Annotated in this window: 53 protein-coding genes and 1 pseudogene (1 of these 54 cut by a window edge); 36 read left to right on the top strand and 18 right to left on the bottom strand. The window is 72.3% G+C overall.

Annotation, left to right across the window (positions count from 1 at the left end; genetic code table 11):
• Positions 1–706: the 5' portion of an acetyl/propionyl/methylcrotonyl-CoA carboxylase subunit alpha gene (locus ABFX46_RS24695; RefSeq protein ID WP_346045595.1), read on the bottom strand. It extends 1,061 nt beyond the left edge of the window; only the first 706 of its 1,767 coding nucleotides appear in the window; the start codon lies at positions 704–706; its stop codon lies off the left edge, out of view.
• A 204-nt stretch (positions 707–910) separates the two neighbouring features.
• On the opposite strand from ABFX46_RS24695, the gene ABFX46_RS24690 reads away from it, so the two are divergent.
• From ABFX46_RS24690 to ABFX46_RS24655, 8 genes are all read left to right on the top strand, one after another.
• Positions 911–1,951: an SPFH domain-containing protein gene (locus tag ABFX46_RS24690; RefSeq protein WP_346045593.1), complete on the top strand. Its 1,041-nt coding sequence runs from the start codon at positions 911–913 to the stop codon at positions 1,949–1,951.
• A 13-nt stretch (positions 1,952–1,964) separates the two neighbouring features.
• A complete protein-coding gene (locus tag ABFX46_RS24685; RefSeq protein ID WP_346045591.1) occupies positions 1,965–2,294 on the top strand; it encodes a hypothetical protein in 330 nt (109 codons plus the stop codon).
• A 136-nt stretch (positions 2,295–2,430) separates the two neighbouring features.
• Positions 2,431–2,967 carry a hypothetical protein gene (locus ABFX46_RS24680; RefSeq protein WP_346045589.1) on the top strand — a complete coding sequence of 179 codons (537 nt, stop codon included), beginning with the start codon at positions 2,431–2,433 and terminating at the stop codon, positions 2,965–2,967.
• A gap of 225 nt (positions 2,968–3,192) precedes the next feature.
• Positions 3,193–3,462, top strand: coding sequence for a WXG100 family type VII secretion target (locus tag ABFX46_RS24675; RefSeq protein ID WP_067629811.1), 270 nt, complete (start codon positions 3,193–3,195; stop codon positions 3,460–3,462).
• A gap of 104 nt (positions 3,463–3,566) precedes the next feature.
• On the top strand, positions 3,567–3,812 hold the full coding sequence (locus ABFX46_RS24670) for a hypothetical protein (RefSeq protein WP_346045587.1): 246 nt from the start codon (positions 3,567–3,569) through the stop codon (positions 3,810–3,812).
• A 7-nt stretch (positions 3,813–3,819) separates the two neighbouring features.
• On the top strand, positions 3,820–5,985 hold the full coding sequence (locus ABFX46_RS24665) for a hypothetical protein (protein WP_346045585.1): 2,166 nt from the start codon (positions 3,820–3,822) through the stop codon (positions 5,983–5,985).
• 5 nt (positions 5,986–5,990) lie between these two features.
• Positions 5,991–6,563 carry a hypothetical protein gene (locus ABFX46_RS24660; protein ID WP_346045583.1) on the top strand — a complete coding sequence of 191 codons (573 nt, stop codon included), beginning with the start codon at positions 5,991–5,993 and terminating at the stop codon, positions 6,561–6,563.
• Positions 6,542–7,063, top strand: a complete 522-nt coding sequence (locus ABFX46_RS24655; RefSeq protein WP_346045581.1) for a hypothetical protein — start codon at positions 6,542–6,544, stop codon at positions 7,061–7,063. Before ABFX46_RS24660 ends, ABFX46_RS24655 begins: the two co-directional genes overlap by 22 nt.
• A 16-nt stretch (positions 7,064–7,079) precedes the next feature.
• On the opposite strand, the gene ABFX46_RS24650 is transcribed toward ABFX46_RS24655, so the two are convergent.
• Both ABFX46_RS24650 and ABFX46_RS24645 read right to left on the bottom strand, forming a co-directional pair.
• The gene (locus tag ABFX46_RS24650) at positions 7,080–7,607 is read right to left on the bottom strand and encodes a hypothetical protein (protein ID WP_346045579.1); all 528 of its coding nucleotides are present in this window, start codon (positions 7,605–7,607) and stop codon (positions 7,080–7,082) included.
• Between the two features lie 253 nt (positions 7,608–7,860).
• Positions 7,861–8,019 carry an ATP-binding protein gene (locus tag ABFX46_RS24645; protein ID WP_346045577.1) on the bottom strand — a complete coding sequence of 53 codons (159 nt, stop codon included), beginning with the start codon at positions 8,017–8,019 and terminating at the stop codon, positions 7,861–7,863.
• A 59-nt stretch (positions 8,020–8,078) separates the two neighbouring features.
• Between ABFX46_RS24645 and ABFX46_RS24640 the strand changes: the two genes are divergently transcribed.
• Positions 8,079–8,705 (top strand): Scr1 family TA system antitoxin-like transcriptional regulator, encoded by a 627-nt coding sequence (locus ABFX46_RS24640; RefSeq protein ID WP_346045576.1) that lies wholly within the window; start codon positions 8,079–8,081, stop codon positions 8,703–8,705.
• A 207-nt stretch (positions 8,706–8,912) separates the two neighbouring features.
• On the opposite strand, the gene ABFX46_RS24635 is transcribed toward ABFX46_RS24640, so the two are convergent.
• The 3 genes from ABFX46_RS24635 to ABFX46_RS24625 are packed head-to-tail and all read right to left on the bottom strand — an operon-like array spanning position 8,913 to position 14,616.
• Positions 8,913–13,442: a type VII secretion EssC family protein gene (locus tag ABFX46_RS24635; RefSeq protein ID WP_346045574.1), complete on the bottom strand. Its 4,530-nt coding sequence runs from the start codon at positions 13,440–13,442 to the stop codon at positions 8,913–8,915.
• 35 nt (positions 13,443–13,477) lie between these two features.
• Complete coding sequence (locus ABFX46_RS24630) at positions 13,478–14,419, bottom strand: NAD-dependent epimerase/dehydratase family protein (protein WP_346045572.1); 942 nt, start codon at positions 14,417–14,419, stop codon at positions 13,478–13,480.
• A 35-nt stretch (positions 14,420–14,454) separates the two neighbouring features.
• A complete protein-coding gene (locus ABFX46_RS24625) occupies positions 14,455–14,616 on the bottom strand; it encodes a hypothetical protein (RefSeq protein ID WP_346045571.1) in 162 nt (53 codons plus the stop codon).
• Positions 14,617–14,727: 111 nt separating this feature from the next.
• Between ABFX46_RS24625 and ABFX46_RS24620 the strand changes: the two genes are divergently transcribed.
• The 11 genes from ABFX46_RS24620 (at position 14,728) to ABFX46_RS24570 (ending at position 25,543) form a co-directional block, all read left to right on the top strand.
• Entirely contained in the window at positions 14,728–15,429 is a 702-nt protein-coding gene (locus tag ABFX46_RS24620) for a TetR/AcrR family transcriptional regulator (protein WP_346045569.1), read from the top strand.
• A 272-nt stretch (positions 15,430–15,701) separates the two neighbouring features.
• Positions 15,702–16,595 carry a hypothetical protein gene (locus tag ABFX46_RS24615; protein WP_346045568.1) on the top strand — a complete coding sequence of 298 codons (894 nt, stop codon included), beginning with the start codon at positions 15,702–15,704 and terminating at the stop codon, positions 16,593–16,595.
• A gap of 2 nt (positions 16,596–16,597) precedes the next feature.
• On the top strand, positions 16,598–17,488 hold the full coding sequence (locus tag ABFX46_RS24610; protein WP_346045567.1) for a hypothetical protein: 891 nt from the start codon (positions 16,598–16,600) through the stop codon (positions 17,486–17,488).
• Complete coding sequence (locus ABFX46_RS24605) at positions 17,489–18,790, top strand: TadA family conjugal transfer-associated ATPase (RefSeq protein WP_346045566.1); 1,302 nt, start codon at positions 17,489–17,491, stop codon at positions 18,788–18,790.
• A 46-nt stretch (positions 18,791–18,836) separates the two neighbouring features.
• Positions 18,837–19,805, top strand: a complete 969-nt coding sequence (locus tag ABFX46_RS24600) for a type II secretion system F family protein (RefSeq protein WP_346045878.1) — start codon at positions 18,837–18,839, stop codon at positions 19,803–19,805.
• On the top strand, positions 19,802–20,755 hold the full coding sequence (locus ABFX46_RS24595; protein WP_346045564.1) for a type II secretion system F family protein: 954 nt from the start codon (positions 19,802–19,804) through the stop codon (positions 20,753–20,755). The genes ABFX46_RS24600 and ABFX46_RS24595 overlap by 4 nt, the downstream gene beginning before the upstream one ends.
• 37 nt (positions 20,756–20,792) lie before the next feature.
• On the top strand, positions 20,793–21,014 hold the full coding sequence (locus ABFX46_RS24590; RefSeq protein WP_163063990.1) for a Flp family type IVb pilin: 222 nt from the start codon (positions 20,793–20,795) through the stop codon (positions 21,012–21,014).
• A gap of 6 nt (positions 21,015–21,020) precedes the next feature.
• On the top strand, positions 21,021–21,470 hold the full coding sequence (locus ABFX46_RS24585; protein ID WP_346045562.1) for a TadE/TadG family type IV pilus assembly protein: 450 nt from the start codon (positions 21,021–21,023) through the stop codon (positions 21,468–21,470).
• Entirely contained in the window at positions 21,467–21,910 is a 444-nt protein-coding gene (locus ABFX46_RS24580) for a TadE family protein (protein ID WP_346045560.1), read from the top strand. Before ABFX46_RS24585 ends, ABFX46_RS24580 begins: the two co-directional genes overlap by 4 nt.
• A gap of 38 nt (positions 21,911–21,948) precedes the next feature.
• Positions 21,949–22,368, top strand: coding sequence for a pilus assembly protein TadG-related protein (locus tag ABFX46_RS24575; protein ID WP_346045558.1), 420 nt, complete (start codon positions 21,949–21,951; stop codon positions 22,366–22,368).
• A gap of 70 nt (positions 22,369–22,438) precedes the next feature.
• On the top strand, positions 22,439–25,543 hold the full coding sequence (locus ABFX46_RS24570; protein ID WP_346045556.1) for a BTAD domain-containing putative transcriptional regulator: 3,105 nt from the start codon (positions 22,439–22,441) through the stop codon (positions 25,541–25,543).
• A 125-nt stretch (positions 25,544–25,668) separates the two neighbouring features.
• On the opposite strand, the gene ABFX46_RS24565 is transcribed toward ABFX46_RS24570, so the two are convergent.
• The 4 genes from ABFX46_RS24565 to ABFX46_RS24550 form a co-directional block, all read right to left on the bottom strand.
• Complete coding sequence (locus tag ABFX46_RS24565; RefSeq protein WP_346045554.1) at positions 25,669–26,874, bottom strand: YncE family protein; 1,206 nt, start codon at positions 26,872–26,874, stop codon at positions 25,669–25,671.
• Between the two features lie 165 nt (positions 26,875–27,039).
• Positions 27,040–28,092 carry an NYN domain-containing protein gene (locus ABFX46_RS24560; protein WP_131940400.1) on the bottom strand — a complete coding sequence of 351 codons (1,053 nt, stop codon included), beginning with the start codon at positions 28,090–28,092 and terminating at the stop codon, positions 27,040–27,042.
• 117 nt (positions 28,093–28,209) lie between these two features.
• Complete coding sequence (locus tag ABFX46_RS24555) at positions 28,210–28,452, bottom strand: acyl-CoA carboxylase subunit epsilon (RefSeq protein WP_346045553.1); 243 nt, start codon at positions 28,450–28,452, stop codon at positions 28,210–28,212.
• Positions 28,453–28,480: 28 nt separating this feature from the next.
• Positions 28,481–30,073, bottom strand: coding sequence for an acyl-CoA carboxylase subunit beta (locus tag ABFX46_RS24550; RefSeq protein ID WP_346045552.1), 1,593 nt, complete (start codon positions 30,071–30,073; stop codon positions 28,481–28,483).
• A gap of 132 nt (positions 30,074–30,205) precedes the next feature.
• Here ABFX46_RS24550 and ABFX46_RS24545 point away from each other — a divergent pair, with 132 nt between their 5' ends.
• Complete coding sequence (locus ABFX46_RS24545) at positions 30,206–32,794, top strand: phosphoenolpyruvate carboxylase (protein WP_346045876.1); 2,589 nt, start codon at positions 30,206–30,208, stop codon at positions 32,792–32,794.
• A 20-nt stretch (positions 32,795–32,814) separates the two neighbouring features.
• Here the strand turns inward: ABFX46_RS24545 and ABFX46_RS24540 are convergent, their stop codons facing one another.
• Entirely contained in the window at positions 32,815–33,984 is a 1,170-nt protein-coding gene (locus tag ABFX46_RS24540) for a right-handed parallel beta-helix repeat-containing protein (protein WP_346045551.1), read from the bottom strand.
• A gap of 182 nt (positions 33,985–34,166) precedes the next feature.
• Between ABFX46_RS24540 and ABFX46_RS24535 the strand changes: the two genes are divergently transcribed.
• Positions 34,167–34,619 carry an RICIN domain-containing protein gene (locus ABFX46_RS24535; protein WP_346045550.1) on the top strand — a complete coding sequence of 151 codons (453 nt, stop codon included), beginning with the start codon at positions 34,167–34,169 and terminating at the stop codon, positions 34,617–34,619.
• 193 nt (positions 34,620–34,812) lie between these two features.
• Here ABFX46_RS24535 and ABFX46_RS24530 read toward each other — a convergent pair whose 3' ends face one another.
• The gene (locus tag ABFX46_RS24530) at positions 34,813–35,586 is read right to left on the bottom strand and encodes an enoyl-CoA hydratase/isomerase family protein (protein WP_346045548.1); all 774 of its coding nucleotides are present in this window, start codon (positions 35,584–35,586) and stop codon (positions 34,813–34,815) included.
• An 81-nt stretch (positions 35,587–35,667) separates the two neighbouring features.
• On the opposite strand from ABFX46_RS24530, the gene ABFX46_RS24525 reads away from it, so the two are divergent.
• Both ABFX46_RS24525 and ABFX46_RS24520 read left to right on the top strand, forming a co-directional pair.
• Positions 35,668–36,525 carry a biotin--[acetyl-CoA-carboxylase] ligase gene (locus ABFX46_RS24525; protein ID WP_346045546.1) on the top strand — a complete coding sequence of 286 codons (858 nt, stop codon included), beginning with the start codon at positions 35,668–35,670 and terminating at the stop codon, positions 36,523–36,525.
• A gap of 123 nt (positions 36,526–36,648) precedes the next feature.
• The gene (locus ABFX46_RS24520; RefSeq protein ID WP_346045544.1) at positions 36,649–37,680 is read left to right on the top strand and encodes an adenylate/guanylate cyclase domain-containing protein; all 1,032 of its coding nucleotides are present in this window, start codon (positions 36,649–36,651) and stop codon (positions 37,678–37,680) included.
• 4 nt (positions 37,681–37,684) lie between these two features.
• On the opposite strand, the gene bfr is transcribed toward ABFX46_RS24520, so the two are convergent.
• On the bottom strand, positions 37,685–38,182 hold the full coding sequence (gene bfr, locus ABFX46_RS24515) for a bacterioferritin (RefSeq protein ID WP_163060180.1): 498 nt from the start codon (positions 38,180–38,182) through the stop codon (positions 37,685–37,687).
• Positions 38,183–38,279: 97 nt separating this feature from the next.
• The gene (locus ABFX46_RS24510) at positions 38,280–38,567 is read right to left on the bottom strand and encodes a hypothetical protein (RefSeq protein WP_428831303.1); all 288 of its coding nucleotides are present in this window, start codon (positions 38,565–38,567) and stop codon (positions 38,280–38,282) included.
• Between the two features lie 303 nt (positions 38,568–38,870).
• Between ABFX46_RS24510 and glgX the strand changes: the two genes are divergently transcribed.
• The 5 genes from glgX (at position 38,871) to ABFX46_RS24485 (ending at position 47,411) form a co-directional block, all read left to right on the top strand.
• Positions 38,871–41,057 carry a glycogen debranching protein GlgX gene (glgX, locus tag ABFX46_RS24505; RefSeq protein ID WP_346045539.1) on the top strand — a complete coding sequence of 729 codons (2,187 nt, stop codon included), beginning with the start codon at positions 38,871–38,873 and terminating at the stop codon, positions 41,055–41,057.
• A 70-nt stretch (positions 41,058–41,127) separates the two neighbouring features.
• Complete coding sequence (treY, locus tag ABFX46_RS24500) at positions 41,128–43,458, top strand: malto-oligosyltrehalose synthase (RefSeq protein ID WP_346045537.1); 2,331 nt, start codon at positions 41,128–41,130, stop codon at positions 43,456–43,458.
• Positions 43,455–45,227, top strand: coding sequence for a malto-oligosyltrehalose trehalohydrolase (gene treZ, locus ABFX46_RS24495; RefSeq protein ID WP_346045535.1), 1,773 nt, complete (start codon positions 43,455–43,457; stop codon positions 45,225–45,227). The genes treY and treZ overlap by 4 nt, the downstream gene beginning before the upstream one ends.
• A 140-nt stretch (positions 45,228–45,367) precedes the next feature.
• A complete protein-coding gene (locus ABFX46_RS24490; RefSeq protein ID WP_026402549.1) occupies positions 45,368–46,039 on the top strand; it encodes a response regulator transcription factor in 672 nt (223 codons plus the stop codon).
• Between the two features lie 100 nt (positions 46,040–46,139).
• Entirely contained in the window at positions 46,140–47,411 is a 1,272-nt protein-coding gene (locus ABFX46_RS24485; RefSeq protein WP_346045532.1) for an ATP-binding protein, read from the top strand.
• 25 nt (positions 47,412–47,436) lie between these two features.
• Here ABFX46_RS24485 and ABFX46_RS24480 read toward each other — a convergent pair whose 3' ends face one another.
• On the bottom strand, positions 47,437–48,018 hold the full coding sequence (locus ABFX46_RS24480; RefSeq protein WP_346045531.1) for a GtrA family protein: 582 nt from the start codon (positions 48,016–48,018) through the stop codon (positions 47,437–47,439).
• 222 nt (positions 48,019–48,240) lie between these two features.
• Between ABFX46_RS24480 and ABFX46_RS24475 the strand changes: the two genes are divergently transcribed.
• Together ABFX46_RS24475 and purE are read left to right on the top strand one after the other, a co-directional pair.
• Positions 48,241–49,413, top strand: a complete 1,173-nt coding sequence (locus tag ABFX46_RS24475; protein WP_346045529.1) for a 5-(carboxyamino)imidazole ribonucleotide synthase — start codon at positions 48,241–48,243, stop codon at positions 49,411–49,413.
• On the top strand, positions 49,410–49,922 hold the full coding sequence (purE, locus tag ABFX46_RS24470) for a 5-(carboxyamino)imidazole ribonucleotide mutase (protein ID WP_346045527.1): 513 nt from the start codon (positions 49,410–49,412) through the stop codon (positions 49,920–49,922). Before ABFX46_RS24475 ends, purE begins: the two co-directional genes overlap by 4 nt.
• Positions 49,923–49,926: 4 nt before the next feature.
• Here the strand turns inward: purE and ABFX46_RS24465 are convergent, their stop codons facing one another.
• Positions 49,927–50,340 (bottom strand): CoA-binding protein, encoded by a 414-nt coding sequence (locus tag ABFX46_RS24465; protein WP_346045525.1) that lies wholly within the window; start codon positions 50,338–50,340, stop codon positions 49,927–49,929.
• A 43-nt stretch (positions 50,341–50,383) separates the two neighbouring features.
• On the bottom strand, positions 50,384–51,718 hold the full coding sequence (locus ABFX46_RS24460; RefSeq protein WP_346045523.1) for a UDP-glucose dehydrogenase family protein: 1,335 nt from the start codon (positions 51,716–51,718) through the stop codon (positions 50,384–50,386).
• Positions 51,719–51,832: 114 nt separating this feature from the next.
• Here ABFX46_RS24460 and ABFX46_RS24455 point away from each other — a divergent pair, with 114 nt between their 5' ends.
• The 5 genes from ABFX46_RS24455 to ABFX46_RS24435 all read left to right on the top strand — a co-directional run bounded on the left by ABFX46_RS24455 (position 51,833) and on the right by ABFX46_RS24435 (position 56,319).
• Entirely contained in the window at positions 51,833–53,002 is a 1,170-nt protein-coding gene (locus ABFX46_RS24455) for an acyl-CoA dehydrogenase family protein (protein WP_346045521.1), read from the top strand.
• Between the two features lie 214 nt (positions 53,003–53,216).
• Positions 53,217–53,696, top strand: a complete 480-nt coding sequence (locus ABFX46_RS24450) for an ATP-binding protein (RefSeq protein WP_346045519.1) — start codon at positions 53,217–53,219, stop codon at positions 53,694–53,696.
• A gap of 77 nt (positions 53,697–53,773) precedes the next feature.
• Complete coding sequence (locus ABFX46_RS24445) at positions 53,774–54,514, top strand: DeoR/GlpR family DNA-binding transcription regulator (RefSeq protein ID WP_346045517.1); 741 nt, start codon at positions 53,774–53,776, stop codon at positions 54,512–54,514.
• On the top strand, positions 54,507–55,727 hold the full coding sequence (locus tag ABFX46_RS24440) for an MFS transporter (RefSeq protein WP_346045515.1): 1,221 nt from the start codon (positions 54,507–54,509) through the stop codon (positions 55,725–55,727). The genes ABFX46_RS24445 and ABFX46_RS24440 overlap by 8 nt, the downstream gene beginning before the upstream one ends.
• Before the next feature lie 151 nt (positions 55,728–55,878).
• A complete protein-coding gene (locus tag ABFX46_RS24435; protein WP_346045513.1) occupies positions 55,879–56,319 on the top strand; it encodes a DsbA family protein in 441 nt (146 codons plus the stop codon).
• A 104-nt stretch (positions 56,320–56,423) separates the two neighbouring features.
• Here the strand turns inward: ABFX46_RS24435 and ABFX46_RS24430 are convergent.
• Positions 56,424–56,878 (bottom strand): annotated as a pseudogene (locus ABFX46_RS24430) (hypothetical protein); the annotation flags it as partial.

Here is a 56,878-nt window from a genome sequence, read left to right as displayed (position 1 = left end):
TCTGGTGCCGGCGCTGCAGCGAGCAGTCGCGGGTGGAGACGACGACCACGTTGCCGTGCTTGTCGGCCAGGCACTGGGTCTCGACGTGCCGCGGCTTGTCGAGGTACTGCTCGACGAAGCACTCGCCGCGCCCGAACGCGCCCACGGCCTCGCGGACGGCGGACTCGTACAGCTCGGCGACCTCGTCCAGCTTCCGGGCGACCTTCAGGCCGCGCCCGCCGCCGCCGAACGCCGCCTTGATCGCGATCGGCAGGCCGTGCTCCTCGGCGAACGCGACGACCTCGTCCGCGCCGGACACGGGGTCCTTGGTGCCGGCCACCAGCGGCGCGCCGACCTTCTGCGCGATGTGCCGGGCCTGCACCTTGTCGCCGAGCGCGGTGATCGCGGCGGGCGGCGGACCGATCCAGGTCAGCCCGGCGTCCTCCACGGCGGCCGCGAAGTCGGCGTTCTCGGCCAGGAAGCCGTACCCGGGGTGGACGGCGTCCGCGCCGGCCTCCTCGGCGATCTTCAGCAGCTTCTCGATGTTCAGATAGCTCTCGGCGGCCGTCTGCCCGCCCAGGGCGAACGCCTCGTCGGCGACCCGAACGTGCAGCGCCTCCAGATCGGGCTCGGCGTAGACAGCCACACTGGCCAGGCCGGCGTCGCGGCAGGCACGGGCTATACGGACCGCGATCTCACCGCGGTTGGCGATCAGGACCTTGCGCACGTGGGTCTCCTCCTTCAACCTCGCAGGCAGTCTAGATAACGTCCGATTCAGGATTTCGTAAGCCCCTCCTTATCGGGGTTCAGGTCCCAGATAGCGGGAGCTTCCGCACGATAACGGTCTGGTGACCGGGGGAGCCCGGCGGCGCCCCCGACCGTCCCATCCCAGACCCGCGAGCCGAATGGTGCGGGTCTGAGAGGAGTGGTCGTGGCCAACAAGGAGTCGTCCACCGGCAGGATCCGGGCGGGGAAGAACCGGGTCTCGGGGCTGAGCAGGCCCCGCAGGCGCACCGCCATCGTTGCCGCCGTGCTTCTGGTCGTCGTCGGCTGGCCGGTGCTCAGCGCCCTGTTCGGCGGGTTCGAGCGGACCAGCGGCGGCGAGATCGCCGTCGTCCGCAACGGCGGGTTCTTCGACAACAACAAGATCCGGCAGGTCATCGACCCCGGCTCGGGACGCGTCTGGATCGGGTTCTACTCGCAGGTCCACAAGTACCCCGCCCAGCAGCGCTTCTACACGATCACCTCGGACGCGCGGAAGGGCGACGAGACCGGCGTCGACGTCGTCACCGTGCCGAGCGCGGACGGCGTCAACATGGGCATCGAGGGGACGCTGTACTTCACCCTCAACCAGGACCACAAGACCCTCAGGGACTTCGACGACAAGTACGGCACCCGCAAGTTCCGCAGCGCCGGCGGCGAGATGTACAACGTCTACGACGGCGACAAGGGCTGGTCGGCGTTCCTCGACCAGATCGTCCGGCCGGTGATCGACAACGACCTGCGCAGCCAGATCAACAGCTTCCGGTGCGCCGAGCTGGTCTCGTCCTGCGCCCTCGTCCAGAACTCGTCCGCGCCGCAGGCCGCCCGGGTCGCCGGGCAGCAGGCGCAGAGCAACAACGCCAACATCGCCAAGGTGCAGAACGCGATCAACACGAGCCTCGCGGCCGACTTGGAGCAGACGCTCGGCGGCAAGTTCGTCACCAACATCCACTTCAACCTCGTCCGGATCACGCTGCCGTCCAAGGTGCAGGACGCCGTGGACCGCGCCCAGGCCGCGTTCGCCCAGGTCAGCGAGGCACAGGCGAAGGTCGCCACGGCCAAGGCGGAGGCCGCGGCGAACAAGGCCCGGCAGGACGGGTACAACAAGTGCCCGACCTGCGCGAGGATCGAGGAACTGAAGGCGCTCCCGCAGGGCATCACCGTCTACGCGCCGGGCAACCCGAACGGCTCGCTCCTGCGGGACAAGTGACGGAGGGCCCATCGTGCGGTTCCTGATCGTTCTGGTGGCACTGGCGGTGGCCGCGGTGGTGGTCGTCCTGCTGATGTACGCCTTCGCCGACCGCTCGTCCGGCGGCAGGGCGGCGCTGGAGCGGGGCGCCCGCTGGGAGGCGCACACCGAGGCGTCCGGCGGCGTCACCACGGTCGTCGTCCGGCAGGTCGCCCGCGACGACGCCGGGGGCGTGCTCGCCGAGCTCGGACGGCAGACGGTCGCGACCATCCCGGACGGCGACCCGGAATGGGAGGAGCGCTATCACGAGGCGATGGCGGCCGCCCGTTCCCGCGTCGCCGCGCTGGACAGCGAAGCGAACTGACCTGCCATTTCCCGAAAAGGCCCGCGCCCCCTTCCGGAGGGCGCGGGCCTTCGCGCGAAAGCGCGCCTTGCGTGCCCTGCCGCCCGGTGTACCCTCGGCTCTGATCTGCCCGCCACATGATCAGCTGGAGACGCCGATGGTGCGCCCGTGGCGCCGGGCCGGCCTTGCGCTGGTCCTGGCGGTCTGCCTGGCCGCGCCCTCGTCGGCCGTCCGGCGGGAGGAGCCCGTCGTCGAGGACTACCTCACCGACCAGCTCACCGTCGTCGCGAGCGCCTTCCTGCAGCGCCGCTCCGAGGCCCTCCTGCCGAAGCACGACCGGGACGCCGTGCCGACCGAGGTCCTCGGCGTCCGGATCTCCCCGAAGCTGGCGCGCTCGCAGGAGCAGGCCGTCCGCGAACTGGAGACCCGCAACCGCGCGCCCGTCGCGGGCGGCCCCGCCTACACCCGCGCCCGCACCCGCCTCGACCCGTCGCGCGCCGTCCGGTCCGGGAACCGGATCACGCTGGAGGCCGTCGAGCACACCGAGGTCCGGTACGGCGGCGGCAAGGTCGTCCAGTCGGTCCGCCGCCGTTTCGTGTTCCGGACGCGCGGCGAGCAGATCACCCTGGTGGCCGAGCGCGTCCTCGACCCCGACGCCCACCCGGTCAACGACCCGCTCAGCCCCGACCGCTGACCGCCGAAAACGCTCTGAAATGTCCTTGACGCGCAGTAAGTAAGCTCGTCACAAGCTTGCGATGGCCACATCCGGACATGGCGAGATGGCGGGATTATGGCCGTTTCGGTGGGTGATCGGCGAGGTGAGGCTGGATTGACGTGATCGGTGGGGCGTAAGCTGACGCCATTCTTTCCCCGCACCACGGCAAAACGTTCGGCGATCAGCGACGAAAGGGCCGGAGCGATGGGCGACAAGCGCGGAGCCAACCTCGGCGAACTCGAGGAACTGTCCCGCATCTTCAGCAAGCACTCCCGCAACCTGGACGCCCTCATCAAGGACCTCAACGGCCGCACCGTGAGCAGCAGCGCCGCCTGGTGGGGCCCGGGCGCCGACCGCTTCCGCTCCGCCTGGGCCGAGGCCAAGACCGCCTTCGACAAGATGGCCCTCGCCCTGGAGCAGGGCAGCCAGGACATCCGCAAGTCCCAGCAGAACATCGAGGCCGCCACCCGCTGACCTCCCCTTGAGCCGCGGGTCCCGGCCCATCCCCCCGAGGCCGGGACCCGCATCAAGCCTCCACCCGGCGTCCCCGCGGCCGGGCCCACGCCAGAGGGACCCACGTGAGCAAGCCGCCACCCCTGCAACTGCAATTCCTGCTCGGTCGCATCCAGGTGCTGTCGGACGAGCACTGGCACCTGTTCACCGCCTCCCGCCAGGCCATGGACGATCATGCCTGGGTCGGCGGCGGCGCCTCCCGCACCTTCGCGCGCAAGCTCGACCAGAACGACGCCGCCCTGCACGCCGAACTGCGCAAGGCCCTGCAACTCCTCCAGGGCGAACTGAACCGCAACCCGTTCGCGGGCTGAGGCCGGCATGGGCGACACCTGGCTCGACCCGAACACCTGCGGCGTGAAACTGGCCGAGTTCGAGCACATGACCCAGCAGATGACGCAGGCCGCCCCGAGGCTCGCCGAACTCGCCGACGCGTTGTGGCAGGCCCTCCACGCCGCCCAGGTCAGCACGGCCCCCGCGATGGAGATCAAACGCATCGCCGCCTGGGCCGACCGGGCAGCGTCCGACCTGCGCCGCCGCAACCAGCTCGCGCACGACCTCGACCGGCAGAAGCTCGCCTTCGTCGTCTGCCGCCAGGACGGCGACTATCTGAAGCTCCCCGACCGCTACACCGACCAGGTCGGCTACGCCGCCGGCCGCCGCAGCGCCGACCTGTTCCGGCGGGCCGCCTCCGGTGACGCCGAGGCCAGGGCCGCCCTGCGCCGCCTCCGTCCGGAGGACCTCACCCCGATGTTCGCGAAGGGCCTCCTGGAAGCCCTGGGCCCCGAGGCCCTTCTGAAGCTCCCGATGGACCTGACCCTCCCGCTGGCCGCCGACGTCCGCCGGCACCGCGAAGGCGTAGACGCCCACGCCGCCGAGGCCCGCGCGACCCTGGCCCTGCTGGGCCGCAGCCTGGCCCTGGCAACCCGCCCCGACACCCGGGCCTACCTGGGCGACGACTACCTGCGCCAACTCGCGGCGGCCGGCCGCAAGAACTTCCCGCCCCTCAGCACGCCACCGAACGGCACATCGGGCTACCAGTCCCTGAGCACCCTCCTGACCGCCGCGGGCGACACCCACTTCTCCACCCGCTTCATCGACGTCGTGGGCAGCGACATGATCGCCTACGACAGCCGCCTCCGGAGAACCCTCGGCCAGGAACCGCTCCCCACCCTCACCGGCAAGGCCGGCCTGGGCAACGCCTTGGATCCCGCCACGACAAAGGTCGTCCCCAGCGACCGCAGAACGGACTTCCTGGCCCCCCTCCTCACCGCCGCCGCCCTCTCAGGCAAGGAGGCGTCCCAAGCCCTCCTGACACACGTCTCCATGGGCCCGTACCAGGAGGGCACCGAACCCGATTTCAAGGGCACGACCCTCCAGTACCTCCTTCACGACCGCCGCCCAACATGGGGCCTGACCGACCACGGCACCGCCCTGGCCAGAACCATCCAGACAGCCGCCACCGGCCAGGACGAGGAGTCCACCCGCCTTGCCTTCGACGTGGCCAAGATCCTCACCGCCGACGCCCGCGCGAACTTCGTCGTCAAGGACAGGATCCTCCAGATCCCCGAGCGGGGGCCGTTCGACGCCCTGGCACACGGCGAACTCGGCGATGCGATCGCCCGTCCCAAGCACTACGACGAACTGTCCGGCCTGCGCCCGGCCATGGCAACGATCCTGGTCGCACATCTGGAGAAACTGCACGACATCGTCCGGTTGTCCGACCACACCAAGAATTCCGGATCCACGGGGCTGACCGGCCAAGATCTCGACTACCTCCTCGTGGACGTGACACGGGACGCCGGTGCCTACGAACGCCTCCTCGCGGGGCAGATCGCCCACACCAAACTCGCCATCGACCGGACGGTGGCCGAGAACGGTGAGCTGTCCGATGCCATCACCGACGAAGGCCGGATGCTCGGTCATCTCCTGGAGGCCCGCAACCAGTCGGTCGGTGCCGAAGAAGGACGCCTCGCCGAAGACCTCAACCGCATGCGCAAGTACGTGGGCTTCTCCGTCGGTCTCGTCCCGATCGCCCCGACAATGATCGCCGAGCGCATCCCGGGTGGAGGGAAGGCCGCCGAGGCCGCCATGCTCCAGCTCACCGGAAAAATGACTGATGTCGCGGCGAAGAGACTGGCGGACAAGGGCGACCAAAAGATCTTGGCGTCGACCACCGAGACAGAGGCCGTCGAGCAATTGTTCAATCAGATGATCCTCTCCTCGATGGTGGCCCACGGGCGTCTCGATGGTCCGGCCTTGGCAGGCCAGCCATTCGCCACGAAAGGTCCTCATCCCAGGGTGCGGCCCATTGAATCGATGAGCGATGCCGAGTTGGAGAGGTTCTTGTACTGGGTCGAGGGCAGGTTGCACTTGGGGAGCATTGCCGGTGATGTTCAGACTACGATTCGGAATGGCCGAGAGAAGACCGCCGGGCACTACAAGGGCTCGGATGGCAAGAGCGTGACTCCGAGTCCTCAACGATGACTGCGGTGCGGAGGACTCTGAGCTTCTTTTCGCTGCTCATGATGGTGTTCGTTGCGGGATGTCATGACGGTTCGCGAAAGATGGACCCATCTCCTGACGTGCGCCCCGTTGCCGACGGTGCCCCTTATGTTTGCGACCTGGTTCCAGAGTCCGCTTTCCGGCGAGCGACGGGGGTCGCCGATCCCCTGAGAAGTGATTGGGGCAAACCGCAGAAGAATGATGGGCTGTGTCTGGCCTTGCCTCCGAAGGGCCCTGCTCCGCTGGGGCTCGAGTGGTCATACGAGGAGGGAGAGAAGATCCTGCGAATCCAGCGGCAGAACTGGGCAAACCAATCACATCATCAAATCCCGCCTGCGTTGGGCCGGGGGCTGGCCGGATATCAGGCGTCGGGCGGTCTCGATGGGCTCCCTAATTATGTGATCGCGTTGTTCAGGTGTGGAAAGAAGAAGCCGTGGATCAGCATCGGTTTCGTTCGGGTGGTGCGGGGGCGGGACGCGGTGCAGGACATGTTCGACTTCATGCGGATCGCGGAGAAGCGGTTCGGGGAGATCCACAAGTGCACGCCGAGGCCGTCATGAGCCGGGGGCCCGCCCTGGGGGCCGCCGAGTTCGAGCGGCGGATCCGGTGCGCGGTGTGGGGAATGGCCGTCACCATGGCGCTGACGGGATGGACGATGGCGCCGTGGATCGAGATGAGTGGCACACCTCATGTGCTCTGGGAGTTCGGCGCCCTGGACGTCGTGAGCCGCCCCAGCCGCTTACTCCCTCTGCTGATGATGACCACGCTTCTGCTGGGGGTGGCGGCGAGCGCGGCAGCGACGCGCGCGCTCTCGTGTGCGGCATGGTTGGTCGGCTGTATCAGCGTCGTCTCGACCTTCGCCTTCTCTTTCGAGCCGGGTGAAAGGAAGTACGAAGTCACGTACGGCACCGGCTATGCGTTCTACCTCTCCCTGGCGTTCGTGGTGGTGTTCTTCTGCATGTGGCGGTCGGCGAAGGGGCGTCCGGCGCCGGAGAAGGTCGCGGAGTGGACGGACCCGTCGTTCGGGACCGTGGACGAGCGGCGGCGGCATCGCAGGTGACCAGGCGGCGGTGGTGCTACCAGGTTCCGGACAACTGGCCCAGCTGGTGGGCGATTCCCGGGGCGTTGGGGTCGGTGTCATTTGCGGCGATGGGGCGGATCAGCGCTTCGAGCTCGTGCGGGGGAGGAGGACGAAGGGGATCGTCCACGGTTCCGAGCGGCACGCGGATCGCAGCCCGGCCGGGAGGGTGGACGACCAGCAAACGGGGCTCCGGCCGGCCGTGACCCTTGGTCAGTGCCGACCTGTACAACCCGAATCGGGCGGTGCGCAGATCGTGCTCCGTGTATCCGCGTACTCGTCGCTGGATGAGCATGGGCCCGTCCAGCCAGAACGCCTTCCGGTAATCCTGTAGGCCCCGATACAGCACGACCGGACCCATGGTGACGGGGAGTATCAGCACTAGGAATACGGGACCGGCCGGAACGAGCAGCACCAGGACGACGAAGATGATTAGCGGCGCAAGAACGAAGAGTGCCAGCAGAACCAAGAGGATGGTCCAGCTCTTCGACGTTGCCCCTACCGAGAGCCGCTGCCCGCGTGTCACGGTCCATCACCGTCCCTTGTCGCCGTTTGGGTATACGACGGAGCACGTCACCACAAGGTTCATCGACGATCACTGTGCACGATCCGCACCATTCGAGCACCCGGCGCCGTCCTCACCGTGCCGTACGTGCCGCGCGCCCACACCCTGACCAGAGACCTCTGTGAACGGTGAGGCCGTCCTGGCGCAGGGCGCTTCCGCTCGTCGGGGACCGACCTGCCGACGAACCCTGGCGGGCGGCGATGCGCCGTGAGAGTCAGGGCTTGAGGCGGGCCCAGACCCATTTGCCGCCGGACGGGTCGGGGGTGTGGCCGCACGAGGCGGCGACGGCGGCGATGAACGGGAGGCCCCTGCCGCCGTTGTCGTCCCAGTGCTCTTCGGAGACATCGAGGGTGTCGAGGGTCAACTCGACCATCGGGCGGGGCTTGGGGGAGTTCGGGACCGGCGTCCCAGACCGCGATGAGGACGCCGTTGATGTCGCGGCTGAACTGGTACCGGATCTCCTCGCCGGGCGTGGCCGCCACGGCGTTGGCGATCAATTCCGAGGCGATCAGGACTGCATCGTCCGAGAAGCGGGGGCTCACGGGCACCCGCGTCGGCGAGATCATCAACTGCGTCCGCTCCCATGTTGCGAACCTGGAGGCGGGCCGTGCCTGCATCGACATGAAGCAGGCGAAGGCCCTCGACGTGGCCTGGGGCACGGGCGGCCACTTCGAGCGGCTGCTGTTCTTCGCGCGTTCACTCCACAGCCCCGACTGGTTCCGTCAGGGCGTCGAGTACGAGATGAAGGCCAGGATTCTGCGGATTTGCCAGGGGCAGACGATTCCCGTCGCCCTGCAAAGCGAGGACTACGCTCGCGCGGTCTTGTCGATGGCCCGTGTTGCGGACCTTGATAAGGCGCTGATGGAGCGCATGGCGCGACAGGAGTTGATCATCGGCAGGGAAGACCATCCGCTTGTGATGGTCCTCCTCGAGCAGGACGCCCTGGACCGCCCGACGGGAGGCGCTCAGGTGATGAAGGCCCAACTTCAGCGGTTGCTGGAGTTGGCGGTGTTGGGATCAGGGACTCGAAGGACCCGGACGGTGTGCGGCTCGAGTTGAGCGGCGTGGAGTTCATGGCGCTGATGGGGCGGATCAAGTTGGGTGCGCTTGACCGTCCCTAGTGCGGTCTCCGCGGAGGTCGGACGGGGCGTCACGTTGTTGATCTGCGGCGTGTTGTTGTTTTCGGCGCGCTCATAACAACAACACGCCGCAGGTCAACGTAGCGGGTGCGCGTGCGGGCGGCGGGGGCGGGCGGTTGGTGGGTGGTCAGTCGGTGGTGGTGGGGGGTGGTAGGGCTACCTGGATTTGGGTGGTTACGCCCGTGGCGGTGAAGAGGCCGCGGCCGGTGGGGCCGCCCAGCGGGGCGTTGCGGGGGAGGCGGAGGCCGAACATGTCGCCGTCGTCGGGGGACTCGATGGACAGCAGGACGCCGGAGCGGGAGCGGCGGGTGTCGGACAGGAAGCCGCGGTAGCCGCGGCCCAGGTCGGCGGTGGTGCCGCCGATGACGACGGCGTGCTCGCCGTCGCGGGCGGTGCGCAGGACGCCGCGGAGGGCGTCGTCCAGGTCGGTCTCGTCGAGCAGTTCGGCGTCGTCCACGACGACGACGAAGCGGTGCTCGTCGCCGATGGCGTTCTCCAGGTCGTCCGGGTCGGCGTCGGAGGTGAGGAGGCCCAGGACGCCGGGACGGCTGGCGAGGAGGCGGAGCGGCGAGCGGCGCGGCGTGATCAGGACCACCGGGACCAGGCCGCCGCCGACGGACGGGTCCAGGAGCGACTGGACCATCGTGCGCAGGGTGGTGGAGCGGCCTGAGCGGGGCGGGCCGGCCACGGCGAAGCCGGGGCCCTCGTTCAGCAGATCGATGCCGATGGGGGCGAGGGTGTCGCCGCCCACGCCGACCAGGGCCCAGAGGGGGGACGGCGCCGTGAACTCGGGATCGAGGGACATCGCCTCCCGGTAGGTGACGCGGACGGGCAGTTCGTCCACGTGGAGGGGGCGCTGGCGGCGGGGGAGGCGGCCGTAGCGGGAGACGCAGGCGCGGGCCATCTCCTGGAGGACGGCGACCTGGGACGTGCCGGACGGGTCGTCCCCCAGGAGGCCGATCTGGGATTCGCGCGGGGGCGCGCCCGGGGCTGCGGGCTCCAGGGCGCGGCCGGGGGGCATGGCGGCGGGGACCTGCTTGTCCTGGAGGCCGCCGTAGCCGTAGTCGTTGGGGTCGGCCATCCGCAGGATGAGGCGGCGGTCGAAGACCGTGGAGATCTGGCCGCCGAGGCCGGAGCGGTCGCCGGTGAAGACGGCGCGGAGGCCGACGGCGGCGCCCTCGCGCAGGAGGCGGATCACCTGGTCGACGAGGCGGCCGTAGTCGTAGTGCTCGAACGCGCCGAGGAAGCCCTCCCAGCGGTCGAGGAGCAGCACCATCCAGGGGAGGCGGTCGGTGGCGGCGACGGCGGCGCGCTGCTCGGCGAGGGACGCGAAGCCGGCCTCGGCGAGCAGTTGCTGGCGGCGGGCGACCTCGGCGGTCAGCGCGGTGAGCAGCCGTTCGCAGCGGTCGAGCTGGTCGCGGGTGACGACGGCGCCGCAGTGCGGCAGCGAGATCAGCGGCAGCAGCGCGCCCGCGCCGCAGTCGATCGCGTACAGGTGCGCGTCGTAGGGGGAGCAGGACGAGGCCAGCGAGCCGGCGATGGTGCGCAGCGCGGTGGAGCGGCCCGACTGGGCGGAGCCCGCGATGTAGAGGTGGCCGCCGGAGGCCAGGTCGAGGGTCAGCTCCTCGCGGGACTGGACGGCGGGCAGGTCGGTGACGCCGAACCGGATCGGCGGGACGTCCACGACGGAGCCGCCGGCGGCGGTGCGGACCGTCAGCTTGATCTGCTCGGGCAGCGGGTTCAGCCAGGGCGACGGCTGCCGGGCGATGCCGGCGCGGCGGGCGGCCTCGTCGACCGCCTGGACGAGGACGCCCAGGTCGGTGGCGAGGGACGTGTCCTCGGCGGCCTCCCGCGGGGACGGCAGCGGGTGGCCCAGGCCCTGCCAGGGGAGCGGCAGGATGGTCGGGCCCGTGGCGGTCGCGCCGGCGCCGGGGCGGCGGCCCCCGATCCGCGCGGACTGCACGAGCTGCGGCGCCGACACCCCCGAGCGGACGTAGCACCGGCCGGGTGTCGTCTTGGAGATCTGCGCGGCGTCCGGCGCGTCGAGGACGTCGGTGGACTCGTCCGGGTCGGTGACGCGCAGCGCGATGCGCAGGTTGGTGTTGGCGCGGATGTCGGCGGTGACGACCCCGGCGGGACGCTGCGTGGCGAGGATCAGGTGCACCCCGAGGGACCGGCCCCGGCGGCCGATGTCGACGAGGCCGGTGACGAAGTCGGGCAGTTCGGTGACCATGGCGGCGAACTCGTCGATGACGAGGACGAGCCGCGGCATCGTCGGCAGCGCCGGGTCGGTGAGGCGGACGTCGTTGTAGTCGTCGATGTCCTTGGCGCCCGCGCCGAGCAGGATCTCCTCGCGGCGGCGGAGTTCGGCGGCGAGGGACTCCAGGGCGCGTTCGGTGGCGTGGCCGTCCAGGTCGGTGACCATGCCGACGGTGTGCGGGAGGCGCCCGCAGTCCTTGAACGCGGCGCCGCCCTTGTAGTCGATGAGGACGAACGTCATCTCGTCCGGGCGGTTGGCGGCGGCGAGGGAGGCGATGAGCGTCTGGAGCAGCTCCGACTTGCCCGCGCCGGTGGTCCCCGCGATGAGGCCGTGCGGCCCGTCGGCGCGGAGGTCGACCTCGTAGGGCTGCCCCGACCCGAGCCCGATGGGGACGCGGGTGGTGCGCCCGCCCGTCCGGTTCCACGACTGGAGGATGTGGTCGGCGGTGGGCTCGGGCATGCCGAGGACGTCCAGCAGCCGCACATCGGACGGAACCGAGTCGTCGGCGTCCTCGCGGGACACGTCCCGGACGGGGGCCAGCGCGCGCGCCACCCGATCGGCCCAGACCGCCGAGACCTGGTCGGCGACCACGGGGCCGACCGCGTCGAGCCCCTGCCCCTGGAGCCGGATCAGCGAAGGCCATTGCGGCTCCCACGCGGCGACGGCCTGGCATTCCTCCGGGAGGAGGCGTTCCTCGTCGTCCACGCAGATGGCGTAGATGCCGTACTCGGCGCCTCGCGACAGGAGCATCGGCATGCCGGGTATGCGGCGCAACGCGCGCGCGCCGTCCAGCACGATCAGGATGTTGTACGGGACGGCCGACGCCCCTTCCTGCCCGAAGAACGACGATTCCGCCTGCGCGGCGCGCCGCCGCTCCGTCACCCGGATCGCGAGTTCGGTGACGCGGTGCGCGGCCGACTCCGGGTCGGTCCCGACGAGGGCGACGCAGTCCTCGCCTTCGCGGGGTGCGCAGTGCGGCAGCCAGCGCACCCAGTTCCACGCGTCGCCGGCCCGCTGGTCGGCGGACAGGACGACGATCGCGAGATCCCGGGGGCTGTGCAGGACGGCGGCCTGCGCGACCAGCCACCGCGCCAGCCCGCGGGACGCGTGCCGCGGCCCGGTCAGCCCGATGACGCCGAGGTCGGCGAGGGGCAGCGCCACCGGGACCTGCCGGGCGGCCGGGACCTCCGCCTCGCCCGGATCACCGGTCAGCTCGATGCGGGCGGGGAGGTCGGCGAGGCCGACCCGCAGGTGCAGGACGTCGGCGTCGCCGCGGCGCCGCTCCCACAGGCGCCGCCGGGGCCCGGTCGCGGTGAGCAGCACCTCGGCCGGGTCGGGGTGCAGGCCGCGCCGCTCGGCCTCGTCCTCGCGCCGGAGCCGCTCCATCTCGCCGTCGAACTCGCCCGCCTTGCGGTGGTACTCCTTCAGCGCCTTCTTGTACGACTTGCGGCCGTGCAGCCGGTCGCCGACCCATTCGCCGAGCGTCATCACCGGCCAGGCCAGCGCGAACAGCGCCCACCACCACTGGCCGAGCGCGAACGCCATGACCAGCCCGAACGCCGAGAACAGCAGCGCGCCGAACAGCCGGAGCCGCTCGCGCGGGTTGCGCTCGGGGCGCTGCGGGACGTCCAGCGTCCGCGCCCGGTGCGCCGGACGCAGCCGGGGCGGCCGGTTGAACGCCAGCCCGCCCTCGGGCAGCGGCTCCAGATGGGTGTCGGGCGCGGCGCTCGGCGCGAGCGCCAGCACGCTGCCGCCCACCGAGAGCATGGCGCCCACCGGCCAGACCGTCTTCGCGCCGAGCGGCGTCCCGTCGAGCCTGGCGGTGCCCTGCATCGTCATCGCGGACGCCTCGACCTCGACGGTCTCGCGCCCGACCGTGAGCCGCAGCGACCGGGCCGGGACGGACGGGTCGTCGAGCACCACGTCCACGTCCCGGCCGGACCCGATCGTGCTGGTGCCGAGCCCGAGCCGGTGCACCGACCCGGCGGCCGGCCCGCCGACGACCCGGACCTCGACGAGGCCGGTCGGCTCGGCGAGGACGGTGGCGGCGGCGGTCCGCTGCTCGACCGCGACGACGGCGCCGTCCCGCAGCTCCTTGACGGCGAGGGCCTGCGGGTCGAGCATCCGGCCGTCCATCCAGAGGGCCTTGCGCTGGCCGCGTCCGTCACGGGCCAGGCCGTCGCGGGCGAGGCCGTCCCGCGCGAGGCCGTGCCCGTCCTTGGCGAGGAGGGCGGCCTTGGAGAACCGGGGCGCGGGGGCCGGCGCGGATCCGGCCGCGGATCCGTCGAGGGTGGCGGCGAGCGATTGCGCGACCCCGGCCACGGTGGCCTCGGAATCGACATTTATCACGACATCGCGAGGTCCGCCGCCGGTCAGCGCAGTGAACGAGATCCGCATCCGAGCCTCCGACGTCTCCGGAAATATCGTTCAGCTTAATTACCGCTCCCCTCGGTTTTCCGGTAGGCGGCGACGATCGTTTTGAGGGCGTCGTCCAGCGGCGTCGGAGCCATCCCGAACGTCGACTGAAACGCGGAAGAGTCCAGAATGTACGGCCGGTCGAACTGGTAGCGGGTCTCGCGCAGTTCTTTCAGCAGCGGCGAGACGAGTCCGAGCGCGTTGAACAGGGGGCGCGGCGCCTCGGTGACCCGCGGCTCCGGCGCGCCGGCGATCGCGCACAGCCGCTCGGCGACGTGCAGCGTCGACACGGCCGGGCCCGTCGGGACGTGCCACGGCCGGCCCAGCGCCCGCTCGTCCGTCCCCGCGATCGCGAGGGCCTCGGCGACGTCCGGCAGGTACGTCCAGGCGTGCGGGACGGACGGGTCGCTGAAGTACAGCACCCGCTTGCCCGCGAGCAGCGGCTTCACGAACCGCGTCTCGCCGATGTACGCCTGGTCGGTGCTGCCCGGCCCGTAGTAGTCGGACGCGCGCAGCTCGGTGGTCCGGATGCGCCCCGCCTCGTGCGCGGCGATGGCGTCCCGCCACATCTGGGCCCGCACCCGCGACTTGGTGCCGGTGGCGGCGAGCGGCAGGTCCTCGGTCATCGGCCCGTCGACCGGCCCGTACCCGTACAGGCTGCTGAGCGTCACCAGCGCCGCGCCGGTGGCCTCGGCGGTCCCGAGGAAGGACGACGCCATCGGCGGCCAGTCCTGCACCCACCGGTGGTACCGCGGGTTCACGCAGTTGTAGAGCGTGTCGGCGCCCTTGGCGACCTCGGTCAGCCGGGCCTGGTCGGCGACGTCGGCGGCGATCCGCTCGACCCCCTCGGGCCCCGACCCCGACCGCGTCACGACGGTGACGTCATGCCCCATCCGGACGAGCCGCTCGGCCAGGTGCGTTCCGACCTGCCCCGCGCCGACGATCACATGCTTTCCCATGGTGTTTCTCCTTCGCTGATGGTTGGTGCGCGCCGTCAGGCGCGGCTTTCGACGTGGCTCTTGAGCGCCGCCAGGACCATGCGGTCGACGGCCCGGTAGAGGCCCAGGAGGCTGCCCGTCCAGCTCAGCTCGCGGCCGGGCCCGACCACCGCGAACCGGGGGGCGTACTCGTCGTGCAGGGTCGCCGGGTTCGGCATGGCCGTCTCCTTGGGTCGGTGCTCTGTTTCGAGAGCAATGCTCTCTCCAGAGAGCGGTGATGTCAAGAGCAGTGCTCTCGATTCAGTGCGTCGCTCTGCTAGCCTGGCCGCATGAGCGCAGGCGGGACGGCACGGGAACGGGTTCGGGCGGAGCTGATCCGGGAGATCACCGAGATCGCGCGGCGGCAGCTGGCCACGGCGGGCGCGACGGGGCTGTCCCTGCGCGCGGTCGCCCGCGAGATGGGCATGGTGTCGTCGGCGATCTACCGGTACTTCCCGAGCCGCGACGACCTGCTGACCGCGCTGATCATCGACGGGTACAACGCCGTCGGTGAGGCCGTCGAGCGGGCCGACGCGAAGGCCGACGCCGGCGACTTCACCGGACGCTGGCTCGCCGTGTGCCGGGCCGTCCGGGAGTGGGCGCTGGCGCATCCGCACGAGTACGCCCTGCTGTACGGGTCGCCCGTCCCCGGCTACAAGGCGCCGGAGGACACCGTCCCCGCCGCCGTCCGCGACACGGTCGTCTTCACCCGCATCATCACCGAGGCCCACGCCGCCGGCGCGCTCGACCCCGCCGGGCCGTGCCCGCCCGCCCCGCCCTCACTCGCCGAGGACATGGCCCGCGCGCGCTCCGCGCTGTCCATGGACCTCCCCGCCGACGTGATCACCCGGGCGTTCACCGCATGGGCCGGTTTGTACGGAACGGTCAGCTTCGAATTGTTCGGTCAATTCAACAACGTGATCGAGGAACGGGCCGCCTACTTCGACCACACGATGGCCCTGCTCGGCCGCCTCGTCGGCCTGAAACACTGACACCGCCGGGCCTGCCGGGGCCCTCGCGCGGCCCTCGCCGCGGGGTCCGCCGGGCCGCCGCGCGATGTCCAGCATGTGGTCAGTGACGCATGTGACTGGTGGTAAGTACTCATGTGGCCAATGAATTCGCAGGTCACCGCGGTAGCCCCCGATACGTGACCGCTTCACATCACCGAATCCATTGACGGGACCTTGCCGCCCCCGCAAGCATGGATCGCTCGGTGTGCGCGGACGTCCCGGGACGGGGTCCGCGGGAGGGCGGGAAGGAGCGCGTGGGCAGCGCGATGAAGGCCAACCAGTCGACCGTCTCCGGCGGTGGCGCGGCGGGGCCGTCCGGCGGGACGGCGGGGCTCGGCCGGTCCGGGCTCGGCACCTCCGGGGGGCAGCGGCTTCCGAGTTCCCCGCGCGAGCGCAAGCCCGCGCTCGCGGCCCTCGCGGTGCTGCTGATCCTCGGCGGCGCCCTCGCCAGCGCCTACCTGGTGATGGCGAGCGGCGAGCGGGTGTCGGCGATCCGCATCGCGCAGCCGGTCGCGGCCGGGCAGCAGATCCCGGCGAGCGCCCTCGAAGAGGTACAGATCGGCGACACCGGCATCCAGTTCCTCGCCTGGTCGGAGCGCGCCAAGGTGACCGGGCACGTCGCGGCGGTCCGGCTGGTGCCGGGCGCGCTGCTGACCAACGGCATGATCAGCAAGTCGGACGCCCCCGAGAACGGCCGCGTCGTCGTCGGCCTCGCGCTCAAGCCGGGCCAGGCCCCGACCCGCGACCTCGTGCAGGGCAAGCACGTCATCCTCTACGCGGTCGGCAACGGGCAGAACGGCGGCCCGCGTGCCGGGACCGTCCTCGCCCAGGACGCCATCGTCGTCGGGGTCGGCGCCGGGGACGACGGCGGCCCGACCCGGCTGCGCTCCGACCAGACCAGCGTGGACGTCGCCGTCCTGCCGGCGGACGCGGCGCAGGTGGCGCAGGCGGCGTCCGCCGGGGCGGTCGCGCTCGCGCTGGTCCCGGACGGGACGAAGGTGTCCGCGCCGCCCGCCAAGCAGGACAGGCAGCAGAAGCAGAACAAGCAGGAGTCCGGCGGGGTCGAGCCCGTACCGGGCGGCACGCCGAACCAGGGCGGTACGCCGAACCAGGGCGGCCCGCAGTCCCCGGGCACGGGCGGTAACTGACGGTGGCTCTCATCGCGCTCGCCGCCGACAAGGGGGCGCCGGGCGTCACGACCGCGGCGGTCGCGCTCGGCGCCGTGTGGCCGCGTCCCGTGCTGGTCGCGGAGTGCGACCAGGCGGGCGGCGACCTCGTGTACCGGCTGCCCGCCGCGCCGCAGAGCGGCGACGGCGACGGGGACGGCGGCATGCTCAACCCGTCCCGCGGCCTGCTCAGCCTCGCCGCGACGGCCCGCCGCGGCCTGCGCCCCGACCAGATCGCCGAGCACTGCCAGCGGCTCGTCGGCGGCCTCGACGTGCTCGTCGGGATCACCAACGCCGAGCAGGCTCAGGCGATGACGTGGCTGTGGGGGCCGCTCGGGCGCGCGTTCGCCGGCCTCGCCCCGGTGGACGTGATCGCCGACTGCGGGCGGCTCGGCGCCGGCACCCCGCTGACCGACCTGCTGCGGGAGGCCGACATGGTCGTCCTGCTCACCCGCGCCACCCTCGAACAGGTCGCGCACCTGCGCGAGCGCGTCGGCGCGCTGACCGAGGAACTGCGCGGCGGCCCGCCGATCGGGGTGCTGGTGCTCGCCGACCCGCGCGACTTCCGCGGCTCGGTCGCCGAGGTCGACCGGATCATCGCGGGAGCGCGCGGCCGCGGCCAGGCGCCCGACCCGGCGCTGGGCCCGCCGCCGCCCGGCGTGACCGTCCTCGGCGGCCTGGCGCTCGACCCGAAGGGCGCCGACCTGCTGTCCGGGCAGTGGGGCGGCCGGCTGGACCGGTCGCTGCTCATCCGCTCGGCGCGCGAGGTCGCCGCCGACCTGGTCGGCCGGCTCGCCCCGCCGCCCGCGGCCGCGCCCGCCGCGCCGGCGCCGCCGCAGGTGCCGGCCGGCGTTCCGCAGGAGGGGAGGCGCTAGATGGACCACGGGCTCGTCAAGCGCCTCCGCCAGGAGGTCGGCGACCGGCTGGCGCAGCAGCGCCGGCTGGACGCCGCGAACGGGCTGCCGCCGATGTCCGGGGAGGACGAGCGGCAGTTCGCCCGCGCGCTCATCGGCCAGGTGCTGGAGGAGTTCGCGCGCGGCGAGATCACCTCCGGGCGCCGCCCGCCGAACGCCGAGGAGGAGGAGGCGCTCGCCGCCGGTGTCCACGCGGCGCTGTTCGGCGTCGGCCGGCTCCAGCCGCTCCTCGAAGACCCCGAGATCGAGAACATCGACATCAACGGCTGCGACCGCGTGTTCATCGGCTACGCCGACGGCCGCGAGGTGATGGGCGAGCCGGTCGCCGAGAGCGACGAGGAACTGGTCGAGCTGATCCAGATCCTCGCCGCCTACAGCGGGCTGTCGTCGCGGCCGTTCGACACCGCGAACCCGCAGCTCGACCTGCGCCTGCCGGACGGCTCGCGGCTCTCGGCCGTGATGGACGTGACCGTCCGCCCCGCGCTGTCGATCCGCCGCGCCCGGCTCGGCAAGGTGTTCCTCGCCGACCTCGTCGGCAACGGGACGTTCAGCCAGGAGGTCGGGCAGTTCTTCCGCGCCGCCGTCCTCGCCCGCAAGAACATCATGATCGCGGGCGCGACGAACGCGGGGAAGACGACGCTGCTGCGCGCGGTCGCCAACGAGATCCCGCCGAACGAGCGGCTGATCACCGTCGAGCGCGCCCTTGAACTCGGCCTGGACGCCTTCCCCGAGCTGCACCCGAACTGCGTCGCGTTCGAGCAGCGCCTCCCGAACTCCGAGGGGCAGGGCGCGATCTCGATGGCGGAGCTGGTGCGCCGGTCGCTGCGCATGAACCCGTCCCGCGTGATCGTCGGCGAGGTGCTCGGCGACGAGATCGTCACGATGCTGAACGCGATGACGCAGGGCAACGACGGGTCGCTGTCGACGATCCACGCGAACTCGTCGGTGGAGGTGTTCAACCGCGTCGCGACGTACGCGATCCAGTCGGAGGAGCGGCTGCCGGTCGAGGCGACCCACATGCTGATCGCGGGCGCGATCGACTTCGTCGTGTTCATCGAGAAGCGCAACGAGTACGCGTCCGGGGGGCGGCTGCGCCGGTACGTGTCCAGCGTCCGGGAGGTCACCGGCGTGGACGGGCGGGTCCTGTCGTCGGAGGTGTTCGCGCTCGGGAGCGGCGGGGCCGCCGTCCCGGCCGCGCCGATCTCCTGCGTCGCCGAGCTGGCCGAGTACGGCTACGACCCGTCGGCCGGAGGTGCCTGGTGAGCGGGTTCCGGGTGAGCGGGTTCCGGGTGAGCGGGGGCGAGGCGTGATGTACTCGCCGGACGTGCTCCTCGCCATCGTCGCGGGCGCCCTGGCCGGCGGCGGCCTCCTGCTGCTGGTCGTCGCGCTGCGCGGGCTGCCGGCCCGCACGAGGCCCGCCCGCGGACGCAGCCGCGAGGACCTGGTCCGCACCCTCACGACCCGCACCGCGCTCGCCGTCATCGTCGGCTTCCTCGTCCTGATCCTGACCCGCTGGCCGATCGCGGCCGTCGGCACCGGCGTGCTCGTCCTCGCCTGGGACGGGCTCGCGGGCGGCGCCGCCGAGGAGCGCCGCGGCATGGCCCGGCTGGAGGGCCTCGCCGGCTGGACGGAGTCGCTCCGCGACACGATCGCCGGCGCCGTCGGCCTGGAGCAGGCCATCCCCGCCTCGCAGCGCGCCGCCGCGCCCGCCCTGCAGCAGCCGCTCCGCAACCTCGTCGACCGGCTGCACACCCGCGTCCCGATGCCGGAGGCGCTGCGCCGGTTCGCCGACGACCTCGACGACCCGTCCGCCGACCTGGTGATCGCCGCGCTGATCCTGAACGCCAAGCTGCGCGGCCCCGGCCTGCGCGACATGCTGAGCGCGCTCGCGACGTCCGCCCGCGCCGAGCTGGACATGCGGCGCCGCGTCGAGGCCGACCGGCGCGCGACCCGGCGCAGCGTCCGCATCGTCGTCGCCGTCTCCGTCGGGACGGCCCTCGCCCTCGCCGTGTTCAACCACTCCTACGTCGAGCCGTACGACGACTTCCTCGGGCAGCTCGTCCTGTGCATCGTCGTCGCCCTGTACGGGGCGGCGTTCCTGTGGCTGCGGCGGCTGTCGCGGTACGAGCTGCCGAGCCGGTTCCTCAGCGAGCCGCGCCGGACGGCCGAGCCGGGCGTGCCGGGCGAGGTGCCGAGCACGGTGGCGGGCTGGCAGAACAAGGAGCCCCCGCTGCGCGGCCGGCACACGATGGACGCGGGCGGGGGTGGCGCGCCGTGAACGCCGCGATGATCGCGGGCGCCGTCGTCGGCCTCGGCGTGTACGTGCTCGTCCGGGCGCTGTTCCCGGCCCGTCCCGGCCTCGCCGCGCGGATGGCCGCGCTCGACGCGGCCCGCCGCCGCGACCTGGAGGAGCAGCAGCTCGGTCGGCCGGGGGGTGGCGGGGCGCAGCCATGGGGGCGGAACACGTCACCGACGCTGGAGCGGGTCGGCGGGATGCGCGCCCGGATCGGCCGGGAGATGGCCCGGTTCTGCGAGGCGCGCGGCTGGCGGCTCCGGTCGGTCCGCGCCGACCTCGCCATCACCGAGCGGTCGCTGGAGGCGTTCCTCGCCACGAAGTTCCTGCTGCCGGCCGCCGCGCTGCTCGTCATCCCGCTGATCGTCGCCTACTTCACGCTGCTCGGGCTCGGCTCGTCCGTCGCCGTCCCCGCGTGGATCTGCGTGCTGTTCGCCGTGCTGTTCTTCTTCTTCCCCGACATGCAGCTCCGGCAGGAGGCGCAGGCCCGCCGGCAGGACTTCCGGCACGTCGTCGGCGCGTTCCTCGACCTCGTCTCGATGAACCTCGCGGGCGGGCGCGGCGTCCCCGAGGCGCTGATGACCGCGTCGAACGTCGGCGAGGGCTGGGCGATGCACCGCATCCGGGACGCGCTGTCCAACGCCCGCATCACCGGGCAGACGCCCTGGCAGTCGCTCGGCCGGCTCGGCGAGGAGCTCGACATCGCCGAGCTGCGCGACCTCGCCGGGGCGCTCGCGCTGGTCTCCGACGACGGCGCGCAGATCCGCAAGTCGCTCGCCGCCCGCGCCGCCTCGATGCGCAGCCGCGAGCTGTCGGAGCTGGAGGGCAAGGCCGGCGAGCGCTCCCAGTCGATGCTCGTCGCGCAGCTGTTCCTGTGCGCCGGATTCCTGATCTTCCTCGCCTACCCGGCCCTGATGCGGGTGCTCGCGTCATGACCTCAGGGCCTGCCCCCGAACCCCGTGGAGGTGTCCGATGAATCCGCTCAATCCGCTGAACCATCCGTCCGTCCTGTACTGGCGCGCCGTGCTCGGCGTCCGGATGGCGCGGCTGCGGTCGGAGGAGGAGCGCAGCCGCGGCGCGTCCGCGATCGAGTGGGCGATCATCACCGCGATCCTCGCGCTGATCGCGATCACCATCGGCGCGGTGATCCAGAAGAAGATCCAGGACAAGGCCAACAGCATCAACACGGGCTGACCCGCGATGCGGTCCCCGGAACGGCTCGCGTCCCGGCTGCGGTCGGACGCGGGCGTGTCGTCGATGGAGTGGGCGCTGCTCACCCCGATCCTCCTGCTGGTGATGCTCGTCGTGGTGCAGTTCGCCATGGTGTTCCACGCCCGGCACGTCGCGCTCGCCGCCGCGCAGGCGGGCGCGCGCGTCGCGCGGACGTCCCCGGTCGGGGGCGGCTGGGAGGGTGCGGCGACCGCGAAGGCGACCGGGTCGGTCCGCGAGATCGGCCCGGACCTGCTGTCCGGGCTCCAGGTGCGGGCGGGGGAGGAGAACGACGAGCGGTGGGTGGAGGTCAGCGGCGAGGCCGTCCAGGTCGTCCCGTTCATGACGTTCCACGTGTCGCAGCGGTCGCAGGGGCCGATCGAGTGCTTCCGCCCCGACGTCGGCTCGGGCACCGCCTGCCAGCGGGGGGCGGGCCCGTGACGGACCGCGGATCCATGTCGCTGGAGATGGTCATCGTCACGCCCATCTTCATCGCGTTCCTGCTCTTCCTCGCCGGCGCCGGCCGGATGGTGGACGCCAAGAGCCAGGTGGACGGCGCCGCACGGGATGCCGCCCGCGCCGCGTCCATCGCGCGCGGCGCCGGATCCGCGCAGAGCCTCGCCGCCGAGACCGCCGCCGCCGGGATGCGCGGCACCGACTGGTGCTCGGGCGGCCCCGTCGTCCAGACCGACGTGTCCCACTGGGGGCCGGGCGGACGGGTCGGCGTGACCGTCACCTGCGACGTCGACCTCGGCGACCTCGCGTTCATCGGCCTGCCCGGCACCAAGCGCCTGCAGGGCCACGCGATCGCGCCCGTCGACACCTACACCAACCGGGGCACGGACGGGGGCGGCGCCGACGACCCGGGGGCGGCGCCATGAGGCCCGAACACGGCGACCGGGCGGACTGCGCTGACCGGATGGACCGCGGTGACCGGGGCACGATCGCGATGTACACGGTGCTGTTCACGCCGGTCGTCCTGCTGCTGGCCGGGCTGCTCGTGGACGGCGGCCTCGCCATCCACGCCCGGCAGCGCGCCGCCGACATGGCCGAGCAGGCGGCGCGGGCGGGCGCCAACCAGATCGACACCGATGTCCTCCGCGACACGGGCAAGCCCGTCCTCGACCCGGGGCGGGCCCGCGCGGCGGCGTGCGACCTGCTCGCCGCCTACCCCGACGAGGTCACCGCGTCCCAGTGCGACGCCAATGACCAGGAGGTCGCGGTCACGGTCCAGATCAGCGTGGAACCGCAGCTCCTCGGCATCATCCCCGGCTTCGGCGCGTTCCGGATGACGTCCAGCGCGACCGCCCGCCCGGTCACCGAGGGAGAAGGCCCGTGATCGAACGGGAGAACGGATCTACCATGAGGGCGACCTCCGGCGCGACGGCCGGGGAAACGGCAGGGACGCGATGGTGACGCGGCAGGGTCGGCGGACGCCCGTCCGGGTGAAGGGGCGCCGCGGCGCGGGCGACGTGCTCGCCGGGATCGGCGCGGTCGCCGCGCTGGCCGCGCTGATGGCCGGTGTCCCGTTCGCCCTGCTCACGCTGTTCGGGTCGCCGCTGCCCGATCATGTGCCGACCGCGTCGGACCTCACCCAGCGGATCGGGCCGGGGTCGCTGCTCGCGATCCTCGTCGCGCTCGTGTGGCTCGCGTGGCTGCAACTCGCGGCGTGCGTGGTCGTCGAGCTGTACGCGGGGATCCGCGGCGTCGGCGTGCCCGCGCGGGTGCCGCTCGCGGGCGGGACGCAGTCGCTCGTCCACCGGCTCGTCGTGGCCGCGCTCCTGCTGTTCACCGCCACCACCACGATCATGCCGGCGTTCTCCGCCGGGGGCCTGTCGCAGCGCCCGCCGGCGTCGGCCCCGGTGCGGATGGAGCCGCAGGCGGCGGCGTTCCACCAGGTCCCGGACGCGCCCGAGCACGCGGCCGCCGCCGACCGGATCGCCGAGGACCTCACCGCGAACCCGGTGGAGAAGTCCGCCACCACGAAGATCTACCGGGTGCAGCCGCCGGAGGGGCGCCACCACGAGAGCCTGTGGGAGATCGCCGAGAAGTGCCTCGGCGAGGGCCGCCGCTACAAGGAGATCTACTCCCTCAACAAGAACCACATCCAGCCGGACGGGACGCGGCTGACGATCGCGAGCCTGATCCGTCCGGGCTGGATCCTGGAGATGCCGGCGGACGCGAAGGGCGCCAAGGTCGTCCCGGTCAAGGACCTGCACGACTACTTCCGCTACGGGCACGCCGTCCCGGACGAGCCGGAGAAGCCCGCACCGCAGCCCGAACCGGCGCCGCCGCAGCAGGCCCAGCCCCCGGCCGCGCAGCCCCCGGCCGCGCAGGCGCCGCCCGCCTCACCGGCACCGCAGACCCCGGCCCCCGAACAGAGCCGGAAACCAGAACAGACCCCGGCGCCGGAGCAGAGCGAGGCCCCGCAGCCGACCCAGACGCCCGAGCACAGCCAGGCGCCCGAGCACAGCCAGGCGCCCGAGCACAGCCAGCCGCCCGAGCAGGCCGCGCCGCGCGAGTCCGAGCCCGCGCATCCGCCCGCGCACGCCGAGGGGCCGTCCGGTGAGATGGGCGGGCACGCGGGCACCGGCGGCGCGGACGTCCCCGGCCAGGGCTCCCCGCAGGGGGAGGACACCGGCGCGTCGCTCGACATCGGCTGGCCGCAGGGCCTCGCCGCGGCGTCGCTGGCCGCCGCCGGGCTGCTCGCCGTGCTCGGCCGGCGCCGCCGCACCCAGCTGTGGAACCGCGCGTTCGGGCACATGGTCGTCCGGCCGGAGGGGGAGGCGGCCGAGGCGGAGCGGGCGCTGCGGATCGGCGCCGACGACGACGCCGCCACGCTCCTCGACCTCGGGCTGCGGCACATGTCCAAGTCGATGGCGGCGGGCGGCCGGGCGCTCCCGACCGTCTACGGCGTGCACATCGGGCGCGGCAGCCTCGACCTGTGGATCGCGCCCGCCGACCGGAACCCGCCCGCGCCCTGGCAGGCGTTCGACGACGGCCAGGTGTGGCGGCTGCGCGGCGACGCGCTGCCGATGCTGGAGGCGGCGGGCCTCGGCGACGTCCTCGCCCCCTACCCGGGCCTCGTGTCGATCGGCACGAACGCCAACGGCCGCATCCTCGTCGACCTGGAGGCCGCGCACGGGCTGATCGCGCTGCGCGGCGACGAGGACGCCCGCCGCGCGGCGCTGTCGGCGATCGCGCTGGAGCTGGCCACCAACCGCTGGTCCGACCACATGCGGATCACGCTCGTCGGGTTCGACGCGGAACTGGGCGAGGGCCTCACCGAGATCGCGCCGGACCGCGTCCGGTCCGTCCCGACGCTGCTGGACGCGCTGCCCGAGCTGGAGGGGCGCAGCGAGGAGGTGCGGCAGGCGCTCGCCGCGTCCGGCGTCGACTCGGTGCTCACCGGACGCTGCCGCGGCGTGTTCGGCGAGGCGTGGATGCCGCACTACCTGATCATGGCGGACCGCCCGGACGAGCGGGAGGCCGACCGGCTCGTCGCGCTCGCCCGCACCGGCACCCGGATGGCCGCCGGCTACATCGTCCCCGGCGACGTGCAGGGCGCCACCTGGACGTGGGACGTCGACGCCGCCGGGCGCCTCCAGGCCGGCGTGCTCGGCTTCGACGTCGACGCGCAGCTCGTCCGCGACGACGACTACCGGGGCGTGTTCGAGCTGTTCCGCACCGCCGGGCGGCTCGACTCCGTGCCGCTCCCCGGCCTCACCGGCGGGGCGGAGCCGCCGTCGGCGCAGCACACCTCGGTCGACATCCGGCTGCTCGGCCCGACCGAGGTCGACGCGCCGGGCCCGATGGACGGGAGCCGCCGCGAACTCTGCACCGAGCTGCTGGTGTTCCTCGCCGCGCACCCGGAGGGCGTCCACCCGACGGTGCTGTCCGGCGCGATCTGGCCGCGCGGCGCCAGCGCGGGCGTCCGCGACGCGTGCGTGGCGCGCGTGTCGGACTGGCTCGGCCGGGACGCGCGCGGCCGCCCCAACCTGTACTACGACGAGCGCGGCCGGATCAGGCTCGGCTCGGAGGTGCGGGTCGACGTCGCGACGTTCCGCTGGCTGGTGTGGCGGTCGGCGGCCGAGCCCGCGTCCGAGACCGCCTACATGGCGTACGCGCTGGACCTCGTCCGCGGGCCGCTGCTCGCCGACCGTCCGCGCGGCCGGTACGCGTGGCTCGCCGACCACGAGCTGGAGTACGAGACGCCCGCGCGGGTCATCGACGTCGCGCACCGGCTCGTCGTGCTGCGGCTGGAGGAGGGCGACCCGCGCGGCGCGGTCGGCGCGGCCCGCGCCGGGCTGCGGCTCGCGCCCGAGGACGAGGGCCTGTGGCGCGACCTGCTCCGCGCGACCCACGCGACCGGCGACGTCGAGCAGGTCCGTGTGGCCGTGGACGAGCTGCGCTCCCGCCTGGCCCGGAACCCGTACCACGACCAGCTCCAACCAGAGACGGAAGCGCTCGTAGAGGAACTGATCCCCGACTGGTACCGCGTAGGCTCCCGCTGAGCCGCCAACGTTGACCTGCGGCGTGTTGTTGTTATGGGCGCCCTCATAACAACAACACGCCGCAGGTCAACGGAACGGAACGGGGTGGGGCAGCGGGGCGGGGTGGGGCAGCGGACTGGGGCGGGTCAGCGGTAGAGGCCGGTGCCGCCGAGCGAGTAGCGGCCCGGTTGCGGGTGGACGCAGAGGGCCGTGGGGCGGCCGCCCACCCAGATCTTCCGGACGACGCGGCCCGTGCGGGTGGAGACCGCGTAGACGAGGCCGGCGCGGTCGGCGAGCCACAGGGCCGTCCCGTCCGACGACACCCCGCCCGGGACGGAGTGGCCGGCGGGCAGCGGCCAGCGGGACACGACGCGCCGCGTCCGGAAGTCGACGGCGGTGAGGCTGCCGCCGCCCACGACGAACAGGCGCCGCGCGTCCCGGCTGATGGCGAGGCCGCGGGCGCCGGGCGCGGTCGGCACGAAGCCCAGCGGCGTGAACGCGCGGGCGTTGACCAGCCACACGCCGCCCTTGGCCGCGTCCGCGACGTAGAACACGGCGCCGCTGGGGGAGAGCCGCAGGTCGCCGGGCCGTGCGCCGTCCGGCAGCCGGATCGTCCCCGAGAGGCGGCGGCCGGCGAGGTCGATGCGGGCGAGCGCTCCGGCAGCCGGGCACGTCGCCACCAGGGACGCGCCCCCGGCGGAGAAATCGGCGTGGCCCGCCGAGCACGGCATCGGCACCGACGCCCGCAGCCTCATCGTGCGCGGGTTCCGGACGTCGATGCGCCGCGGCCCCCGCGCCAGGACCAGCGCGTCCCGCCCGTCCGGCGTGAAGTAGAGCCCGGCGGGGCCGGTGACCTTGACCGGACGCCCGCGCCGCCCGCTGCGCGGCCCGACCGGGACGAGCAGGCCGTGCGCGCCGTCGGCCGCCCACAGCCGCCGCAGGTCCCACGACGGGACCACCCGCGACGCGGACGCTCCGACGCGGAACCGCCCCGTGATCCGCGCCGCTTCGGGATCGACGACGTCGATGACCCGGCCGTTCGCGACGTAGATCCGCGGCGGCATCCCGCGCGCGTTCGGCGCGATCATCCCCGGGCCGGTCGCGGCGTAGACGCGTCCGCCGGCCGGTGCGACCGGCGGTGCGGCGGGCGGGTCCTTCGCCGCCGCGCCCGGCCGCGGGCTCAGGTACGGGGCGGGCGCGCCCAGCCCCACCACCGGATCGTCCGGCGACCTCTTCCCGGGCCGGTGGAACGCGACGGGCGACTCGCACCCGGACAGGACACCGCAGCCCAGCACGAGGGCCGCGGCGGACAGGATCGCGGCGGGCAGTGGACGTCGCTCATTGGATTGCACGCACGGTCACCCCCCAGTCACGGCGGGGACCTTACCGAGAGACGACGCGCAGTGCCCGGACAATCGCCAAACGTGTTCGCGAACCGGCACCCTTGCGGCGGACGAACCACCGCGATCCGGGATGACCGGGGCAGCGTGCCCCCCGCGCCCCCGTGAAGGCGGCGGTCAGTCGGACTTGCCGATGCCGATGCCGAACTCGCGGTAGACGCGCTCCCAGAAGCCGTCCCGCAGCCAGGTGCGGGCCTCCTGGTACGGGCGCAGCGAGGAGCCCAGCTCCTTCTCGGCCTCGATCAGCAGCTCCTTGTCGATGACCGGCGGCAGGATCGGGCCGGGCAGCAGGTCGCGGATGTTGTCCCGGCCCCGCTCGAAGATCCACTTCTGCGCGACGTGCTCGCCTATCTCCAGCATGTGGTCGCGGTCGGGGCCGAGCTTGCCGTCGGCCTGCGCGGTGTTGTTCAGCGACGCGGCCACCGTGGCGGGCGTCACGGCCCCGGTCACCGGGACCCCGGGGCGGACGGCGGCGGGCACCGGCTTGACCGCGGGCGGCTTGCCCGCGAACACCTGCGACGGCGACGGGACGGGGTTGGCGCGCTGCGCGGCGGCCGCGGCGTCCTTGATGGCGGCGGCGCTGCCCGGCGCGGGCACCGGCAGCACCTTGGCCTTGGTGAAGTACGGGCGGAGGAACTCGGCGGGCAGCACCTCGACCGTGTCGGACTCCCATACCAGCCACTCGGCCTGGTTGGAGCCGTGCGTCGGCTCGACGCCCCACAGGTGCACGCGGACGCCGTAACGCTGCGCGGCCTCCACGGCGGGCAGCATGTCCTCGTCGCCGGCCAGCAGCACCGCGTCGGTGATCGCGCGGTGCCGGGCGAGGGCCTCCAGGTCGGCGCGCAGCTGCGCGTCCACGCCCTTCTGCTGCCCCTGCGCGTTCAGGTTGCCGAGCCGCAGCTTCACCAGCGGCAGGTTGGCGATCACGCGCTGGTCGACCGTGGGCTGCTTCTTTGGCGCCGCGTCGAACCAGTACACCCGCAGCAGCTCGCCGCGCCGCTGCTCGTCGGCGTGGTCGGTCAGAGCCTTGATCAGCTTCTCCGCGGCGACGCGGTACTCGCGCCGGGATCCGCAGCCGAGCAGCAGGGCACCGGAGGCCGCGTAGAGGTACCCCGCGTCGACGAAGATCGCGTATCGCGCGGGCTGGGCAACGTACTCCGAGGTGGCCATGGCCTTCCACCCTATTCGTGCGAAGGCCCCTGCTGGGCTCGAACCACGGTTACATGTCGCTTCTGACGGCCCGGCGGAGGCCCGCGCGACGGCGGGCCCGCGGCCGGGCGGACGGGGTCAGCGGGGCAGCCCGCTGGCCCGCCAGGCGCCCGGTCCGCGCGGTCCGAGGTCGCCCGCGAACGTGTTGCGGACGAGCCGGGAACGGTCCGCCCACCGGGACGGACGCGCCGGTCCGCCGCCGTCGCGGGCCGCGGCGGCGGCCCGGGCGCGGGCGGTGAGCACGGCGACCAGCGCCGCGATCTCGGCCGGGCCCGGGTCGCCCCGGACGATCTGCAGGAACGGCTTCTGCTCGGCGCTCACGAAACCTGACCTTCCGGGCGTGTCCGCATCACAGGGGGATGTTCCCGTGCTTCTTCGGCGGCAGCGTCGTGCGCTTCTCGCGCAGCGCGCGCAGCGCCCGGACGACCTGCCCGCGCGTCTCCGACGGCTTGATCACGTTGTCGATGTAGCCGCGCTCGGCCGCGATGTAGGGGTTGGCGAGCGTGTCCTCGTACTCGGTGATCAGCTCGGCGCGGCGGGCGTCCGGGTCGTCCGCGGCGGCGAGGTCGCGCCGGTACAGGATGTTCACCGCGCCCTGCGCGCCCATCACCGCGATCTGCGCGGTCGGCCACGCCAGGTTGACGTCGGCGCCGAGGTGCTTGGACCCCATGACGTCGTAGGCGCCGCCGTACGCCTTCCGCGTGATGATCGTGACGAGCGGGACGGTGGCCTCGGCGTAGGCGAACAGCAGCTTCGCGCCGCGCCGGATGATGCCGTTCCACTCCTGGTCGGTGCCGGGGAGGAAGCCGGGGACGTCCACGAACGTCAGCACCGGGATGTTGAACGCGTCGCAGGTCCGCACGAACCGGGCGGCCTTCTCGGACGCGTCGATGTCGAGCGTCCCGGCGAACTGCATCGGCTGGTTCGCGACGATCCCGACCGAGTGCCCCTCGACCCGTCCGAACCCGATGATGATGTTGGGCGCGAACTGCTCCTGGACCTCCAGGAACTCGCCGTCGTCCAGCACCCGCTCGATCGCGGTGTGCATGTCGTACGGCTGGTTCGGCGAGTCGGGGATGAGGGTGTCGAGCTCCTCGTCCAGCTCGGTCACGTCCACCGGCACGTCGAACGCGGGCGCGTCCGACAGGTTGTTGGACGGCAGGTAGGACAGCAGCGCCTTGACGTACTCGATCGCGTCGTCCTCGTCCGACCCCTGGTAGTGGGCCACACCGGACTTGGAGTTGTGCGAGTGCGCGCCGCCCAGCTCCTCCATCGTCACCTCTTCGCCGGTGACCGTCTTGATCACGTCCGGCCCGGTGATGAACATGTGGGACGTCTGGTCGACCATGACGATGAAGTCGGTGATCGCCGGCGAGTACACCGCGCCGCCCGCGCACGGCCCCATGACCAGCGAGATCTGCGGGATCACGCCGGAGGCGTGCACGTTCCGCTTGAAGATCTCCGCGTACAGGCCGAGCGCGACCACGCCCTCCTGGATCCGCGCGCCGCCGGAGTCGTTGATGCCGATCACCGGGCAGCCGGTCTTGATCGCGTGGTCCATGACCTTGACGATCTTCTCGCCGAACACCTCGCCGAGGGAGCCGCCGGAGACGGTGAAGTCCTGGCTGAAGATCGCGACCGGGCGCCCGTCCACCGTGCCGTGCCCAGTGACGACGCCGTCGCCGTAGGGCCGGTTCTTCTCCATCCCGAAGTTGGTCGAGCGGTGCCGCGCCATCTCGTCGAACTCGACGAACGAGCCGGGGTCGAGCAGCGCGTCGATCCGCTCTCGGGCCGTCATCTTGCCCTTGGCGTGCTGCTTCTCGACGGCGCGCGCCGAACCGGCGTTCACCGCCTCGTACCGGCGCCGCTCCAGGTCCGCAATCTTTCCCGCCGTGGTGTGGATGTCGAAGTCCACGGGCGGTTCAGGGGCTTCCATCGCCATGCCGGTCAGGGTAACCGCACGCTGATTCCGCGCACGCGGCCGGGTGCCGGTGACCGGGACCGGACCCGCCCCGGCACCGCTCGTTAGGCTTGTCGGGTGGCTACGAAGACGCGAGACACCTTTCGGCAGGACATGCCCGAACCGCTGCGCCGCGACGTCCGGCTGCTGGGCGCCATGCTCGGCGACGGGCTCGTGGAGTACGGCGGCAAAGAGCTGCTGGACGACGTCGAGCGGCTCCGCCACGCGGTGATCGCCGCCCGCCGCGGCGAGACGGGGATCGAGGAGGTCGCCGCCCTCGTCGACGGCTGGACGCTGGAGCGCGCCGGCCAGGTCGCCCGCGCGTTCACCGTCTACTTCCACCTGACGAACCTCGCCGAGGAGCACCACCGCATCCGGACGCTGCGCGAGCGCGACACCGGCGACACCGTCCCCGGCTCCGTCGCCGCCGCGATCGAGCAGATCGAGGCGTCCGGCGACGGCCGCCTCGACGGGATCGTCGAGGGCCTGGAGTTCCGGCCCGTCTTCACCGCGCACCCGACCGAGGCGCGCCGCCGCGCCGTCGTCACCGCGATCCAGCGGATCAGCGACCTGCTCACGCACCTGAACGAGGCGCCCGGCGCGTCCGAGCGGGAGGAGACCGAACGCAGCCTCCGCGAGGAGATCGACCTGCTGTGGCGGACGGCGCTGCGCCGGCACACCCAGCTCGACCCGCTGGACGAGGTCCGCACGGCGATGGCCGCGTTCGACGAGACGATCTTCCGGGTCGTCCCGCACATCTACCGGTCGCTGGACCGCGCGCTCGACGGCGCGGACACCGGGACCCGTCCGCCGAAGGCCCGCCCGTACCTGCGGTTCGGCAGCTGGATCGGCGGCGACCGCGACGGCAATCCCTACGTGACCGCGCAGGTCACCCGGGACGCCGTCATGATCCAGGCGGAGCACGTGCTGCGCGCCCTGGAGGCGGCGTGCGCGCGGATCGGCCGGGAGCTGACCGTCCACGAGATCACCACGCCCGCCGCGCCGGCCCTGCTGAACGCCGTCTCCGCCGCCCGCACCGCGCACCCGCGGCTGATCGGCGAGATCGGCAAGCGCTCGCCCGGCGAGCCGCACCGCCAGCTGCTGCTGTACGCCGCCGCCCGCATCGCCGCGACCCGCGAGCGCGACGCCGACCTGGCCTACGCGTCCCCGGACGAGCTGCTCGCCGACCTGCGCACCGTCCAGGACTCCCTCGCCGCGGCGGGCGCCGCCCGGCAGGCCTACGGCCGCGTCCAGCAGCTGATCTGGCAGGTCGAGACGTTCGGCTTCCACCTCGCCGAGCTGGAGATCCGCCAGCACTCCGAGCTGCACGAGAAGGCCCTGGCGGAGGTCCGCGCGGGCGGCCCGCGCTCGGAGATGACCGAGGAGATCCTCGACACGCTCCGCGTGGTGGCCTGGATCCAGGGGCGCTTCGGCGTCCGCGCCTGCCACCGCTACATCGTCTCCTTCACCCGCTCCGCCGAGGACATGGCGAACGTGCACGCCCTCGCCGCGTCCCTCGGCGACGGCGCGCCCGTGCTGGACGTGATCCCGCTGTTCGAGACCGGCGAGGACCTGGAGCACGCCCCCGCCGTCCTGGAAGGGATGCTGGAGATCCCCGCCGTGCGCCGCCGGCTGGACGAGACCGGCCGCCGCATGGAGGTCATGCTCGGCTACAGCGACTCCGCCAAGCAGCTCGGCCCGACGAGCGCGACCCTGCGCCTGTACGACACGCAGGAGGCCCTCGCCGCGTGGGCGGCCCGCCACGACATCACGCTGACGCTGTTCCACGGCCGCGGCGGCTCGCTCGGCCGCGGCGGCGGCCCCGCCAACCGCGCCATCCTCGCCCAGGCGCCCGGCTCGGTCGCGGGCCGCTTCAAGGTCACCGAGCAGGGCGAGGTCATCTTCGCCCGCTACGGCCACCGGGAGATCGCGCGCCGGCACGTCGAGCAGGTCACCAGCGCCGTCCTGCTCGCCTCGACCGACCCGGTCCAGGACCGCGCCCGCGAGGCCGCCGCCCGCTTCCGGCCCCTCGCCGACAAGATCGGCGACGCGGCGAAGGCGGCGTTCCGCGGGCTCATCGAGACCGACGACTTCGCGGTCTGGTTCGCGCGGGTCAGCCCGCTGGAGGAGATCTCCGAGCTGCGCATCGGCTCCCGTCCCGCCCGCCGCAAGGCCGCCCGCGGTCTGGAGGACCTGCGCGCCATCCCCTGGGTGTTCGCCTGGACGCAGACGCGCGTCAACCTCCCCGGCTGGTACGGCCTGGGCAGCGGCCTCGCGGCCGTCTCCGACGACGGCCGCGACCTGGCCGAGCTGCGCGAGGCGTACGAGGCGTGGCCGCTGTTCAACACCCTGCTCGACAACGCGGAGATGAGCCTCGCCAAGTCCGACCGGGCGATCGCCGAGCGGTACCTGGCGCTGGGCGAGCGCCCGGAGCTCTCCGAGACCGTCCTGGCCGAGTACGACCGCACCCGCCGCCTCGTCCTGGCGGTGACGGACCACGAACGCCTCCTGGAGAACCGCCGGGTCCTCTCCCGCGCGGTCGAACTCCGCAACCCCTACGTGGACGCCCTCTCCCACCTGCAGCTACGAGCCCTGAAGGCGCTCCGCGCGGGCGTGGAGAGCGACGAGGAGCGGGCCCACCTGGAAGACCTGCTCCTGCTCTCCGTGAACGGCGTGGCCGCCGGCCTCCAGAACACCGGCTGAGCGATGGCCTTCCGGCGGCCTCAGGTCTGCGGAGGCTGCCGGAAGCTCAGCCACTGGGGATTGATGTAGTTGAAGGAGGGGGCGGTGTTCCCGGACACCAGGATGTCGTTGATGGGCGCGTCCTGCGTATAGGCGGTGACGCCGACACCCCACCTTCCCGTCCCGCTGAGCGGCCCGACCGTGTTGCCGGTGATCTCCACGGTGGTGAGCGGATTCACGCCGGAGTTCGCACCCCGCACGTAAACACCGCCATGGCAGTCGGTGATCACATTGTCGCGAATGGTGAGCTGCTCGGTGTTGAACGGAGTGATCGCGTCCCATCGCGAGCCGGTCACCGTGTTGTTCTCGATCAGCACATGGGAATGGCGCACATTCGGGACGGCGGTATGTGAACCGATCAGCGCGCCCCAGCCCGGCTTGGAACCCGAGGGACCGCAATTGTTGCCCGTGACGTGGATGTCCGTGCAGGGGGTGTTGTCCTTGGCGCCGGCCCATGTATTGCCGCTGCCGGCGATGTCGAGCTGAACCGCCTCTCCGTGCCAGAGGCCCACGTCGGGAGCCGCGACCCAGCCGTACAGATTGCAGTTCTTCACGGTCGCGGTGCGCACGGCGTTCAGCTCGATCGCATGCCACCACTTCACGTTGTAGATGGTGATGCCGTCCAGTTCGACATTGGACGTGTGCTCCATCGTGATGACGTTCATCGCGGGGGCCGGCGCGGCGGTGTCGAAGTCGCCGCCCGTCACGCCCTGGAGGTAGTACCAGGTCGGATCCCACGAGCCGCCCGTGATCTTGATGTTCCCCGGCGCCGCATAGCCGCCCGTCGTCGCGCTGGGAACATGGTTGAGCACCATGGTGTGGGACGTCCCCGAGGAGACGAAGTTCGCGATGAAGCGGGCGTCCGCGGCGTCGAGCCAGGTGTTGCCGGGGACGACGAGGTTGGCCCGCAGGGTGTACCGGTGCCCCGGCTTGGCCCGGACGATCACGCGGCCCTCGGCGTCGCGCCCGGCCAGCCCGCAGATGCCGTTCGCGGCGTCGTCCAGGGCCCGGCGCAGCGCGACGACCGCACCGTCCTCGCCGCCCGGATACGGGTTGAGCTCCGGGGTGCGGGGATAGGCGGCCCACGCCGGCCCCGCCGTGGCGAACCCTCCGAGCACGGCCGCGCCGCCCGCTATTCCGGCCTTGAGCATATGACGGCGGCTCAGTGTCACGAGGGCTCCAATCGCCGATCCGCGCGGACGAAACCAGCATGATCAGAGCACCGACCGGAACGGAAAGTCAAGCAGTCGCCGTTTCCCCGCGGCGATCTTGACAGGCGCCGTTCTCCGTGCGACCGTCACCCCAGACGACGGCTTTACCGCATGGGGGACGAATGGACCGGCGCCTTGCGACTCCTTCGACGGTCTCTGCCGCCCTCGCGGCGGCCGGTCCGGCGCCGGGCCACTACCGCATCCGCAACTGGAACAGCGACAAGTACCTGGCGATCGGCAACAGCAGCACCGCGAACGGCGCCGCCGCGATTCAGTGGGAATACACCGGCAGCAACGGTCAGCTGTGGTACCTCAATGCCGACCGGAAAATCGTCAACGTCGCCAGCGGGAAATGCCTGGCGATCGGCAGCGGGAACCCCGACAACGGCATCCCGGTCGTCCAGTGGGAAGAACTCGACTCCGACTCCCAGCGCTGGATCATCGACCCGTCCACGGGCCTCATCCAGAACGTGCGGACGGGCAAGTACATGGCGGTCGGCAGCAGCAGCACGGAGAACGGCGCGCCGGTGATCCAGTGGGAGGCCACCGGCAGCGACGGCCAGCGCTGGTACTGACCGCCCGCTCCGAGGGCAGAAGCGGGCGCATGAAGTACGCGCCGCTGATCTGTGACGATGAGACGGTCTCGCCGTCCAACGAGGAGCGAGACCGTCGTGTCGGACGGCCCGCCTCAACCGCCGAGGGGGAGCTCGGGGACCGCGTTCCGGTCGTGGCCGTGGCGGCGGTAGATCTTGATCGCGCGCACCCGGCTCAGGCCCCCCAGTCGGGCTTGCGCTTCTCGTTGAAGGCGGCGATGCCCTCGCGGCGGTCGGCGGAGAAGGCGGCGGTGCGCCAGGCGTTCTCCTCCAGGTCGAGGCCGGCGTCCAGGCTGACGCCGGCGCCCTGGCGGAGGGCGCGTTTGGCGGCGCGGACGGCGACCGGGGAGTTCCGCGCGATCGCGGCGGCGAGGGTCAGGGCCTCCTCGCGGGCGCTGCCGGCCGGAACCTTGCGGTCTACCAGGCCGTAGGCCAGGGCCTCGTCGATGCCCAGCCGGCGGCCGGTGAAGACCAGGTCGGCGGCCTTGCCGGGGCCGAGGCGGCGGAGCGCGAGCTGGGTGCCGCCGCCGCCCGGGACCAGTCCGACGCTCACCTCGGGCAGGCCGAACACGGCGGTCTCGTCCGCGACGACCAGGTCCGTGGACAGGGCGAACTCGCAGCCGCCGCCGAGCGCGTAGCCGTGCACGGCCGCGACCACCGGCTGCGGGAGGTTCAGGACGCCGCCGAACGCGGCGCGGAAGACCGGGCGCTGCGCGAGGATCTCGTCGTCGGTCATCGCGTTGCGCTCCTTCAGGTCCGCGCCGACGCAGAACGCCTTCTCGCCCGCCGCGCTCAGCACGACCGCGCGGACGGCCGCGTCCGACGAGACCTCCGCGCAGACCCCGGCGAGGCGCCTCGCCATCGCGGTCGACAGGGCGTTGAGGGCCTCGGGCCGGTCCAGCACGATCTCCGCGACGTTCCCGTCGCGCCGCAGCGTCACACCATCCATAGGCCGCACCCTAACGACCGGCGGGCGGCTTCCCGGACGGGCGGCCCCAAGATCAGGGTCGCGGTGGGGTTGGATGGGTGTGTGGACTCAGCGTATGGAGATCTCGGACGGCCGCCGCTGCACGAGGGGGCGCTGCAGCGGGCGCTCGTCCGCGACGGCGGGCTGTGGCGGGAGATCCGGGTCGTGGACGAGACCGGCTCCACCAACGCCGACCTCGCGGCGCGGGCGGCGGAGGGCGCACCCGAGGGGACCGTGCTGGCCACCGAGCTGCAGACGGCGGGCCGGGGCCGGCAGGGCCGGACGTGGGCGGCGCCGCCGCGCTCCGGGCTCGCCTTCTCGATGCTGATGCGGCCGCAGGTGCCGGTGCAGCGGCTCGGGTGGGCGTCGCTGCTGACGGGCGTCGCGGTCGCCACGGCGGTCCGGAGGATGACCGCCTGGTCGCAGACGGGGGACCGGTTCCTCGGCGACAGGGAGGACACGGCCGTCGACGCCCGGCTCAAATGGCCCAACGACGTCCTCGTCGGCGACCGCAAGCTCGCTGGGATCCTCGTAGAGAAGGTCGAGGACGGCATCGTGATCGGCGTCGGGCTGAACGTCGGGCTGCGCGAGGACGAGCTGCCGGTGCCGACGGCGACGTCCCTGGCCATCGAGGGCGCGCCGCTGAGCGACCGGGCGCCGCTGCTGCGCGCGATCCTGCGCGAGTTCGCGACCTGGTACCGGGAGTGGACGGCGCTGGAGGGTGATCCGGAGACGAGCGGGCTGCGTACCGCCTACCGGGACCTGTGCACGACGCTCGGGCGCGAGGTCAGGGTGGAGATGCCCGGCGACCGGCGGCTGACCGGGACGGCGCGGGACGTGGACGGGACGGGCCGCCTGGTGGTCGAGGGGGCGGCCGGGGAGAACGCGATCAGCGCCGGAGACGTGGTGCACGTCCGGTGAACGGGGAACGAGGATTCCCGGTCCGGGCGTTGATCCGATTGCTGATCTGCGACGATATGTCCTGGTACCGAGTCATGACGCCGCCGCCCCGGCCCTGGGCACCGGCGGACTGAGGGGCGGAGAATGGCGGCCGGATTGCCCGATCCGAAGGAGATCGAGGAGCTCCTGCTCGGCGGTGAGCTGCGGTACAACCGCGTCCAGGCCGTCCGGCGGGCCGGGGTGTCCCGGGACTTCGCCGGCCGGATCTGGCGGGCGTTCGGCTACCCGTCCATGCCGGACGAGACGGTCGCCTACACCGAGGGCGACGTCGCGGCGCTGGACCGGCTCCGCAAGCTCGTCGACGACGGCATCCTCGACGAGGACGGCGTGATACGCCTCGTCCGGGCCTACGGGCAGACGATGACGCGGCTCGCGGAGTGGCAGGTCAGCCTGCTGCGCAGCATGCTCACCCCGGACCCGCACGACGTCCCGTCCGCCGAGGCGGTCGACACGGTCGTGGACATCGCGGAGAAGCACATCGGCGAGTTCGAGCCGCTGGTCGTGCACGCCTGGCGGCGCCAGCTCGCCGCGGCCGGGACGCGCGCCCTCGCCGCGGCCGCCACCCGCGACAACGGCGACCCGGCGGGCCGCCCGATGACCACCGTCGGCTTCGCCGACATGGTGTCGTTCACGCAGGTCAGCCGGGAGCTGGAGGAGATCGAGCTGGCCCGGGTGGTGGAGTGGTTCGAGGAGACCGCCGCCGACATCGTCGCCTCCTGCGGGGGCCGGCTGGTGAAGACGCTCGGCGACGAGGTGCTGTTCAGCGCGGAGGCGCCGGAGGTCGGCGCGGAGATAGCGCTGACCGTGGCGGCGGCCATCCAGGACGAGACCGAGGTCCCGGACGTGCGGGTCGGCGTCGCGCACGGCCCCGTCCTGCCGCTGATGGGGGACGTGTTCGGGACGACGGTGAACCTCGCCGCCCGGCTCACCTCGCTGGCCCGGCCGGGCTCCGTCGTGATCGACAGCGAGCTGGCCGCGCGGCTGGAGAACGACCCGGCCTACCAGGTGACGCGGATCGTGCGGCGCCCCGTCCGCGGCCTCGGCATCGTCCAGCCGTACGTGCTGCGCCGCAGGACCGGCCCGGCGCCGGGGGCCGCGGAGCCGGAGGAGCCGTAGCGGCTCAGTAGGCGCTGGGGCCGCTCTCGGTGGGCGAGTCGGTGAGGCGCTGCAGGTAGTTCTGCTCGCCGAGCGCCTGGACGAGGCTCAGCTCGGTCTCCAGGTAGTCGATGTGCTCCTCCTCGTCGGCGAGGATGTGCTCGAAGAGCCGCGCGGACGTGACGTCGCCGCGCGAGCGCATCAGCTCGATGCCGGGGCGCAGCCGGGCCACGGCCTCCATCTCGATCTCCAGGTCGGCCTTGAGCTGCTCGACGATCGTCTGCCCGATCCGCAGCGTGCCGATCTTCTGGTAGTTCGGCAGCCCCTCCAGGAACAGGATCCGGTTGGTGAGCCGCTCCGCGTGCCGCATCTCGTCGAACGACTCGTCGCGGGTGTGCTTGGCCATCCGCAGGAATCCCCAGTTCTCCTGCATCTTGGAGTGCAGGAAGTACTGGTTGATGGCGGTGAGCTCCGCGGTGAGCTGGTCGTTCAGCAGCGCGATGATGTCCTTGTCGCCTTCCATGCCCCCATGCTTCCATGCCGCCGGAGTTCAGGACAGCACTAACCCCCGCACGGCGCGTGTCCGCCTCCGGGGCGGGCCGTGCGGGGCCGCGGGCGTCTCAGGCGGCGGTCGGGGGCGCGGCTCCTTCGCGGGCGATGTCGGTGGCGATGCCGGTGGCGACCGGCGCGACCGGCGCGGAGGGCACCGCGGGGGCGGCCGGCGCGGCCGGTTCGGGGGACGGGGCGGGCATCAGCGCCCGGGGGCCGCCGGTCAGGGCGTCGGCCAGGTCGTCGGCCGTCCGGTACTGGCTGACCATGGTGTGGATGCGCTTGGTGCACATGCCGCAGCCGGGCTTGAAGCCGCATGCGGCCTTGACGGCCTTGGCGGTCGCGCAACCGCTCGCCATGCAGCCGTGAACGTCATCTTCCGTGATGGCGTTGCAGATGCAGACGTACATGCCGGTGGGAGACCTTCCGTGCGGCTGGAGCTGGCTCGGCGTGCCCGACCTCTCGTCCTTAGGTTGCCCTTATTGAGGTTAGGCATGCCTAAGGTAGCCCAAGCATGTCCGTTCTCGCCAGTGGGGTCCGGATCGGTGTGATCCACCCCTCACGGGGAAGGGCTTCCGGCGTGCGCCGCCGGGCCCCGGCCGCCGACCCCGCAGCCGGTCCCGCGACGCGCTCTGGACGCGGCGGGGACGGAGGGCGGGACAGTGGCACAGGTTTGGCCGGGCGACGCCTACCCCCTCGGGGCCCGGTTCGACGGCGCGGGGACGAACTTCGCCGTCTTCTCCGAGGCGGCCGAGCGGGTGGAGCTGTGCCTGTTCGACGGGCCTGCGGGCGCCGGCGAGGAGACGCGGCTGACGCTTCCGGAGGTGGACGCGTTCGTCTGGCACGGCTACCTGCCGGGCGTGATGCCGGGGCGGCGGTACGGCTACCGGGTGCACGGGCCGTACGATCCGCGGCGCGGGCTGCGCTGCAACCCGGCCAAGCTGCTGCTCGACCCGTACGCGCAGGCCGTCGAGGGCGAGGTCGACTGGGACGAGTCGTGCTTCGGCTACGACTTCGGCGACCCGTGGTCGCGCAACGACGCCGACTCGGCGGGCCACACGATGCGGTCGGTGGTGGTCAGCCCGTACTTCGACTGGGGGGACGACCGCCCGCCCCGGATCCCCTACCACGAGACGGTGATCTACGAGGCGCACGTGAAGGGGCTCACGGCGCGGCATCCGGAGATCCCGCCGGCGCTGCGCGGCACCTACGCGGGCCTGGCCCACCCGGTGATCACCGATCACCTGCGCTCGATCGGGGTGACGGCGGTGGAGCTGATGCCCGTCCACCAGTTCGTCCACGACGACGCGCTGACGAGCCGGGGCCTGCGCAACTACTGGGGCTACAACACGATCGGCTTCTTCGCCCCGCACAACGAGTACTCGTCGTCGGGGCAGCGCGGCGAGCAGGTGCTGGAGTTCAAGGCGATGGTGAAGGCCCTGCACGCGGCGGGCATGGAGGTGATCCTCGACGTCGTCTACAACCACACCGCCGAGGGCAACCACCTCGGGCCGACCCTGTCGTTCCGGGGCATCGACAACGCCTCGTACTACCGGCTCGCCGACGACGACCCGCGCTACTACATGGACACGACGGGCACCGGGAACAGCCTGCTGATGCGCAGCCCGCACGTGCTGCAGCTGATCATGGACTCGCTGCGGTACTGGGTGACCGAGATGCACGTGGACGGGTTCCGGTTCGACCTCGCGGCGACGCTGGCCCGCGAGCTGCACGCGGTGGACCGGCTGTCGGCGTTCTTCGACCTCGTCCAGCAGGACCCGGTGGTCTCGCAGGTGAAGCTGATCGCCGAGCCGTGGGACGTCGGCGAGGGCGGCTACCAGGTCGGCAACTTCCCGCCGCTGTGGACGGAGTGGAACGGCCAGTACCGCGACACGATGCGCGACTACTGGCGCGGGCAGCCGGGCTCGATGCCGGACTTCGCGTCCCGGCTGACGGGCTCGTCCGACCTGTACGCCGACGACGGCCGCCGCCCGATCGCCTCGATCAACTTCGTGACCTGCCACGACGGTTTCACGTTGAACGACCTCGTCTCCTATAACGGCAAGCACAACGAGGCGAACGGGGAGAACAACCGGGACGGGAGCGACGACAACCGGTCGTGGAACTGCGGTGTCGAGGGCACGACCGACGACCTCGACATCATCGCGCTGCGCGAACGCCAGAAGCGCAACTTCCTGACCGCGCTGTTCCTGTCGCAGGGCGTCCCGATGCTGCTGCACGGTGACGAGATAGGCCGCACCCAGGGCGGCAACAACAACGCCTACTGCCAGGACGACGAAATCTCCTGGGTCGACTGGACGGGCCTGCGCGACGACACGTTCTTCGACGAGCGGGGGCCGCTGCTCGACTTCGTCCGGCGGCTGTCCCGGCTGCGCACCGAGCACCCGGTCTTCCGGCGGCGCCGATTCTTCCTCGGCGACCAGCGGTCCAAGCGCGCCCGCAAGGCCGCGCGGCGCAAGGCGGACGCGGAGGCCGAGTCCGAGGTCCTGCCCGACCTGGTCTGGTTCACGCCCGGCGGGCAGGAGATGGCCGACAAGGACTGGTCGGCGGGCTTCAACAAGTCGCTGAACGTGTTCCTGAACGGCGACGCCATCAGCGAGCCCGACCCGCGCGGGCGCAAGGTCCGGGACGACTCGTTCCTGCTGCTGTTCAACGCGCACGACGGGGACCTGCCGTTCACGCTGCCGCCCGCCGTCTACGGGCAGATGTGGATCAAGGTGCTCGACACCGCCGACCCGCTGCTCGCCGAGGAGGAGTCGCCCATCGTGAAGGCCCGCGAGACCGTCCCGGTGGGCGCCCGCTCGATCCAGGTCCTGCGCCGCGTCTGAGGACGTCCATCCCATGCCCGCCGAACCCGCCGCCGAGGAACCGCTCCCCACCGACCCCCCGAAGGAAACCGTGTCCGAGGATCACAGCACCGAGACCCGCTGGGCCGAAGAGCCCGTCCCGGCCGAGGACCCCGCCGCCGCACCGCCGTCCGGTACCTACCGCCTCCAACTGCGCGGGACGCCCGAGGGGTGCTTCGGGTTCGCCGACGCCGCCGCCTTGGCCCCCTACCTGTCGTCGCTCGGCGTCTCGCACGTCTACCTGTCGCCGGTCCTGCAGGCGGCGCCCGGCTCCACGCACGGCTACGACGTCGTCGACCACGCCCGGCTCTCGGACGAGCTGGGCGGGCCGGAGGCGTTCGGCGCCATGGCCGCCCGGTTCCACGCGCACGGGCTGCGGGTGCTGGTCGACGTCGTCCCGAACCACATGGCGATCCCGGAGCGGCACGACCTGAACCTGCCGCTCGCCGAGGTCCTGGAGGACGGGCCCGCGTCGCCGTTCGCGACGTGGTTCGACATCGACTGGGACGCGGGCGGCGGCCGGCTCGTCCTGCCGGGCGAGGGCGTGCCGAACTACCGCCGGTTCTTCGACATCTCCGGCCTGATCGGGCTCCGGCAGGAGGACCCGGAGGTCTTCCAGCGGACGCACGGGCTGCTGCTGAGCCTGGTCGACCAGGGCCTCGTGGACGGCCTGCGCATCGACCACCCGGACGGCCTCGCCGACCCGCGCGGCTACCTGCGCCGGCTGGCGGAGGCCGTCCCGGACTGCTGGGTCCTCGTCGAGAAGATCACCGAGGGGGAGGAGCGGCTGCCGCCGGACTGGCCGTGCTCGGGCACCACCGGCTACGACGCGCTCGGCATGATCGGCGGGCTGTTCGTCGACCCGGCGGGGGAGAAGCCGCTCACCGACTACTACGTGTCGCTGACGGGCAATCCGGCCGAGTTCGAGGCGGTCGAGCACGACGCGCGCATGCACGCCGCCACACACGGGTTGAAGCCCGAGATGGACCGCCTCTTGCGCGTCCTCCACCGGGTCGTGGGCGAACATCGTCCCGGCCTGGAGAAGGCTCTGGTCGAGCTGCTCGTCGCCATGCCCGTGTACCGCGCGTACGTCGTGCCTGGGGAGGACGCACCGCAGCAGGCCGTGGACGTCCTGAACGAGGCCGCCGACCGCGCCCGCGCCCGTCTGCCAGAGGAGCTACACGGCGACCTGGAGACCGTCGTCGACCTCGCCCTGGGACGCGGTGAGCGCACCGACGCCGAGTTCATCGTGCGGTTCCAGCAGACGTCCGCACCGCTCGCGGCCAAGGGCGTGGAGGACACGGCGTTCTACCGGTGGAACCGTATGTGCGCGCTCAACGAAGTGGGCGGCGCCCCAGGGCGGTTCTCCGTCAGCCCGGAGGACTTCCACTCGTACTGCATACGGCTCGCCCGCGACTGGCCGTTGACGATGACGACGCTCTCCACGCACGACACCAAGCGCGAAGAGGACGTCCGCGCCTGGCTGTCGGTGCTGGCGGAGATCCCGGGCGAGTGGGTGGAGGCGGTGGAACGGTGGCGGACGTGGGGTTCCGGCCCGTCGCCGCTGGAGCCCGACCTCGAATACCTGCTCTGGCAGACGCTCGTCGGCGCCTGGCCGATCACCCAGGGCCGCCTGGAGGAGTTCCTCGTCAAGGCGATGCGCGAGGCCAAGACCCGCACCTCCTGGGTCGAGCAGGACACCGACTACGAGGAGGCCGTTCTCGCCTACGCGCGGGGTGTGCTGTCCGATGCCGACCTCATCACCGACATGACGTCGTTCGTCGGCAGGCTGGCCCGCCACGCGCGCGTGAACACGCTGGGGCAGAAGCTCGTCCAGCTGGCGATGCCCGGCGTCCCGGACGTCTACCAGGGGTGCGAGCTGACCGGCCTGGCACTGGTCGACCCCGACAACCGGCGCCCGGTCGACTACGGGCGGCGCCGCGAGCACCTCGTCCGGCTCGACACCGGCCGCCGGCCGAAGGAGGTCGACGACGAGAAGCTGCTGGTCACCTCGCGGACGCTGCGGCTGCGCCGGTCGCATCCCGAGTGGTTCGGGCCCGGCTCCCCACATGAGCGGAGCGAACCGGGGGGCGCGGGGGGTCGTCCCCCCGCAGGAAGCCCGTACGAGCCGGTGGCGGCGCGCGGGCCCGCCGCCGAGCATCTGGTGGGGTTCGCGCGGGGCGACGCGGTCGCGCTCGCGACCCGGCTGCCCGTGGGCCTGGAGCGGCGCGGCGGCTGGGACGGCACGCGGGTCGACGTCCGCCACCAGGGCTGGCGGGACGTCCTGACCGGCTGCACGCACATGGGCCCGATCCTGGACGCGGCCCGCGTCTTCGAGCACCTGCCCGTCGCACTGCTCGTCCCCAGGGAGATCGATCGTTGAGCAACCGGTTCGCGGTGTGGGCGCCGGCCGCCGAACGCGTCGAGGTCGTGGCCGCAGGCGCGAGGCACCCGATGGAGGCGCGGCCGTCCGGCTGGTGGGAGGCGAGGGTCGCCGACGCGGGCCACGGGACGGACTACGGGTTCGTCCTGGACGGCGCCGACGAGGTGCTGCCCGATCCGCGTTCCCCCTGGCAGCCGAATGGCGTGCATGGGCGGAGCCGTGTCTACGACCACGGCCGTTTCGCGTGGACGGACCAGCACTGGCACGGCCGTCCGCTCCCCGGAAGCGTCCTCTACGAGATGCACGTGGGGACGTTCACACCGGAAGGGACGTTCGACGCCGCCGCCGAACGTCTCGACCACCTGGTGGCGCTCGGGATAGACGCGGTGGAGTTGCTGCCCGTCGCGTCCTTCCCGGGCCACCACGGATGGGGCTATGACGGCGTCCACCTTTGGGCGCCCCATGAGCCCTACGGCGGCCCCGACGGATTGAAGCGATTCGTGGACGCCGCCCATGCGCGCGGCCTCGCCGTCATCCTGGACGTCGTCTACAACCACCTCGGCCCGGACGGGAACCGCCTGGCCGACTTCGGGCCGTACTTCACCAGCGCCCATGCCACACCCTGGGGCGACGCGGTGAACTTCGACCAGGAGGGATCGGACGAGGTCCGCGCGTTCGTCGTGCGGAACGCGCTGATGTGGCTGCGCGACTACCACGTCGACGGGCTGCGGATCGACGCCGTCCACGCCATCACCGACGACAGCGCCGTGCACGTCCTGGAGGAAATGGCGCGCGCGGTGGCCGCGGAATCGGCCCACCTTGGGCGGGCGCTGTTTCTCATCGCAGAATCCGACCTGAACGACCCGCGCCTGGTGACGTCCAGGGAGGCCGGTGGATACGGCCTCGACGCGCAGTGGAGCGACGACTTCCATCACGCTCTGCATGCGGCGCTCACCGGTGAACGGCAGGGCTACTACTGCGACTTCGGCTCCCTGGAAACACTGAAGAAGGCCATTACCAGAGTCTTCGTCCATGACGGGACCATGTCCACCTACCGGGGGAGGTGCCATGGGCGTCCGGTGAACGTCGGGGAAACGCCCGCACACCGTTTCCTCGGCTTTCTGCAGAATCACGACCAAGTCGGCAACCGCGCCTCGGGCGACCGCATCGGCACCCTCTTGCCGTCCCCAGCCCTGCTCAAAGTGGGCGCGGCGCTGCTCCTGCTCGCGCCGTTCACGCCGATGCTCTTCATGGGCGAGGAATGGGGCGCGTCCACCCCGTGGTGCTACTTCACCGACCACCAGGACCCCGACCTGGCCCGGGCCGTCAGCGAGGGCCGCCGCCGCGAGTTCGCGCGGCACGGCTGGACGGGCGAGGTTCCCGATCCACAGGCTGTGGACACGTTCCGCCGCTCCGTCCTCGACTGGGCCGAGCCCGACGACCCGACCCACGCTGACCTGCTTGAATGGCATCGCGCCCTGATCTCGCTGCGCCGGTCCAGGCCGGAGTTGAACGATCCGCTGCTGACCGCGGTGACGGTCGAGGCCGACGAGAACGGGGCGCGCTGGCTGATGATGTGGCGCGGCGGGGTCTGCGTCGCGGCGAACCTCGGCGACGTCCCGGTGGTCCTCCCGGCGGCGCCGCCCGGCGGGCGCGCCCGGCTGCTGCTCGCGTCAGATCCGGCAGTCCGCCTCAATGAGGACGGAGTCGGCGATTCCGGAACGTCCTCGATCGAGCTGCCGGCGGCCTCGATCGGGGTTTTTCACTGACCCGGGGACACGTGTAATGCGGTGTAGACCCGGGTATTGCCGGATATGCCGTGTTCGCGAATGTACTACGAGTTGCAAACCGCAGGTCAAGAGCGCGGCGGCAGCCCGGTAATGGTCAAGAATGGTCATACGATCGGTTCATGACCTCAGTACTGCTCGCCGAGGACGACACGTCCATCTCCGAGCCTCTCGCCCGCGCGCTGCGTCGCGAGGGGTACACCGTCGAAGTAAGCCCGGACGGCCCGCAGGCGCTGGAGCGGGCGCTCGGCGGCGGTGTGGACCTGATCGTCCTGGATCTCGGCCTTCCCGAACTGGACGGCCTTGAGGTGGCCCGCAGGGTACGGGCCGAGGGGCACGGCGTGCCCATCCTGATCCTGACCGCCCGGGCCGACGAGGTCGATACCGTCGTCGGGCTCGACGCGGGCGCCGACGACTACGTGACCAAGCCGTTCCGGCTGGCCGAGCTGCTCGCCCGGGTGCGGGCGCTGCTGCGCCGGGGCAGCACCGAGACCCCGATCGTCCAGGGGGTGCGGATCGACGCCGAGTCGCGCCGCGCCTGGATGGGCGAGCAGGAGCTCCAGCTGACCACCAAGGAGTTCGACCTGCTGCGCGTCCTCGTCCGGGACGCCGGCAAGGTCGTGACCCGCGAACAGATCATGCGCGAGGTGTGGGACACCAACTGGTGGGGTTCCACCAAGACCCTCGACATGCACATTTCCTGGCTGCGCCGCAAGCTCGGCGACGACGCCGGCAGCCCCCGCTACATCACCACGGTGCGGGGCGTCGGCTTCCGGTTCGAGCGCGGCGACTAGCACCGGTCCGCCGCGGCCGCGCGGGACGCCGGGGGCCTTCCCGAGAGGCCCCCGGGCACCCGTGCCGCGCGCCCGCGGCCCCACCCTCGAAGGAGCCCTGATGAGGCGCCGACTCCTCCTGTCGACGCTCGCGGTGGCGGTGGTCGCGATCCTTCTGCTCGGCATACCCCTCGCCTGCGCCGCCCACAAGCTCGTCTACGAGGAGGCCGGCCGGTCGCTCGACCGGGAGGCGTCCTCCATCGCCGGCGGCGTCGGGTACAGCCTGGAGAAACCGCAGCCCGTCACCCCCGCGATCATCGCCCGCGAATACCCGGGCCGGACCATCTCCGTCACGCTGCCGGACGGCCGCACCCTCACCGCCGGGCCGCCGCGGCACGGCCGCGTCCTCAGCGCCACCGCGACGCACGGCGCGGTCCGCGTCCGGGTGTCGCGGCCGGCGTCGGAGGTCCGCGACGCCGCGCTGCGGCTGATCATGCTGATCGCCGGCCTGGCGCTGCTCGGCGTCGCCGTCACCGTCGGCCTGGCGATGGTGCAGGCCCGCAGGTTCATGCTGCCGCTCCGCGAGCTCGCCGAGACCGCCGACCGGCTCGGCAGCGGCAACGCCCGCCCGCGCCCCCGCCGCTACGGCATCCCGGAGATCGACCAGGTCGCCGAGGTGCTGGACCGCAGCGCCGTCCGCATCACCGACCTCGTCGTCGCCGGCCGCCAGTTCGCCACCGACGCCAGCCACCAGCTCCGCACCCCGCTGACCGCGCTGTCCATGCGGCTGGAGGAGATGATCGAGGCCGCCGAGTACCCCGACGTCGTCCGCGAGGAGGGCGCCGCCGCCGTCGCGCAGACCGAACGGCTCGTCGCCGTCGTCGAGCAGCTGCTCGCCCGCGCCCGGCACGACCCGACCGGCGGCGCCGTCCCGTCCCCGATCGACGAGATCATCGCCCAGCAGGTCAAGGAGTGGCGGCCGAGCTTCCGCAAGGCGGGACGGGAGGTCCGCATCATCGGCGAGCAGGGCCTCGTCGGCCTCACGAACCCCGAGGGCCTCTCCCAGATCGTCGCGACGCTGCTGGAGAACTCGCTGACCCACGGCGCCGGAACCGTGACCATCCACACCAAGCCGGGCGCCGGGTCGGTGGTCGTGGAGATCGGCGACGAGGGCACCGGGATCCCGCCCGAACTCGAACCCCGCATCTTCGACCGCAGCGTGAGCGGCGCCCACGGCACCGGCCTCGGCCTCTACCTGGCCCGCTCGCTGGCCGTGGTGGACGGCGGCCGGCTGGAGCTCATCCAGTCGCGCCCCGCCGTCTTCGGCGTCTTCCTCCGCGAACCCGCCGAGGCCCGCCTCGCCACCGAACGGGTGGTCATGGGCCCCGCGTGACCGAGCGCGGGGCCCGGGGCGCCGGTCAGATCTCGGCGTAGTCCTCGGTGTGGGAGTCGAGGGGGTGGCCCAGGCGCGGCGCGGGGCCGGTGCGGCCGACCGCCCGGTGGATGCCCGGCCCCTCGGGGGCGGCGGGCGCCTCGGGCAGGCCGGACGCGGGGTCGACGCTCGGGGCGCTCGCCGGCAGGAACACCCACTTCTTGTACGACCAGAAGCGGAACAGCGTCGCCACGCCGGTGCCGATGACCAGCGCGATGTTGTAGAACACGGCGCCGTCCAGGCCGAGGACGTAGTGCGAGAAGCCGATGAACAGCTCGGTGATGACGAGCCCGACGCCGTTCAGCGCGAAGAACAGCACGTACTCGCGGCCGAGCCCGGTGCGGTCGCGGTGCCGGAACGTCCAGTACCGGTTCGCCAGGTAGGAGAACGTCGTGGCGATGATCGTGGCGACCCCGTTGGACGTGAGCGGGCCCACTCCCATGCCGGTGTGCAGGCCGTTGCCGATCACGACCGTGATCACGAACGCGATCGCGCCCACGCTGCCGAACTTGGCGAGTTCCTGCACGAGGTGCGCGAACCGCCGGTGGAGTTTGGCGACCAGGCTCACGAAGGGGAACCGTCCTTCCGGACTTCGTTGTACGCCGCGGCGGGCGGCGCGGCGGCTGATGCGGAGGCATCACGAGGATAGACGCCCGGGGCGGCGGGGACGTCGGAACATGAACGTTTCACCCTCACCCGGCGTTCCCTGCCCAATGCCGGGATGCCCACACACGCTACGACGCCGGCGGCCGGGGATTCGTTCATGCCGCCCGGCCGATAACCTTCTGACGTGACAGTTCCAGCTGATACCCCCGTCGTCGGAATGGCGGGCGGAGGGCAGCTCGCCCGGATGACGCAGCAGGCCGCGATCGCGCTCGGCGTGTCGCTGCGCGTCCTCGCCGGGGCACCGGACGAGTCGGCCGCCAAGGTCGTGTCCGACGTCCGGGTGGGGGACGACCGGTCCCGCGACGACCTGCTGGCGTTCGCCAAGGGCTGCGACGTGGTGACGTTCGACCACGAGCACGTCCCGGGGCCCCATGTCCAAGAGCTGGAGGACTCGGGCGTCCCGTGCCGCCCGGGCGCGGCGGCCCTGGCCCACGCGCAGGACAAGCTCGTCATGCGCGACAGGCTCAGCGGCCTCGGCGTCCCGTGCCCCGCCTACGCGCACGTGCCGCCGTCCGGGCCGGTGGAGTTCCTGGAGGCGTTCGGCCGCGAGCACGGCTGGCCGCTGGTCCTGAAGGCCACCCGCGGCGGGTACGACGGCAAGGGCGTCTGGGTGGTGGATGAGCCGTCCGGCCAGGTGGAGCGGCTGCTCGCGGAGGGCGTCGACCTGATGGTCGAGCAGCACGTCCCGTTCCGGCGGGAGCTGGCCGCGCTCGTCGCGCGCTCCCCGTACGGGCAGGGCGCCGCGTACCCGGTCGTGGAGACCGTCCAGGAGGGCGGGATCTGCACCGAGGTGATCGCGCCCGCGCCGGCCCTGCCGGAGGACCTCGCGGTCGAGGCGCAGGGCCTCGCGCTCCGCATCGCGAACGAGCTGGGCGTCGTGGGGCTGCTCGCGGTCGAGCTGTTCGAGACCGACGACGGCCTGCTCGTCAACGAGCTGGCCATGCGCCCGCACAACTCCGGGCACTGGACGATCGAGGGCGCCCGCACGTCGCAGTTCGAGCAGCACCTCCGGGCCGTCCTCGACCTGCCGCTCGGCTCCACCGAGCCGACCGCGCCGTACACGGTCATGGCCAACGTGCTCGGCGGCGACGACCCGGACGTGTACTCCCGCTACATCCACGTGATGGCGCACGACCCGGCCGTCAAGGTCCACATGTACGGCAAGGAGTCGCGGCCGGGACGCAAGATCGGCCATGTCACCGCGCTCGGCGCCGACCTCGCCGACGTCCGCGCACGGGCCCGCCACGCCGCCGACTACCTGCGGTGGGGGACGAAGATGGGGGAGCACCAAAAATGAGCGAGGCGGGCATGGGCGATGGGCCGGTCGTCGGGGTGGTGATGGGCAGCGACTCGGACTGGCCCGTCATGGAGGGCGCCGCGCAGGCGCTCGCCGAGTTCGGCGTCCCCTACGAGGCCGACGTGGTGTCCGCGCACCGCATGCCGCACGACATGATCGCCTACGGGGAGGGCGCGGCCGACCGCGGCCTCCGCGTGATCATCGCGGGTGCGGGCGGCGCCGCGCACCTGCCGGGCATGCTCGCCGCGGTGACGCCGCTGCCGGTGATCGGCGTCCCGGTCCCGCTGAAGTACCTGGACGGCATGGACTCGCTGCTGTCGATCGTGCAGATGCCCGCCGGCGTCCCGGTCGCGACGGTCGCGGTCGGCGCGGCCCGCAACGCGGGGCTGCTGGCGGTCCGCATCCTGGCCGCGTCCGACGCGGAGCTGCGCGCCAAGATGGCCGTCTTCCAGCAGGACCTCTACGGCCAGGCGAAGGCGAAGGGCGCGCGGCTCCGCGAGAGGCTCTGAGCGTTCAGCGGCGCAGGGCCCACTCGACGCCGGGGCAGCGGTCCATGACGACGTCGAGCCCGGCGTCCCTGGCGCGCCGCGCCGCCGCCTCGTCGATGACCTGGAGCGGCAGCCACACGGCCTTCGCGCCGGCCGCGATCGCCTCGTCCACCGCCTGCCCGGCCTGCTCGGCGCGCCGGTAGACGCCGACCACGTCCACCTCGCCGGGGACGTCGGCGAGCGAGGCGTACCCCCGCTCGCCGAGCACCTCCCGCGCCGCCGGGTGGACGGGGATGATCCGCTTGCCGCGCTGCTGGAGCAGCCGGGCCTGGTTGTAGACCTCGCGGTCCGGGTTGTCACCGAGCCCGACGAACGCCCACGTCGCGGACTCGTTCAGCAGCCGCCGGATCACGTCCTGGTCGGCGAATTCGTCACCCATGCCCACGACAACAGCGTTTGCGATCTTTTGCTTCCCGGCGGTGTCAGGGGCGGCCGAGGGCGCGGTAGTTCCAGCCGGCCGCGCGCCACCGCTCGGGGTCGAGCGCGTTGCGCCCGTCCACGATGTTGCGTTCGGCGACGACGCCGGCGAGCGCGGACGGGTCCATGCCGCGGAACTCCGGCCACTCGGTCAGCAGCAGCACCACATGCGCGTCGCGGGCCGCGGACAGGGCCGAGTCGCCGTACTCCAGGGTCGGCTGCGCGCGGCGCGCGTTCCGCATCGCCTGCGGGTCGTACACGGTCACCCTGGCGCCCTGCGCCCTGATGGACGCGGCCACGTCCAGCGCGGGGGAGTCGCGGACGTCGTCGGAGTTCGGTTTGAACGCGGCGCCGAGGACGCAGACCGTCCGTCCGGCGAACGAGCCGCCGAGCAGCTGCCGGGCGAGGTCCACCATCCGGATCCGCCGCCGGATGTTGATCTCGTCGACCTCGCGCAGGAACGTCAGCGCCTGGTCGGCGCCGAGCTCGCCGGCCCGCGCCATGAACGCCCGGATGTCCTTGGGGAGGCAGCCGCCGCCGAAGCCGAGCCCGGGGCCGAGGAACTTTCCGCCGATCCGGTCGTCGTAGGACAGCGCCTCGGAGAGCTTCGTCACATCGGCGTGCGCGGCCTCGCAGACCTCCGCCATCGCGTTGATGAACGAGATCTTGGTGGCGAGGAAGGCGTTGGCCGACACCTTCACCAGCTCGGCGGTCGGGAAGTCGGCGGTGATGAACGGCGTCCCCTCCGCGATCATCGACCGGTAGATCTCGCGGAGCACCTTCTCGGCGTGCTCGGCGGCCCCCTGCTCGGCGGGCAGGCCGGCCACGATCCGGTCGGGGTGCAGGGTGTCCTGGACGGCGAACCCCTCGCGCAGGAACTCGGGGTTCCAGGCGAGCACGGCGTCGCCCCCGGCCGGCGCGACCCGGTTCAGGGTCTCGGCCAGCCGCGCCGCCGTCCCGACCGGAACGGTCGACTTGCCCACGATGAGGCAGGGCCGCTGGAGCAGGGGTGCGAGCGACGCGATCGCGTCGTCGACGAAGCTGAGGTCGGCCGCGTACTCCCCGGCCTTCTGCGGCGTCCCCACGCACAGGAAGTGGACGTCGCCGAACTCGGCGGCCTCCTTGTAGGACGTGGTGAACCGCAGCCGCCCGGTCTCCAGGCCCCGGCGCAGGACGGGCTCCAGCCCCGGTTCGTAGAACGGCAGGTCGCCGTCCGCCAGGCGCGCGATCCGCTCGGCGTCGACGTCGAGGCCGAGCACCTCGAACCCGAGGTCGGCCATGCACGCCGCGTGCGTGGCGCCGAGGTACCCCGTTCCGATGACCGTCAGCCGGTAGGTCAAGACCCGCTCCCTTCGATTCGCGGTCGCCGACGAGCGGCCCTGATGGAGACGTGCCCGCTTCGAGCCCGTACCTGCGCCGCCCGGCAGGCCCTACTGGCGGGTAGCATCTGCGGCATGAGTTCTGACTTTCCCACGTATGCGCCGTCCGAGGAGCATGAGCTGCTGCGGCGTACGGTGCGTGAGCTGGCCGAGGCCAAGATCGCTCCTTTCGCGGCGGAGGTGGACGAGGAGTCCCGGTTCCCGCAGGAGGCCCTGGACGCGCTGGTCGCGGCGGATCTGCATGCGGTGCACGTGCCCGAATCGTACGGGGGCGCCGGAGCGGATGCGCTCGCCACGGTGATCGTGATCGAGGAGGTCGCGCGGGCGTGCGGGTCGTCGTCGCTGATCCCGGCGGTGAACAAGCTGGGCACGGTGCCGGTGCTGCTGGCGGGCGGGGAGGAGCTGAAGAAGAAGTACCTGGCGCCGGTGGCGCGGGGGGAGGCGATGTTCTCCTATGCGCTGTCGGAGGCGGACGCGGGTTCGGACGCGGCGGGGATGAAGACCCGCGCGGTGCGTGACGGTGACACGTGGGTGCTCAACGGCGCGAAGATGTGGATCACCAATGCGGGGGTGTCGGAGTACTACACGGTGATGGCGGTGACCGACCCGTCGGCGGGTGCGCGGGGGATCTCGGCGTTCGTGGTGGAGAAGGGCGATCCGGGGGTGTCGTTCGGGGCCAAGGAGCGCAAGCTGGGCATCAAGGGCTCTCCGACGCGGCAGGTGGTCTTCGAGGACACCCGCATCCCGGCCGACCGGATCATCGGCGCGGAGGGGACGGGTTTCAAGACGGCGCTGGCGACGCTGGACCACACCCGGATCACCATCGCCGCGCAGGCTCTCGGCATCGCCCAGGGCGCGCTGGACTTCGCGCTGGGGTATGTGAAGGAGCGCAGGCAGTTCGGCAAGCCGATCGCCGATTTCCAGGGTGTGCAGTTCATGCTGGCCGATATGGCGATGCGGCTGGAGGGCGCCCGGCAGCTGACCTACCATGCGGCGATCAAGTCCGAGCGGGCGATGAGCGGTGAGAAGATCGCCGACCTCACCTTCGTGTCCTCGGCGTGCAAGGCGCTGGCCTCGGATGTGGCGATGGACGTCACCACCGACGCCGTGCAGTTGCTGGGCGGGTACGGGTACACCCGCGAGTTCCCGGTGGAGCGGATGATGCGCGACGCGAAGATCACCCAGATCTACGAGGGCACCAACCAGATCCAGCGCATGGTCATGGCCCGCCAGCTCCTCAAGTAGCCCGGGAGAATTGGACGACTTTCGGAATGGAACTTCCATGACCAAGATCCCTTGAGCCATGCTTGTGGCACTGTCACCGTGAGTCGGTGCATGTGCGCGCTCGGTCGCCGTTACAGAGGGCGACATTCTCATGGCGAAGGGTCCGCTTCGTCGCGCTGAGCATCGCGCGTCCGGCGGTCGGTGACGTGGCCCCCGGAGTCGAAGGAGAAGTTCCATGTCGGTGTCTGTCGGCGCTGTGCGCGGGGCGCGGCCGCCGGTGAGCGTCGGACCGGTTCGCGAAGAGGTGCTCGGGGTGGCGGCCCTTCCGTCCGCTCTGCCGGTCGCGGGGTTCTTCGCGCACGCGCTGCTCGGGTCGTGGGAGGTGGGCGAAGCCTGCCGCTGGGCGTGCCGGCAGGTTCTGCCCGAACTGGTCGGCAGTGTGCTGGAGGCGACCGGTGGCCTGAGCGGGACGGACGTCGAGGCGCGCGGTACCGCGATGATCCTCGTGCGGTTCCGGTTGTGCGCCGCGCACCTGGTCGTCGAAGTGCGTGACGACAGTGCGGCGGTGATGGGGCCCGGGTACGCCGCTCCGCTGGGCGAAGGCGGGCGCGGGCTCATGCTGGCCGACTCCCTCGCGTCCGGGTGGGGGGCGTACACGCTGGACGCCGGCAACGTCGTGTGGGCGGCGTGGGACATCGCCGGCAACCGCCTCTGAGGCCCTGCTCCGTCAGTTCTGTGTTGACTTCCGAACATTCCCGCTGTTCGATCTAACACGTGGAGAGTTCGGAACGGGTGGCCGTGCTCATTGAGCGGTTGCGGACCACCGAGCACGTGACCGTCGTGGAGTTGGCCGAGGAGACCGGGGCGTCGGAGATGACGATCCGGCGCGACCTCGATCAGCTCGCCGAGCGCGGGGTGCTGCGGCGGGTGCGGGGTGGGGCCGTCAGCCTGCTGCTGCGGGGCGAGGCGATGCCCTTCGCCGTCCGGGAGCAGGAGTCCGCCGAGGTCAAGGAGCGGATCGCCGCCGAGGTCGGCGGGCTGCTCACCGATGGTGAGGCGGTCATCCTGGACGGCGGCACGACCACGCTCACCGTCGCCCGCGCGATCGCCGGGCGGCGGCTCACCGTCGTCCCGCTCGATCTGCACGCGGCGAACGCGCTCAGCGGCGCTCCGCAGGTGCGGCTGCTGGTCCCCGGCGGGCGGACGAAGCCCGGGGCCCTGGCGTTCACCGGCCCGCTGACCGAGGCGTCGCTGGCCTCGCTGCGCGTCGACACCGCAGTCCTCGGGGTGTGCGGGCTGTCGGCCGAGCACGGGCTCACCGCCCACGAACTCGACGAGGTCCCGGTCAAGCGGGCGGCGATCGCCTCGGCCCGGCGGGTCGTCGCGGTGTGCGACGGGAGCAAGTTCGGGCGTACCGGCCTCGGGCTCGTCTGCCCGGTCACCACGCTCGACATGGTGGTCACCGACCGCTCCGCGCCGGAGGCGGCCGTGTCGCGCCTCCGCGACTCCGGGGTGGACGTCCGCCTTGTCTGATTCACGGCGGTCGTTGCGGGCGGGCCGGATCGCCACCTTCGGCTACTTCGGGCTGAACGGCTTCCTGCTGGGCATGTGGATCGTCCACATCCCGGTCGTCGAGGACCGGACGGGCATCGGCCACGCCCTCCTCGGCTGGCTCCTGCTGCTGCTCGGCGCCGGGGCCCTCGGCGGAATGCAGATCGCCGGGCGCCTCACCGACCGCGTCGGCGCCCGCGGCGTCGTGCCGCTCAGCGCCGCCGTGTGCAGCGCCGCGCTGGTCCTGCCGGGTGTGGCCACCGACGCCTGGACGCTGGGCGCGGCACTCCTGCTGCTCGGCGTCGGCAACGGCGCCCTCGACGTCTCCATGAACGCGCATGCCGTCCAGGTGGAACGCGGCTACCGGCGTCCCGTCATGTCCGCCTTCCACGCGACCTTCTCCCTCGGCGGCGTCCTCGCCGCGCTGGTCGGCGCCCGGACGCTCGGCTGGGGCTGGAGCCCGGCGGCGACGCTGGGCGGCGTCGCGCTGGCCGGTGTCGCCGCGGCCGCGCTGACGGCCCCCGCGCTGCTGCGCCGCGAGGCGCCTCGGGACGTCCCCGCCGCCGCACGGCGGACCCGGACGCCCCGGCGCATCTGGATGATGGCCGCCCTCGCCCTGATGGTCATGCTGTCCGAGGGCGTGGCCAACGACTGGAGCGCCCTGCACCTGCGGGACGGCCTGGACGCGTCCGCCGCCACCGCCGCCCTCGCCTACGGGGCCTTCGCCACCGCCATGACCATCGGCCGCCTGCTGGCCGACCGGGTCGCGGCGCGGTTCGGCCCGGTGGCCGTCCTCCGCTACGGCGCCGCGACGGCCGCGCTCGGCGGGGCGATCGCGGCCCTGTCGCCGTGGGTCCCGTCGGCCCTCGCCGGCTGGGCCCTGTTCGGGGCCGGGCTCTCCGGCTGCGTCCCCCAGCTGTTCAGCGCGGCGGGCCACCACGACCAGGACGCCGTCGGCGCCAACGTCTCCCGTGTCGCCGGACTCGGGTACCTGGGCATGCTCGCCGGTCCGGCCGTGATCGGGCCGCTGACCCACGTCATGCCGCTGAGCCTCACGTTCTTCCTGCCCGTGGCGCTGTGCGCCATCGCCGCCGCCGCAGCGGGCATCCTCCGCCCGCCGCCCAGCGCACCGAGCCCCGCCCGCCCCGCGAAACCGGACTCGGTCACCAGCACGGCAGAAGGCCCGCGGCCGTAGGGAATGGCGCAAATACATCTGCCGTGGCGATCCCGCTTTTATTTATTACGGCCGAAGGCGGTGCCTGCGATGAAGTTCAGCCGGTCGAGAACTGGAGAGTGGCGAGCCGGGAGCACAGCGGGCGGAGTCCGCCTACGCATCCTTGGGAGATGTGCCCGAGAAGCTCGGCCCCGACAGCACGACCATCGTGATCGGCGATCCTGACGCGAAGGTCTACGTGCATCTGTACGAAGATCCGCGCTGCCCGTACTGCAAGGAGTACCACGCCGTCCTCTACCGGAACCAGCCTGCGGAGTCCACCGACGGATTCACCGATGAGCGGCTACTGGAACTGGCGTCCAAGGTGGACGGGTTGCGCGGCGAAGAGTTCGATGCGGCCATCGCGACGATGAAGTACAAGGACTTCGTGGAAGCGTCGCAGAAAGCGTACGAGATGGCCGGCACGAGCAGTTCGGGCCGGGCGGGGCCGGGCACTCCCACCGTCGACGTCAACGGAACGCGGGTGCCTCCCGAAGACAGCGCCGTCCTCTACACCAAAACCGTATTCGCCACGATGCTCACTAACTATTCCCTCTTGCCGAGGGAGCCCTGACCGCCGCCGCGGCGCAGGAGGCGGGCATCAGCCAGGTCGCCTTCCCCGGAGATCGTCTACCGCCATCGCGCGGGGCGGGCGTCGCCGCCCGCCCCCGGCGTGGGTCAGTCGCGGGAGATCTTCAGGCTGATCGTGCCGTCCCGCTCCAGTTTCGGACGGAACGTGATGCCGTTGTTCGTCACGCTGGAGCCGGAGCGCGTGGCGTTCATCGTGCTGACCATTGTGCCGTTCCAGCCGTGGCTGGAGAGGGTGACCAGGTTCCCGTCGATCCCGATGTGCACCGGGTCGAGCTTGTACTTCTTGTCGAACCTGATGGTCTGGTCGTCGTGGATCTTGATCTCGCACTCGGCGTCCGCGCACTCCTTGGGCCCCTTGGCGTCCGTGCCGGTGTCGGCGGTCGAGTCCCCGCCGTCCGCGGCGGGCGGCGGGGCCGCCTGCGCCGGCGGGACCTGGGCGGCGGGCGGCGCGGCCGGCGGCGGCGCGGCGGCGACGGCCGGCGGCGCCGGGTCGGGTGCGGACGGCGCGGGCACGCCAGGACCGGCGGCGGAACCGCCCGGCC

This window comes from Actinomadura chokoriensis (genome assembly GCF_039529475.1).
Taxonomy (GTDB): Bacteria; Actinomycetota; Actinomycetes; order Streptosporangiales; family Streptosporangiaceae; genus Spirillospora; species Spirillospora bangladeshensis.
This window is presented reverse-complemented; position numbering and strand designations above follow the sequence as displayed.

Excerpts from the sequence above, each read along its gene's own strand:
- ABFX46_RS24590 (WP_163063990.1), top strand. The coding sequence starts at position 20,793 with ATGAATCCGCTCAATCCGCTGAACCATCCGTCCGTCCTGTACTGGCGC.
- ABFX46_RS24620 (WP_346045569.1), top strand. The coding sequence starts at position 14,728 with ATGAGCGCAGGCGGGACGGCACGGGAACGGGTTCGGGCGGAGCTGATC.
- ABFX46_RS24675 (WP_067629811.1), top strand. The coding sequence starts at position 3,193 with ATGGGCGACAAGCGCGGAGCCAACCTCGGCGAACTCGAGGAACTGTCC.
- ABFX46_RS24625 (WP_346045571.1), bottom strand. The coding sequence starts at position 14,616 with ATGCCGAACCCGGCGACCCTGCACGACGAGTACGCCCCCCGGTTCGCG.
- bfr (WP_163060180.1), bottom strand. The coding sequence starts at position 38,182 with ATGGAAGGCGACAAGGACATCATCGCGCTGCTGAACGACCAGCTCACC.
- ABFX46_RS24575 (WP_346045558.1), top strand. The coding sequence starts at position 21,949 with ATGGACCGCGGTGACCGGGGCACGATCGCGATGTACACGGTGCTGTTC.
- purE (WP_346045527.1), top strand. The coding sequence starts at position 49,410 with ATGAGCGAGGCGGGCATGGGCGATGGGCCGGTCGTCGGGGTGGTGATG.
- ABFX46_RS24510 (WP_428831303.1), bottom strand. The coding sequence starts at position 38,567 with ATGGCGAGCGGTTGCGCGACCGCCAAGGCCGTCAAGGCCGCATGCGGC.
- ABFX46_RS24530 (WP_346045548.1), bottom strand. The coding sequence starts at position 35,586 with ATGGATGGTGTGACGCTGCGGCGCGACGGGAACGTCGCGGAGATCGTG.
- ABFX46_RS24585 (WP_346045562.1), top strand. The coding sequence starts at position 21,021 with ATGCGGTCCCCGGAACGGCTCGCGTCCCGGCTGCGGTCGGACGCGGGC.
- ABFX46_RS24645 (WP_346045577.1), bottom strand. The coding sequence starts at position 8,019 with ATGGTCGAGTTGACCCTCGACACCCTCGATGTCTCCGAAGAGCACTGG.
- ABFX46_RS24605 (WP_346045566.1), top strand. The coding sequence starts at position 17,489 with ATGGACCACGGGCTCGTCAAGCGCCTCCGCCAGGAGGTCGGCGACCGG.
- ABFX46_RS24455 (WP_346045521.1), top strand. The coding sequence starts at position 51,833 with ATGAGTTCTGACTTTCCCACGTATGCGCCGTCCGAGGAGCATGAGCTG.
- ABFX46_RS24635 (WP_346045574.1), bottom strand. The coding sequence starts at position 13,442 with ATGCGGATCTCGTTCACTGCGCTGACCGGCGGCGGACCTCGCGATGTC.
- ABFX46_RS24560 (WP_131940400.1), bottom strand. The coding sequence starts at position 28,092 with ATGGCCACCTCGGAGTACGTTGCCCAGCCCGCGCGATACGCGATCTTC.
- ABFX46_RS24485 (WP_346045532.1), top strand. The coding sequence starts at position 46,140 with ATGAGGCGCCGACTCCTCCTGTCGACGCTCGCGGTGGCGGTGGTCGCG.
- ABFX46_RS24545 (WP_346045876.1), top strand. The coding sequence starts at position 30,206 with ATGCCCGAACCGCTGCGCCGCGACGTCCGGCTGCTGGGCGCCATGCTC.
- ABFX46_RS24490 (WP_026402549.1), top strand. The coding sequence starts at position 45,368 with ATGACCTCAGTACTGCTCGCCGAGGACGACACGTCCATCTCCGAGCCT.
- ABFX46_RS24600 (WP_346045878.1), top strand. The coding sequence starts at position 18,837 with ATGTACTCGCCGGACGTGCTCCTCGCCATCGTCGCGGGCGCCCTGGCC.
- ABFX46_RS24630 (WP_346045572.1), bottom strand. The coding sequence starts at position 14,419 with ATGGGAAAGCATGTGATCGTCGGCGCGGGGCAGGTCGGAACGCACCTG.
- ABFX46_RS24680 (WP_346045589.1), top strand. The coding sequence starts at position 2,431 with ATGGTGCGCCCGTGGCGCCGGGCCGGCCTTGCGCTGGTCCTGGCGGTC.
- ABFX46_RS24640 (WP_346045576.1), top strand. The coding sequence starts at position 8,079 with ATGTCGCGGCTGAACTGGTACCGGATCTCCTCGCCGGGCGTGGCCGCC.
- ABFX46_RS24550 (WP_346045552.1), bottom strand. The coding sequence starts at position 30,073 with ATGGCGATGGAAGCCCCTGAACCGCCCGTGGACTTCGACATCCACACC.
- ABFX46_RS24665 (WP_346045585.1), top strand. The coding sequence starts at position 3,820 with ATGGGCGACACCTGGCTCGACCCGAACACCTGCGGCGTGAAACTGGCC.
- ABFX46_RS24535 (WP_346045550.1), top strand. The coding sequence starts at position 34,167 with ATGGACCGGCGCCTTGCGACTCCTTCGACGGTCTCTGCCGCCCTCGCG.
- ABFX46_RS24540 (WP_346045551.1), bottom strand. The coding sequence starts at position 33,984 with ATGCTCAAGGCCGGAATAGCGGGCGGCGCGGCCGTGCTCGGAGGGTTC.
- ABFX46_RS24520 (WP_346045544.1), top strand. The coding sequence starts at position 36,649 with ATGGCGGCCGGATTGCCCGATCCGAAGGAGATCGAGGAGCTCCTGCTC.
- ABFX46_RS24465 (WP_346045525.1), bottom strand. The coding sequence starts at position 50,340 with ATGGGTGACGAATTCGCCGACCAGGACGTGATCCGGCGGCTGCTGAAC.
- ABFX46_RS24450 (WP_346045519.1), top strand. The coding sequence starts at position 53,217 with ATGTCGGTGTCTGTCGGCGCTGTGCGCGGGGCGCGGCCGCCGGTGAGC.
- ABFX46_RS24570 (WP_346045556.1), top strand. The coding sequence starts at position 22,439 with ATGGTGACGCGGCAGGGTCGGCGGACGCCCGTCCGGGTGAAGGGGCGC.